This is a genomic window from uncultured Roseicyclus sp. (genome assembly GCF_937892565.1).
GTDB lineage: Bacteria > Pseudomonadota > Alphaproteobacteria > Rhodobacterales > Rhodobacteraceae > Roseicyclus.
Genome location: NZ_CALAHQ010000060.1, coordinates 1 through 56368 on the forward strand (window position 1 = coordinate 1; position 56368 = coordinate 56368).

Annotated in this window: 54 protein-coding genes (1 of these 54 cut by a window edge); 28 read left to right on the plus strand and 26 right to left on the minus strand. The window is 63.5% G+C overall.

Translation table 11 applies throughout. The features are described from left to right. Positions 1 to 73: 73 nt before the first annotated feature. A complete protein-coding gene (locus Q0094_RS07625) occupies positions 74 to 487 on the minus strand; it encodes a hypothetical protein (RefSeq protein WP_297617292.1) in 414 nt (137 codons plus the stop codon). Positions 488 to 568: 81 nt separating this feature from the next. On the opposite strand from Q0094_RS07625, the gene Q0094_RS07630 reads away from it, so the two are divergent. Then, complete coding sequence (locus tag Q0094_RS07630; protein WP_297617295.1) at positions 569 to 1774, plus strand: FAD-dependent monooxygenase; 1206 nt, start codon at positions 569 to 571, stop codon at positions 1772 to 1774. A 36-nt stretch (positions 1775 to 1810) separates the two neighbouring features. Here Q0094_RS07630 and Q0094_RS07635 read toward each other — a convergent pair whose 3' ends face one another. Beyond that, positions 1811 to 2782: a cyclase family protein gene (locus Q0094_RS07635; protein ID WP_297617299.1), complete on the minus strand. Its 972-nt coding sequence runs from the start codon at positions 2780 to 2782 to the stop codon at positions 1811 to 1813. A gap of 180 nt (positions 2783 to 2962) precedes the next feature. On the opposite strand from Q0094_RS07635, the gene Q0094_RS07640 reads away from it, so the two are divergent. Continuing rightward, entirely contained in the window at positions 2963 to 3454 is a 492-nt protein-coding gene (locus Q0094_RS07640) for an OsmC family protein (RefSeq protein ID WP_297617302.1), read from the plus strand. Next, on the plus strand, positions 3439 to 4134 hold the full coding sequence (locus Q0094_RS07645; RefSeq protein ID WP_297617305.1) for a TetR/AcrR family transcriptional regulator: 696 nt from the start codon (positions 3439 to 3441) through the stop codon (positions 4132 to 4134). Before Q0094_RS07640 ends, Q0094_RS07645 begins: the two co-directional genes overlap by 16 nt. Positions 4135 to 4168: 34 nt before the next feature. Here the strand turns inward: Q0094_RS07645 and Q0094_RS07650 are convergent, their stop codons facing one another. Further along, the gene (locus tag Q0094_RS07650) at positions 4169 to 4687 is read right to left on the minus strand and encodes a redoxin domain-containing protein (protein WP_297617308.1); all 519 of its coding nucleotides are present in this window, start codon (positions 4685 to 4687) and stop codon (positions 4169 to 4171) included. 22 nt (positions 4688 to 4709) lie between these two features. Then, a complete protein-coding gene (locus tag Q0094_RS07655; protein WP_297617311.1) occupies positions 4710 to 5171 on the minus strand; it encodes an OsmC family protein in 462 nt (153 codons plus the stop codon). A 144-nt stretch (positions 5172 to 5315) separates the two neighbouring features. On the opposite strand from Q0094_RS07655, the gene Q0094_RS07660 reads away from it, so the two are divergent. The 3 genes from Q0094_RS07660 to Q0094_RS07670 are packed head-to-tail and all read left to right on the plus strand — an operon-like array spanning position 5316 to position 9028. After that, the gene (locus tag Q0094_RS07660; RefSeq protein ID WP_297617314.1) at positions 5316 to 6164 is read left to right on the plus strand and encodes an FAD binding domain-containing protein; all 849 of its coding nucleotides are present in this window, start codon (positions 5316 to 5318) and stop codon (positions 6162 to 6164) included. Positions 6165 to 6167: 3 nt separating this feature from the next. Next, the gene (locus Q0094_RS07665) at positions 6168 to 6647 is read left to right on the plus strand and encodes a (2Fe-2S)-binding protein (protein WP_297617317.1); all 480 of its coding nucleotides are present in this window, start codon (positions 6168 to 6170) and stop codon (positions 6645 to 6647) included. Next, the gene (locus Q0094_RS07670) at positions 6644 to 9028 is read left to right on the plus strand and encodes a xanthine dehydrogenase family protein molybdopterin-binding subunit (RefSeq protein ID WP_297617321.1); all 2385 of its coding nucleotides are present in this window, start codon (positions 6644 to 6646) and stop codon (positions 9026 to 9028) included. Before Q0094_RS07665 ends, Q0094_RS07670 begins: the two co-directional genes overlap by 4 nt. Positions 9029 to 9076: 48 nt before the next feature. Here Q0094_RS07670 and Q0094_RS07675 read toward each other — a convergent pair whose 3' ends face one another. Both Q0094_RS07675 and Q0094_RS07680 read right to left on the minus strand, forming a co-directional pair. Further along, complete coding sequence (locus tag Q0094_RS07675; protein WP_297617324.1) at positions 9077 to 9961, minus strand: polysaccharide deacetylase family protein; 885 nt, start codon at positions 9959 to 9961, stop codon at positions 9077 to 9079. 94 nt (positions 9962 to 10055) lie between these two features. Continuing rightward, the gene (locus Q0094_RS07680) at positions 10056 to 11132 is read right to left on the minus strand and encodes a C4-dicarboxylate TRAP transporter substrate-binding protein (protein ID WP_297617327.1); all 1077 of its coding nucleotides are present in this window, start codon (positions 11130 to 11132) and stop codon (positions 10056 to 10058) included. A gap of 242 nt (positions 11133 to 11374) precedes the next feature. On the opposite strand from Q0094_RS07680, the gene Q0094_RS07685 reads away from it, so the two are divergent. From Q0094_RS07685 to pcaD, 4 genes are all read left to right on the plus strand, one after another. Further along, a complete protein-coding gene (locus Q0094_RS07685; protein ID WP_297617330.1) occupies positions 11375 to 11896 on the plus strand; it encodes a TRAP transporter small permease in 522 nt (173 codons plus the stop codon). A 24-nt stretch (positions 11897 to 11920) separates the two neighbouring features. Next, positions 11921 to 13237: a TRAP transporter large permease gene (locus Q0094_RS07690; RefSeq protein ID WP_297617332.1), complete on the plus strand. Its 1317-nt coding sequence runs from the start codon at positions 11921 to 11923 to the stop codon at positions 13235 to 13237. A 173-nt stretch (positions 13238 to 13410) separates the two neighbouring features. Further along, positions 13411 to 14517: an LLM class flavin-dependent oxidoreductase gene (locus tag Q0094_RS07695; RefSeq protein ID WP_297617335.1), complete on the plus strand. Its 1107-nt coding sequence runs from the start codon at positions 13411 to 13413 to the stop codon at positions 14515 to 14517. Further along, complete coding sequence (gene pcaD / locus Q0094_RS07700) at positions 14514 to 15308, plus strand: 3-oxoadipate enol-lactonase (RefSeq protein WP_297617339.1); 795 nt, start codon at positions 14514 to 14516, stop codon at positions 15306 to 15308. The genes Q0094_RS07695 and pcaD overlap by 4 nt, the downstream gene beginning before the upstream one ends. Positions 15309 to 15831: 523 nt before the next feature. On the opposite strand, the gene Q0094_RS07705 is transcribed toward pcaD, so the two are convergent. Then, positions 15832 to 16773 carry a LysR family transcriptional regulator gene (locus tag Q0094_RS07705; protein ID WP_297617342.1) on the minus strand — a complete coding sequence of 314 codons (942 nt, stop codon included), beginning with the start codon at positions 16771 to 16773 and terminating at the stop codon, positions 15832 to 15834. Positions 16774 to 16892: 119 nt separating this feature from the next. Here Q0094_RS07705 and Q0094_RS07710 point away from each other — a divergent pair, with 119 nt between their 5' ends. Continuing rightward, entirely contained in the window at positions 16893 to 17384 is a 492-nt protein-coding gene (locus Q0094_RS07710) for a flavin reductase family protein (protein WP_297617345.1), read from the plus strand. After that, entirely contained in the window at positions 17384 to 17962 is a 579-nt protein-coding gene (locus tag Q0094_RS07715; protein ID WP_297617348.1) for a carboxymuconolactone decarboxylase family protein, read from the plus strand. Before Q0094_RS07710 ends, Q0094_RS07715 begins: the two co-directional genes overlap by 1 nt. A gap of 34 nt (positions 17963 to 17996) precedes the next feature. On the opposite strand, the gene Q0094_RS07720 is transcribed toward Q0094_RS07715, so the two are convergent. The 5 genes from Q0094_RS07720 to Q0094_RS07740 are packed head-to-tail and all read right to left on the minus strand — an operon-like array spanning position 17997 to position 23790. After that, positions 17997 to 19277: an amidohydrolase family protein gene (locus Q0094_RS07720; RefSeq protein ID WP_297617350.1), complete on the minus strand. Its 1281-nt coding sequence runs from the start codon at positions 19275 to 19277 to the stop codon at positions 17997 to 17999. Then, positions 19277 to 20221 carry an ABC transporter permease gene (locus Q0094_RS07725; protein WP_297617353.1) on the minus strand — a complete coding sequence of 315 codons (945 nt, stop codon included), beginning with the start codon at positions 20219 to 20221 and terminating at the stop codon, positions 19277 to 19279. Before Q0094_RS07725 ends, Q0094_RS07720 begins: the two co-directional genes overlap by 1 nt. After that, entirely contained in the window at positions 20221 to 21267 is a 1047-nt protein-coding gene (locus Q0094_RS07730; RefSeq protein ID WP_297617356.1) for an ABC transporter permease, read from the minus strand. Before Q0094_RS07730 ends, Q0094_RS07725 begins: the two co-directional genes overlap by 1 nt. Next, entirely contained in the window at positions 21257 to 22786 is a 1530-nt protein-coding gene (locus Q0094_RS07735) for an ABC transporter ATP-binding protein (RefSeq protein ID WP_297617359.1), read from the minus strand. The genes Q0094_RS07730 and Q0094_RS07735 overlap by 11 nt, the downstream gene beginning before the upstream one ends. Next, entirely contained in the window at positions 22783 to 23790 is a 1008-nt protein-coding gene (locus Q0094_RS07740) for a BMP family protein (protein WP_297617483.1), read from the minus strand. Before Q0094_RS07740 ends, Q0094_RS07735 begins: the two co-directional genes overlap by 4 nt. 446 nt (positions 23791 to 24236) lie before the next feature. On the opposite strand from Q0094_RS07740, the gene Q0094_RS07745 reads away from it, so the two are divergent. Together Q0094_RS07745 and Q0094_RS07750 are read left to right on the plus strand one after the other, a co-directional pair. Continuing rightward, a complete protein-coding gene (locus Q0094_RS07745) occupies positions 24237 to 24980 on the plus strand; it encodes an SDR family oxidoreductase (protein ID WP_297617362.1) in 744 nt (247 codons plus the stop codon). A gap of 10 nt (positions 24981 to 24990) precedes the next feature. Then, complete coding sequence (locus Q0094_RS07750) at positions 24991 to 26295, plus strand: enolase C-terminal domain-like protein (protein WP_297617365.1); 1305 nt, start codon at positions 24991 to 24993, stop codon at positions 26293 to 26295. Positions 26296 to 26335: 40 nt separating this feature from the next. On the opposite strand, the gene Q0094_RS07755 is transcribed toward Q0094_RS07750, so the two are convergent. Together Q0094_RS07755 and Q0094_RS07760 are read right to left on the minus strand one after the other, a co-directional pair. Next, entirely contained in the window at positions 26336 to 27082 is a 747-nt protein-coding gene (locus Q0094_RS07755) for an SDR family oxidoreductase (RefSeq protein ID WP_297617369.1), read from the minus strand. Between the two features lie 11 nt (positions 27083 to 27093). Then, complete coding sequence (locus tag Q0094_RS07760; protein WP_297617372.1) at positions 27094 to 28617, minus strand: UxaA family hydrolase; 1524 nt, start codon at positions 28615 to 28617, stop codon at positions 27094 to 27096. A gap of 62 nt (positions 28618 to 28679) precedes the next feature. On the opposite strand from Q0094_RS07760, the gene Q0094_RS07765 reads away from it, so the two are divergent. Genes Q0094_RS07765 through Q0094_RS07775 form a run of 3 tightly spaced genes read left to right on the plus strand, consistent with a single transcriptional unit; the run spans position 28680 to position 31289 of the window. Continuing rightward, positions 28680 to 29414: a GntR family transcriptional regulator gene (locus tag Q0094_RS07765; RefSeq protein WP_297617376.1), complete on the plus strand. Its 735-nt coding sequence runs from the start codon at positions 28680 to 28682 to the stop codon at positions 29412 to 29414. 14 nt (positions 29415 to 29428) lie between these two features. Continuing rightward, a complete protein-coding gene (locus Q0094_RS07770; RefSeq protein ID WP_297617378.1) occupies positions 29429 to 30403 on the plus strand; it encodes a TIM barrel protein in 975 nt (324 codons plus the stop codon). Next, positions 30396 to 31289 carry a PfkB family carbohydrate kinase gene (locus Q0094_RS07775; RefSeq protein ID WP_297617380.1) on the plus strand — a complete coding sequence of 298 codons (894 nt, stop codon included), beginning with the start codon at positions 30396 to 30398 and terminating at the stop codon, positions 31287 to 31289. Before Q0094_RS07770 ends, Q0094_RS07775 begins: the two co-directional genes overlap by 8 nt. On the opposite strand, the gene Q0094_RS07780 is transcribed toward Q0094_RS07775, so the two are convergent. Then, positions 31284 to 32126, minus strand: coding sequence for an amidohydrolase family protein (locus Q0094_RS07780; protein WP_297617382.1), 843 nt, complete (start codon positions 32124 to 32126; stop codon positions 31284 to 31286). The genes Q0094_RS07775 and Q0094_RS07780 overlap by 6 nt on opposite strands. A gap of 3 nt (positions 32127 to 32129) precedes the next feature. Then, positions 32130 to 33158 carry an aldo/keto reductase gene (locus Q0094_RS07785; RefSeq protein WP_297617385.1) on the minus strand — a complete coding sequence of 343 codons (1029 nt, stop codon included), beginning with the start codon at positions 33156 to 33158 and terminating at the stop codon, positions 32130 to 32132. Positions 33159 to 33264: 106 nt separating this feature from the next. On the opposite strand from Q0094_RS07785, the gene Q0094_RS07790 reads away from it, so the two are divergent. The 5 genes from Q0094_RS07790 to Q0094_RS07810 are packed head-to-tail and all read left to right on the plus strand — an operon-like array spanning position 33265 to position 37968. Next, complete coding sequence (locus Q0094_RS07790) at positions 33265 to 34077, plus strand: BtpA/SgcQ family protein (protein ID WP_297617388.1); 813 nt, start codon at positions 33265 to 33267, stop codon at positions 34075 to 34077. Further along, entirely contained in the window at positions 34074 to 35177 is a 1104-nt protein-coding gene (locus tag Q0094_RS07795) for a M42 family metallopeptidase (protein ID WP_297617391.1), read from the plus strand. The genes Q0094_RS07790 and Q0094_RS07795 overlap by 4 nt, the downstream gene beginning before the upstream one ends. Then, positions 35174 to 36661 carry an FGGY-family carbohydrate kinase gene (locus Q0094_RS07800; RefSeq protein ID WP_297617394.1) on the plus strand — a complete coding sequence of 496 codons (1488 nt, stop codon included), beginning with the start codon at positions 35174 to 35176 and terminating at the stop codon, positions 36659 to 36661. Before Q0094_RS07795 ends, Q0094_RS07800 begins: the two co-directional genes overlap by 4 nt. Then, on the plus strand, positions 36654 to 37214 hold the full coding sequence (locus Q0094_RS07805; RefSeq protein ID WP_297617396.1) for an SIS domain-containing protein: 561 nt from the start codon (positions 36654 to 36656) through the stop codon (positions 37212 to 37214). Before Q0094_RS07800 ends, Q0094_RS07805 begins: the two co-directional genes overlap by 8 nt. 4 nt (positions 37215 to 37218) lie before the next feature. Next, entirely contained in the window at positions 37219 to 37968 is a 750-nt protein-coding gene (locus Q0094_RS07810; RefSeq protein ID WP_297617399.1) for a creatininase family protein, read from the plus strand. A 4-nt stretch (positions 37969 to 37972) separates the two neighbouring features. Here the strand turns inward: Q0094_RS07810 and Q0094_RS07815 are convergent, their stop codons facing one another. The 3 genes from Q0094_RS07815 to Q0094_RS07825 form a co-directional block, all read right to left on the minus strand. Further along, positions 37973 to 38890 (minus strand): carbohydrate ABC transporter permease, encoded by a 918-nt coding sequence (locus Q0094_RS07815; RefSeq protein ID WP_297617402.1) that lies wholly within the window; start codon positions 38888 to 38890, stop codon positions 37973 to 37975. Position 38891: 1 nt separating this feature from the next. Continuing rightward, on the minus strand, positions 38892 to 40001 hold the full coding sequence (locus Q0094_RS07820) for a carbohydrate ABC transporter permease (RefSeq protein WP_297617405.1): 1110 nt from the start codon (positions 39999 to 40001) through the stop codon (positions 38892 to 38894). Between the two features lie 80 nt (positions 40002 to 40081). Beyond that, complete coding sequence (locus Q0094_RS07825) at positions 40082 to 41722, minus strand: extracellular solute-binding protein (protein ID WP_297617408.1); 1641 nt, start codon at positions 41720 to 41722, stop codon at positions 40082 to 40084. Between the two features lie 230 nt (positions 41723 to 41952). Between Q0094_RS07825 and ugpC the strand changes: the two genes are divergently transcribed. The 4 genes from ugpC to Q0094_RS07845 all read left to right on the plus strand — a co-directional run bounded on the left by ugpC (position 41953) and on the right by Q0094_RS07845 (position 45149). Further along, positions 41953 to 43014, plus strand: coding sequence for a sn-glycerol-3-phosphate ABC transporter ATP-binding protein UgpC (gene ugpC / locus Q0094_RS07830; protein WP_297617411.1), 1062 nt, complete (start codon positions 41953 to 41955; stop codon positions 43012 to 43014). Next, the gene (locus Q0094_RS07835; protein WP_297617414.1) at positions 42977 to 43660 is read left to right on the plus strand and encodes a GDSL-type esterase/lipase family protein; all 684 of its coding nucleotides are present in this window, start codon (positions 42977 to 42979) and stop codon (positions 43658 to 43660) included. The genes ugpC and Q0094_RS07835 overlap by 38 nt, the downstream gene beginning before the upstream one ends. A 78-nt stretch (positions 43661 to 43738) precedes the next feature. Next, positions 43739 to 44191 (plus strand): RbsD/FucU family protein, encoded by a 453-nt coding sequence (locus Q0094_RS07840; protein ID WP_297617417.1) that lies wholly within the window; start codon positions 43739 to 43741, stop codon positions 44189 to 44191. Positions 44192 to 44225: 34 nt separating this feature from the next. Then, a complete protein-coding gene (locus Q0094_RS07845; RefSeq protein WP_297617419.1) occupies positions 44226 to 45149 on the plus strand; it encodes a ribokinase in 924 nt (307 codons plus the stop codon). A 171-nt stretch (positions 45150 to 45320) separates the two neighbouring features. Here Q0094_RS07845 and Q0094_RS07850 read toward each other — a convergent pair whose 3' ends face one another. The 5 genes from Q0094_RS07850 to Q0094_RS07870 form a co-directional block, all read right to left on the minus strand. Beyond that, entirely contained in the window at positions 45321 to 46172 is an 852-nt protein-coding gene (locus Q0094_RS07850) for an ABC transporter permease (RefSeq protein WP_297617421.1), read from the minus strand. Between the two features lie 75 nt (positions 46173 to 46247). Next, positions 46248 to 47882, minus strand: a complete 1635-nt coding sequence (locus Q0094_RS07855) for an ABC transporter permease (protein ID WP_297617424.1) — start codon at positions 47880 to 47882, stop codon at positions 46248 to 46250. Positions 47883 to 47937: 55 nt separating this feature from the next. Beyond that, a complete protein-coding gene (locus Q0094_RS07860) occupies positions 47938 to 49077 on the minus strand; it encodes an extracellular solute-binding protein (protein WP_297617427.1) in 1140 nt (379 codons plus the stop codon). 42 nt (positions 49078 to 49119) lie between these two features. Beyond that, on the minus strand, positions 49120 to 50247 hold the full coding sequence (locus Q0094_RS07865) for an ABC transporter ATP-binding protein (protein ID WP_297617430.1): 1128 nt from the start codon (positions 50245 to 50247) through the stop codon (positions 49120 to 49122). A gap of 70 nt (positions 50248 to 50317) precedes the next feature. Next, positions 50318 to 51571, minus strand: coding sequence for an aminopeptidase P family protein (locus Q0094_RS07870; RefSeq protein WP_297617433.1), 1254 nt, complete (start codon positions 51569 to 51571; stop codon positions 50318 to 50320). 72 nt (positions 51572 to 51643) lie between these two features. On the opposite strand from Q0094_RS07870, the gene Q0094_RS07875 reads away from it, so the two are divergent. Further along, the gene (locus tag Q0094_RS07875; RefSeq protein WP_297617436.1) at positions 51644 to 52510 is read left to right on the plus strand and encodes a LysR substrate-binding domain-containing protein; all 867 of its coding nucleotides are present in this window, start codon (positions 51644 to 51646) and stop codon (positions 52508 to 52510) included. An 88-nt stretch (positions 52511 to 52598) separates the two neighbouring features. On the opposite strand, the gene Q0094_RS07880 is transcribed toward Q0094_RS07875, so the two are convergent. Then, positions 52599 to 53363 carry a TIM barrel protein gene (locus Q0094_RS07880; protein WP_297617439.1) on the minus strand — a complete coding sequence of 255 codons (765 nt, stop codon included), beginning with the start codon at positions 53361 to 53363 and terminating at the stop codon, positions 52599 to 52601. 408 nt (positions 53364 to 53771) lie between these two features. After that, entirely contained in the window at positions 53772 to 54779 is a 1008-nt protein-coding gene (gene denD, locus Q0094_RS07885) for a D-erythronate dehydrogenase (RefSeq protein ID WP_297617442.1), read from the minus strand. A 386-nt stretch (positions 54780 to 55165) separates the two neighbouring features. Between denD and Q0094_RS07890 the strand changes: the two genes are divergently transcribed. Continuing rightward, on the plus strand, positions 55166 to 56368 hold the 5' portion of the coding sequence (locus Q0094_RS07890) for an ABC transporter substrate-binding protein (protein ID WP_297617445.1). The gene runs 384 nt beyond the window's last position; the window shows 1203 of its 1587 coding nt (coding positions 1–1203); the start codon lies at positions 55166 to 55168; its stop codon lies off the right edge, out of view.

Below are 56368 nucleotides of genomic sequence, written 5' to 3' on the forward strand. Positions count from 1 at the left end.
GTCTTCGGCACGCTCAGCCTCGGGTTTGCCACGCTTGAGATGGGTGATCGCCATGGGCGCTAGTCCTTCGATGTCAGATCAGGGGCGCGTTCGCGCTGTCGAGAAATTCGACCGTGGTGAAGCACAGCACATCTTCACCAATATTTTCAAGGTCATGGGTCATGGATTGGCCAGCGTCAAAATGGTAATGCTGGGTCAGCCCAACATGATAGGTCACTTCGGCCACCTGACCATCCGCATAGCGTGACCGCGCACGCCCGGGGGTGGTCGCGGTCCAGAAATAATCCATCACATGGGTGTGGAAGGGTAGTCTTTCGCCGGGTTGAAGCTCGATCAACCAGACGCGCACGCGCTCAGTCTGGCTGACGATGCGGCTGCCGACCTGACCGTTCCTGCCGATGTTGTGTGCCAACTCCGCGCGCAGGGCAGGGGGCCAATGCGGTCCAGACAAGGCGCTGTCTTCGAGGGTGCTGGCGGTTTGCGACATTGTGGTCCCCGGCATCATCTTGCTAAGTTATAGCTTGATAAATAATTTTGCCTGCGGGGCATTGGCAAGAGGTTTTTGGGAATGACGCAGCGCGCGATCATCATCGGCGGCTCGATCGGGGGCCTGTTTGCGGCGGCGGCGCTGCGCGCGCGCGGCTGGCGCGTGAGCGTTCATGAGCGCAGCGATGTGCCGCTGGCCGGGCGTGGTGCGGGGATCGTTACGCATGATGTACTGAACGCGGCGCTTGCGGCCGTGGGGGCCGATCTGTCGAATCTGGGTGTGGCGATCACGCGCCGCGTCACCTTTGACCGCGACAGCACGCCGGTGCGCGATCTGGAGATGGCCCAGATCGTGACATCGTGGGACCGCGTCTTTCAGATGCTGCGCCAGTTGATGCCTGATGTCGATTATGTGCATGGCCGCCAGGTGACAGGCTATGTGCAGGGGCCGAATGCTGCCCGCGTGACCTTTGCCGAAGGGCCAGATGCCGAAGCTGACGTGATCATCGGTGCCGACGGATTCCGGTCGGCCATCCGCGCACAGATGCAGCCTTGGGTTCAGCCGGTCTATTCGGGTTATGTCGTCTGGCGCGCCGTTGCCGATGAGGCGGCACTCGACCCTGCGCTGTGCGCGCGATTTTTCGATGTCTTCGGCTTTTACCTGCCGCGCGGCATGCAGGTGATCGGCTATCCCATCGCGGGGGCTGGCAATGACCTGAGGCCCGGCCATCGGCGCTACAATCTGGTCTGGTACAAGCCCACCGATCCCGTCGAGCTTGACGATTGCCTGACCGATGCCGAGGGGCGCCATCATGCGATCTCGATCCCGCCGCCCCTCGTGCGGCCCGATGTGATCGACCGGGTGACGCGTACGGCCCATGACCATCTTCCGGCGGTCTTTGCCGACGTGCTGCGCGCGGCGGGTCGGCCGTTTCTGGCGCCCATCTATGACCATCTGTCGGATGGTTTTGCCCAGGGGCGCGTGGCCTTGTCGGGGGATGCGGCCTGTGTCGCGCGCCCTCATGTGGGCATGGGCGTGACCAAGGCAGCGCAAGATGCCTTGGCCCTTGCCCGGCATCTGGACGGCGCCCAGGATATCGAGGCGGCGCTGGCGGCCTATTCCGCCGAACGGGTGCCCGCCGCCCAGATGGCAATGACCCGCTCGCGGCGGCTGGGCTCATACATGCTGGAGGGGGGGCAGGGGACCAATCCCGATGGCCGGTCAAATCCGCATCTCGATGAGATCATGCGCCTGACGGCGGTCGCCGATTTCTCGGGCGGGGCCTGATGAAAAGGGGGGCGCGTTGGCCCCCCCTTTGCCGTGTCACTTGATCGCTTGCGGGTTGATGGGGGAGCCCGCCGCCCCCGGAATATGCAGGGGGGGTGCGGTAAAGAAGAACTCGTAGACGCCATCCTCGGCGCAATCGGCGGCAAGCTCCTTGACGTAAAAGATCTCGCCCATGGCCACGCCGATGGCGGGAATGACCACCCAATGCCATGGCTGGTTGGCTTCGTCGCTTTCATTGGGGCGCACCTCGCAGCCCCAGGTGTCGGCGCAGATCGCCGCGATATCATGGGCCTTGATCCAGCGCGCCGTCTCAAAGGCCAGACCGGGCGCATCGCCGCCCGCATAGCCCGACCAGTTGCCGCTGGCCAGACAGCGTTCCTGATGGCCGGTTCGCACGATCACGAAATCGCCCTTGCGGATCGCCACGCCCTGGGCGGCCGCACATCCATCCAGATCGTCATTGGTGATCGCATAGCCATCGGGCAGGCTGTCCAGCCCCTTCCAGCGCGCGATATCCAAAAGCACGCCGCGCCCCACCATCTTGTCGCGATAGTTTTCCACGCCCAGACGCTTGGCGCCGTTCACCGTCACCTCGGTGGCAAGATAGCCGTTGTACATCTTGTCATCGAGAAAGATGTGGCAGAGCGCATCCCATTGGGTCGAGCCCTGACAAGGCATGTTGATCGCGTCATCGGCGTAGCGCAGATAGGCCCGCCCATCGCCATCTTGCTCGCCAGTGACCGCATCGGTGCCGGTGGCCAGCATCTGGTGGATCAGGTTCCAGCGCCCGCCAAACAGGCCCGACTGGATCTTTTGCTTGAGATCAAGCCCAAGCGCAAAGGTCTTGCCTTTGCGGATCAGCTTGGCGGCCTCCACGATGTCGTGCGGGGTGACGTTGTTGACCGTGCCAAGCTGGTCATCATCACCCCAGCGCCCCCAATTCGACAGCTCTTTGGCCGTAGCGTAGATGTCGGCCCGCGTGATCGTGGGCCGTGATGGATTGGCCATGATTTTCCTCCCCGTTCGCTGGTTATTTATCGATTGAAAAATAACAACGCTCCGCTTGTCAATCGTAGGGCGCACGAGATGTGCAAAATAGATGATCAGTTGATAAATTTTCGCGTCGGCGTCACAGTCACAGGGGGTCGCATGTGGTGCGGCCGCGCTCGCTCGCAAAAGGAAATCGATATGACGACGCCGCCCATCAAACGATTCGACGTGATTTTCCAAGGGCATGGCCGTGCCAGCGGCAAGATGCGCAATGACATTTCCGTCGATTGGCCGATGATGAAGGAAAGCTTTGATCTGGCCACCGATGAGGGGCCGTTTCACGGCGGCGATGGCACGGCGCCGCCGCCCCTGGCCCTGTTCACCGCCGCCTTGACGGGGTGCATCATGACCCAGATCCGGGCCTTTGCCAAACGGCTGTCGATCACGATCGACCGGCTGGATGTGCATGCCAGGATGCATTGGCAGGGCGAACAGATGGGCAATGACCCTTACGTAACGGCACCTGTCGCCTTCGGTCTCGACATCGAAATCGAGTCATCTGCGACACAAGATGAACTCTGCCATCTGCTTGATTGCGCACGAAAAGGATGTTTCATTGAGCAAAGTCTGGCGCAAGGTGTGATTGTCGAACACAGGCTGAAAACAGGGGATACATGGCTAAGGATGTAAGCGCTGATAACCCGCTCAACGAGGTCGGGCACAGTTTGACCGCCGCCGCCCCTCGGCGGCGCCTGTCCTATGACGAGCGGCGCGCGGAATTCGTGTCGATGGCGATCGAGTTTTTTGCCCAGGAGGGCTTTGAAAGCTCGACCCGCGGGCTGGCACGGCGGCTCAATGTCACCCAGCCGCTGCTTTACCGCTATTTCCCCTCAAAGGATGATCTGATCGCCGAGGTCTATGAAGCGGTCTATGTGCAGCGCTGGCGCGACGAATGGGGGCGGCTGCTGGCGGACCGCTCGCGCCCGGTGCGCGATCGCATGATCGAGTTCTACCATGCCTATACGGATGCCATCTTCAACGACGACTGGATGCGGATTTTTCTGTTCTCGGGGCTCAAGGGCGTGGGTATCCACGGGCAATATCTGGGCATCGTCCGTGAGCGGATCATCGAAACGATGCTGACCGAGATGCTGCATGAGCGCGGGCTTGCCGTTGCGCCACTCACCGAAGAAGAAATCGAGTTCGGCTGGACGATGCATGGCGGCATCTTTTACTACGGCGTGCGGATGCTGATCTACAAATCCTCGGTTCTCAACAACAAAACCTTTGTCATCGAGTCGGTCGTCGACAGCTGGCTGTCACAGATCGACAGCATTCACGCCCGCGCCCGCGCCCGCGCCGAAGGATAAGCGCGGGCGGCAGTGTTTGGGTGGCGCGCCCGTCTCAGGCCCGGGTGCCGCGCGGCGGATAGCCCGCCTTGACCGCGCCGAGCTTGGACAAAAGCAGATCCAGATCAGGCCGCGCAAAGGGCATGTTGGCGATGTCGATCAGGTAGAGCTTGCCATCGGGCAAGACCCAGAACAGGCCGGGTTCGGCAAAGATCGCCGCTTCCGCTTCCTTGATCGAGGCCGACACCCAAAGGCCCCAAGCCTGCGCTGTGGCCTCGCTCATGCCATAGGCGATGGGCAGGTGATCGAGCGCCCACTCCGCCTTTGCCGACGCGGCGCGTTCGGCGCTGTCCATCGACACGGCCACCAGCGACACGCCTTGCGCTGCGAAATCGGCGGCAAGCGCGTTGAGCTTTTGCAGATATCCCTTGCACACCGGGCAGTGATAGCCGCGATAGACCACGATCATCGACAGAAGCGCGGGCGTTTGCGCCGCCAGATCCCACGTTCCGCCGCCCGCAAGCGGCAGCGTCAGGGCCGGGGTCATCTGGCCGGGGGTCAGTTTTGGTGACATGTTTTCGGTTCCTTTATGGGCCTTAAAGCGGCCGTGTCGTCCAGTTTTCGGTGATGCTCACGCCGCTGCCGCGCAGCACCTTGGCGATCGGGCAGAACTTGGCAAGATCGGATTGCAGCGCGGCCAGTTGTGCGGGGGTGGCATCGGTGGCCACAGAGATGTCCATCACGATGTTGCTGAAGGGCTGGTCGAGTTCTTCCTCAAGCATGGTGCCAAGCCGGTTGAAATCGGCACTCAGGCTGATGTTCATCGCCTCAAGCGTGATGCCCATCTTGTGTGCGATCCGGCTTGAGATGACATTGGTGCATCCCATCAAGGCAGACATGATCGTCTCGGTCGGTGTCAGGCCAAGATCGGTGCCACCGCGGGCTTCGGGTTCATCGATGATGCCCTGCACGCCGCGCGCTTGCACGACCATGCGCGCATGGGTTTCGCCGCTGCCTTGCAAGGCCATCTTGACGGTGGTCTTCTGCTTGATTGCCATGTCGGCCCCAAATTTTTCGGTTGACGTTATTTATAGCGCGATAAATTAATGGCTAAGGACAGTTGCGCATGCGTGCAAGTCCGATGTTGTGCGCGCACGCCGCATCCGGTGTGCAAAGGTGCACGACCCAAGGGGGAGGGAGCGATGAAGGCAGCCGATTTTGCCTATCGGCGTCCGGCCGATCTGGCGGGCGCATTGGCGATCTTGTCGGCCGAGGAGGGTGACATCGCCCCCTTGGCGGGTGGGCAAAGCCTGATGCCGATGATGAATTTCCGTATCGCGCAACCCACCATGCTTTTGGATCTGGCGGATGTGGCCGAATTGCGCGGCGTCACGGCGGGGCCGGATGGTCTTCGGATCGGGGCGATGACGCGCTATGTGCAACTGGCCGCCGATCCCTTGGTCACGCAAGGCGCGCCGCTGATCGGGTTGGCTTTGCCGCATATCGCGCATGCCGCCATCCGCAACCGGGGCACCATCGGCGGTTCGGTCGCCCTGGCCGATCCCGCGGCCGAAATGCCCGCGCTTTTGCTGGCAATGGCTGCCCGGATCGAGCTGGTTTCCCTGAGCGGACGCCGGGTTGTTGCCGCTGATGATTTCTTTCTGGGCCTTTATGAAACCGCGCGTGCCCCCGATGAACTGGTGGCCGCGATCCATATTCCGGCCGATGCCAGCCGCCGCCGTGTGGGGTTCTACGAATTGGCCCGGCGGCATGGCGATTACGCCATGGCGGGGGTGGCCCTCACAGCGGGTGGCGCCACGGGGCAGCCGCTTGCCAGCCCACGCATCGCCTTTTTCGGCCTGTCGGATCGTGCCGTGCGCGCAACCGGGGCCGAAGCGGCGCTCAAGGATGCGCAGCCGGCCGGCGACACGCTGGGTGCTGCGGTCGATAGCCTGTCGGCGCTGCCCATCAATGGGGATCTGCATGCGCCACCCGATGTGAAACTGAAACTCGCGGGCGTCGTTTTGCGCCGCGCGCTCGCAGGGATGTAAGCCATGCCCGAGACCCGAGACATCACCCTGACCGTCAACGGCGAGACCGTCACCGCCACGGTGCCCGTGCGCCTGAACCTTGTCGATTTCCTGCGCAACAGCCTTGGTCTGACGGGGAGCCATGTGGGCTGCGAGCATGGCGTTTGCGGGGCTTGCACGCTGGATGTGGATGGCGCGACCACGCGCGGATGTCTGATGCTGGCGGTGCAGGCCGATGGTTGCACCATCACGACCGTCGAAGGCTTGCCGGCTCACGGCATGGCGGGCGCATTGCGCGCGGCCTTCACCGAGCGCAATGCGCTGCAATGCGGGTTTTGTACGCCGGGCATGCTGGCCTCGGCGCTGGAATACATCGGCGCGGGCGGCGCGGCGGACCGCACGGCCATTCGTGAACATCTGTCGGGCAATTATTGCCGCTGCACCGGCTATCAATCCATCGTCGATGCCGTCTGCGACGTGATCGAGGGGAGGGCGCGGGCATGAGCGGACCCAAATTGAGCTTCGATCAACCCAACCGCTATATCGGCCAGCCCGTGCCGCGCGCGGATGCGCAGCGCCTGTTGATGGGGCGGGGACGTTTTGTCGACGACATGCAGGCCCCCCGCATGGTGCATGCGGCCTTTTTGCGATCCCCCGTGGCCCACGGGCGCATCGTATCGCTCGATGTTGCGGCAGCGCGACGCATGCCCGGTGTCGTGGCCGTGATCACTGGCGCGGATCTGGTTGGCGTGGTCGAACCCTATGTGGGTGTTCTGAGCCATCTGGCCGGCCTGCGGTCGGCGCCGCAGATGCCCATGGCCGTGGGGCGCGTGCGCTGGCAAGGGGAACCCGTTGCGATGGTTCTCGCGCAAAGCCGCGCCGAGGCCGAGGATGCGGTGGCCGAGATTCATCTGGATCTGGAGGATCTGCCCGCCGCGACCGATATGGAACGCGCCCTTGATCCCGATGCGCCGGTGATCCACCCCGAATTCGGATCGAACCTGGCGTGGACGCGCACGGTGAATGTGGGCGATGTGGATGCCGCGCTCAAGGGTCAGGACATCACCATCGTCGAACGCGAGTTCCGCTTTGGCCGGCACACCGGCGTCACGCTCGAGGCACGCGCGACCTTGGTCGAATACGACCCCGCCGAAGATCAGCTGACCGTGCTGTATTCCGGTCAGGCCCCACATATGATGCAGTTCATTTTTGCCAAACATTTTGGTATGTTGGAAGAAAATGTTCGCGTTATTTCTCAGGATGTGGGCGGATCTTTCGGCATCAAGATCCATACCTATGGTGACGAAATCGCGGCGGCGGCGGCGGCGCGCATGCTGGGCCGTCCGGTGAAATTCGTGGCCGATCGGTTCGAGAGCTTCATGACCGATATCCATGCCCGCGACCACGCCGTGCGGGGCCGCATGGCGGTCGGTCGCGCGGGCCATATCGTGGCGCTTGATTTCGACGATGTGACCGGGATCGGGCCTTATTCGATGTATCCGCGCACCTCGGCGATCGAGGCCAATCAGGTGCTGAACCTGACGGGGGCGCCCTATGTCGTGCCCAATTACCGTGCAACATCCAAGGTGGTGTTCCAGAACAAGACGCTGATGTGCCAATACCGCGCGGTGGGCCATCCCATCGCCATGGCGATCTGCGATGGCCTGCTCGAGGAAGCCGCCGCCGCCATCGGCATGGACCCGGTGGAAATCCGTCGCCGGAACCTGATGCGCGACGACAGCTATCCGCGCACCTCTGCCTCGGGGATGAAGCTCGATGATCTGTCGCATCAAAAGGCGCTCGAAAAGCTGGTCGAGATGATGGATTACGCCCGATTGCGCGAAAATCAGGCCCGGCTGCGCCAACAGGGCATCCATCGCGGCATCGGGTTCGTGTCGATGGTTGAGGTCACGAACCCCAGCCCGATGTTCTACGGCATCGGCGGCGCGCCGATTGCCAGCCAGGATGGCGCGACCGTGCGGCTTGATGCGGGCGGGGGGGTGCATGTGTCATCCTCCGTCACCGAACAGGGGCAGGGCACGAATGCGATCTTGCAACAGATCGTGGCCGGTGTGCTGGGGGTCGATATCGCCCGGGTCAAGGTGACCACGGGTGACACGCGCACCACGCCCTATGGCGGGGGCACATGGGCGTCACGCGGGGCGGGGATCGGGGGTGAAGCGGCCTTGCTGGCAGCCCAGGCGCTCAAGGAACAGGTGCTGGATGTCGCCGCCGTGATCTTGCAGACGCAGGCGGACAAGCTCGATGTCGCGGACGGGTCGGTTGTGGATGCTGGCGGCGGGGCTGCACGCATGACGCTGTCTGATCTGGCGCGCACGGTCTATTACCGCGGCAACGAACTGCCGTCCGACATGAAACCCGAACTGGTGGCGACCCGCCATTACCGTGTCACCGACATGCCCTTTGTCTTCACCAATGGCGCCATGGCCGCCGAGGTCGAGGTCGATGTCGAAACCGGCTTTGTGCGGGTCGTCAATTTCTGGGCGGTGGAGGATTGCGGGCGTGTGATCAACCCGCGTCTGGTCGATGAACAGGTGCGTGGCGGCGTGGTGCAGGGGATCGGTGGCGCGCTTTATGAGGAATGCCTCTATTCCGAGGATGGCCAGCTTTTGACCACGACCATGGCCGATTATCTGGTGCCCATGGCCGCCGAGATGCCCGACATCCATGTCGCCCATATCGAGACACCCACCAAGACGTCGATCCTTGGTGCCAAGGGCGCGGGCGAAGCGGGCACGGGCGGTGCGCCCGCGGCCGTGATGAATGCGGTCAATGATGCGCTGCGCCCCTTGGGGGCATCCATTTTCCAGATGCCGATGACGCCTGCGCGGGTTCTGGCCGCCTTGGGCCGCGCGGGTCACTGAACCATCCTCCCCGCGCGGGGCGATGCCGCGCGGGGGTTTTTGGGGCGCTCAGCCCTTGGCGATGCGGGCCATTTCGCCGCGATACCAATCCCCGATCTGCGATGCGGTCATCCAGACGGCGCCGTCATGGGCGCCGACATGGTCCAGCAACGCCTCAAGGTACTTGATCCGGTGCGGCACGCCGGTGATGTAGGGATGGATGGAAATCGCCATGATGCGGGCATTGTCGGCCCCTTCGGCGTACAGCCGGTCGAACTGATCGCGGCCCCGGATCAGAAATTCCTCGGACACATGGCCTTGCAGCGCATGCACCGCGATATCGTTGGTCTCGACGGTGTAGGGAATGGTCGTGATCTGGCCATGGGGGGTGTCGATATCTTGTGGCAGATCATCAATCACCCAATCGGCCACATATTCGATGCCGTATTTCCGCAAGAGATCCAGCGTTTCGGCGGTTTCGGTCAGGCCGGGGCTTTCCCATGAGCGCGGCGGCTTGCCGGTGAATTTGGTGATCATCTCGACCGCGTCGCGGATCGCACCCTCCTGGTCGGCCAGCTTGTGCATCGGGCCTTGCAGATAGCCGTGGCCCATGAATTCCCAGCCTGCGTCAAGGGCGGCTTGCGCCACGCGGGGGTAGGCTGCGCAGACATGGCCATTGATCGCCAAGGTGGTGGGGATCTTGCGGTCGGTCAGCGCCTTCCACTGACGCCAAAAGCCAGAGCGCATGCCGTATTCATGCCATGACCAGTTTGGCACGTCGGGCAACAGCGGCTGTCCCATCGGCGGCGGCAGCACGGTGCGCGGCATCGGGTTTTCGATGCGCCATTCCTCAACGTTCAAGATGATCCACACGGCCAACCTCTTGCCGTCCGGCAAGTGCAGGCGGGGGCGATCGACGATGGCTTGGTAGGGGATACGATCGGTCAGGGACAAGGCGATGATCCTTTGCAATCAGCGGCCCTGATCGGGCCTTGGTCAAAACGAAAGCGGGGGGCCCGAAAGGCCCCCCACCAGGGTTCGTGACGGATCATTCCAGCGTGTATTCAAAGGGCCAGGCATATCCCAGATCAGCCACCGCCTTCAGGTAGAGGCCCATCACCTCGGTGCCTGGCAAGCCACGGGTGTTGGCTTCTGCGATCTGCTGACGGGGGAATTGCGCCATCGATGCTGCCCATTCCGTGCGCGTCTCTTGCGACAGTTCGGTGATGATCGCGCCTGCGTCTTTCAGACCGGTCAGGCCGGCCGCCTGGCGGCCGTCAAGCGAGGCACCAGAACCGGCTTCGTAGGCCGCACCGACTTCGCGGATGATCTGCTGCACTTCGGCCGGCATTGCCGCGAGGCTGCGGGTGTTCATGGTCAAGACGTTGACCGCCATCGCGCCAAAGCCAACCAGCGTGTAGTAGGGCGCGGGCTCGTAATACTTGAAGCCCAGATAGGCCGAGGGGAACATCAGCCAGCCGTTATAGACGCCCGTCTGCAGCGACAGATAGCCCTCGGGCAGGGTCGATTGCACGGGAACTGCGCCCGCGAATTCCAGCCACGGAAGGTTCGGACCCGCGCCGCCAACCTTTACGCCCTGAAGATCGGCGATGGTTTCCCAAGGATCGGTGGTGCCGAGGTGGTAGTTGTCCCAACCATGCAGGCCGAGCATTTCCTGACCATATTGGCTGGAGAACTGTTCGGTCAGCCATGGCACCTGATCATAGACGGCGCGCACGGCGGCCACTTGTTCGGACGAGCTTTGCGGACCAAAGGGCGCCCAGTAGGGGAAGTTGTGCAAGAACAGCTTGGCGGTCTCGAAGCACATGCAATAGGCGCCAATATCGAGGATGCCATCTTGCACCGCTTCCAGCGTGTCAGCCACGCCGACGATGGCGCCACCGTAGCCTTGTACGAATTCGATCTCGTGATCGGTTTCCTCAGACACCCGCCGCACGACTTCGGGCACGAAGAAATTGGCAACGTCTGACACATAGACCGAAGGCCCATCCGGATGGCCCGAGCCGATGCGCAAAGTGAAAGTATCGGCCAGAGCGGCACTGGCGCCAAGAGCGATCACGCCCGTGGCCAAGGCACTCGACGTGGCCAAGGTTCTGATATTCATACGATTTCCTCCCGATTTTTGGTACCTTGGTGTTGCAAGCAGCCAGCGTCCCGGACTCTTTCACACCGCAGTGTGCCGAATTTATCGGTCGCTAAACAGCGGCTTCATCTCCACATAGAATCAATTATTGGTCAAGGTGCTCATTAATTTATCGAATGCTAAATTGTGCTTGACGGGGTGAGACAACCCGGTAGCGTTAGCCTTCAGGGAGAGGTTCTTGCCGCAAGGCATAGGGGGGGACGATGCTTGGCACCATTCGCGCGGCGCGGGTGATCCATCTTGTATCGGCATTTTGGGTCATAGGCCTGGCGCTTTTGATCTTTGCCGATGTGATCGGTCGCGGCGTCTTGTCAACACCGGTGCGGGGCACCAAGGAAATCATCCAGAATTCCATCGTCTGCATTGCGTTCCTCCAATTGCCACTGGCCATTTTTTCGGGGTCGATGCTGCGCACGTCGATCTTTTCGGACGCCTTGGGGCCAACGGGGCGGCGGATGCTGCGCACGCTGACCGGGTTGATGGGTTTGGCGGTGTTCCTGGGCATTCTCTACAGCACATGGCCCAATTTCACCTCGGCCTATCGCATCGGTGAATACGAGGGCGAAGGGGCGTTGCGCATTCCCGTCTGGCCGGTGCGCGGTCTGGTGGCCGCGATGTCGCTCTTTGCGGCCTGGGCCTATCTTTCGATGATCATCCTCGATTGGCGCGGAAAGCTGATCGACGAATTGGAAGCTCCGGGGTCTTTGCCCGAAAGCGAAGCCTGAGCAACGACAGAAAGAAACGAAACAATGGGTGGTGATATCGTTCTTTGGATGCTGGGTCTGCTGATCGTTCTGATCATGCTGGGCACGCATATCGGGTTGGCGCTGGCCTTGTGCTCGGGCATTGGGGTCTGGCTGATGATGGGCCGGTTCGAAATTGCCTTGTCGGTGTTGGGAAACACCGCCTATGAGGCGGTGCGCAAGGATATCTTTGCGGTGATCCCGCTCTTTGTCTTGATGGGCGATGTCATATCGCGATCGGGGGCTGCGGGGGATTTGTACCGTATCTGTGATCGCGGCCTGCGTCGCCTGCCGGGGCGCCTGGCGATTGCGACCATCGCGGGCAACACGATCTTTGCCGCCGTCACCGGTGTGTCGATTGCCGCCGCCGCCGCATTTTCACGCATTGCCTACCCCGAGATGAAGCGCGCGGGCTACAAACAGACCTTTTCGGTCGGCGTGGTGGCGGGTTCGGCCTGTTTGGGGATGCTCATTCCGCCGTCGATCTTGCTGATTGTCTGGGCCGTGCTGACGGAACTCAGCGTGGGCGCCTTGTTCATCGCGGGGATCGTGCCGGGGATTTTGCTTGCGCTCTTGTTTGCGGGCTATGTGATCATCGCCGCCTGGTGGCGCCCCGAAATCGCGCCCGCCTTTGACGCACCTCTGGTGCAAGCCGGGGCCGCAGAACGCCGGGCCGAGATGATCGGGGGGTTTGGTATTCTTGGCCTGATCTTCCTGGTGATCGGCGGTCTGTGGTTTGGCATGTTCACCCCTACGGAAGCAGCCGGTTTTGGCGCGCTGGGCGCGCTCTTGATCGGCTTTCTCAAGGGGATGCGCGGGCGCGGCATGCTCAACGCCATCTTTCAGGCGGGCCGCACGACCGCGCCGATCCTGTTCTTGCTGATCACCGCACAGATGTATTCCCGGCTTTTGGCCATGGGGGGCGCGGTGAACTATATCCAAGGCATGTTCATGGGCATCGGGCTTGAGCCGTGGATGGTGATCGCGCTGATGATGGCGATCTGGATCGTTCTTGGCATGTTGATCGATTCAGTCTCGATCATCTTGCTGACCGTTCCGATCTTTGCGCCGATGGCCATGGCGTTGGGCTTTGACCCGATTGCCTTTGCCATCTTTGGCATTCTGGTGATCGAAGCGGGGCTTCTGACGCCGCCCTTTGGCATTCTGGTCTATACGGTCAAGGGGGCCTTGCCCGACAAGACCGTCACCTTGGGTGCGATCTTCAAGGGTGCGACCCCCTACTTCGTTCTCATCCTTGTGGCCTCGCTCATGGTGCTGACGATGCCATGGCTGGCGACATGGCTGCCCAAGGTCATGCTCTGACGCCAAAGGGCCGTGACGATCCCTATCGCCGCGCGGGGAAAACCTTGCGCGGCGTTCTGGTTTCCTCTGCCGGCAGAACTATCCGATTTCATGATGGAAACTGTCATCTGTTATTATTTTTCCGCAGCGAAATTTCGTCCTAGGTAACGTGCATCATTGAGGGAGATTTTGTCATGGAACTGGGCTTTTTCACGATGCCGATCCATCCGGTCGACAAGGATTGGCGGCAATCCTTGGCAGAGGACCGCGAGGCGTTCTTGCTGGCCGATGAGCTTGGATATCAGGAAGCCTATGTGGGCGAGCATGTGACCGATGCCGCCGAAAACATCACCTCTTCTTCGGTGTTCATTGCCTATCTTGCAGCGGCGACCAAGCAGATCCGGCTTGGCACAGGCACCTTCAACATGCCCAACAACCACCCCGCCGCCATCGCCGCACAGGCCGCCATGCTCGATCACATGCTCGATGGCCGCTTCATCCTGGGGATTTCTCCGGGCGGGCTTGCGTCGGATGCCGAGGTGTTTGGCAATCTCGACCGCGACCGGCCGGCAATGTTTCTGGAAAGCATCAACATGGTGCTGAAGATCTGGGAATCCGAGGCCCCCTATGACATCAAGGGCGAATTCTGGAACATCTCGACGGCGCGCACGCAACTGACCGAAATCGGCCAGGGCATCATGCCCAAGCCGTTGCAGCGCCCGCACCCGCCCATCGTGGTCACGGCCGTCGCGCCCTTTTCCAATGGCGTGACCGAGGCCGCCGCGCGTGGCTGGGAACCGATCAGCGCCAACTTCTTGATGCCGCAATGGGTCAAAAGCCATTGGCCGAAATATGTCGAAGGCTGCGCCCGTGCGGGCCGCCCCGCGGATCCGGCCAATTGGCGCGTGGCCAAGTCGATCTTCGTGGCCGACGACATGGACACCGCGCGGCGCTATGCGACCGACCCCGACAGCCCCTATCGTTTCTACTACAGCCAGCTTCTGACCAAGATGCGCAAGCACAACCGCCTGGCCCTGTTCAAGGAATACAAGGATCAACCCGATGATGAGGTCACGCTTGATCATGTCTGCAACCGGCTGATCATCTGGGGCACCCCTGACAAGGTGGCCGATGAGCTTTTGGCCTTCCGTGAAGATGTGGGGCAGTTCGGCGTGCTGCTTTATGCAGGCAAGGATTGGGCTGACCCTGTTCTTGGGCGGCGTTCCATGCGGCTTTTGGCCGAAGAGGTGCAACCGCGCGTCAACAGCGCCGAAGCGGCATCGCGGGCGGCGGCGCAATGACCGCTGGCCGGGTCGATCTGGGCGCCATTACCCTCAATTGCCGTGTGGATGGGGCAGAGGGTCGCGATTGGTTGATCTTGTCCAATTCCCTGGGCGCGACCATGGCGATGTGGGAAGACCAGATGCCGGCGCTCAGCGCGCGCTATCGTGTGCTGCGCTATGACACGCGCGGCCATGGGCAGAGCGACGCGCCCGAAGGCCCCTACAGCTTTGCCGATCTGACCGGCGATGTGGTGGCGCTGATGGATCACTTCGGGATCGAGCGCACGGCCTTCATGGGGCTGTCGATGGGGGGCATGACGGGCTTGGGGCTGGCCATCGACCACGCCCCGCGCGTCAGCCGCGTGGTCTGTGCCGATGGCCGCGCCGACGCGCCCGAAGGGTTTCGCACCATGTGGGACACCCGCATTGCCCGCGTGCGCGAAGGGGGGCTGGCCGCCATCGTGCAAGGCACCGTGGAAAGCTGGCTGACCGAAGCGTGGCGTATCGCCAACCCCGACCGCGTGACCGCGATTGCGCAGATGGTGCAATCCAACAATCCCGAGGGCTATGTCGCCTGTTGTCTGGCCCTCAAGGATCTCGATTACCTCAAGCGCTTGCCACAGGCTGGGGTGCCGATCCTGTATGTCGGCGGCGATCAAGATCGCGGCGCAGCCCCCGAAGTGATGCAGGCCATGGCCGATGCGACCCCTGGCGGTGTCTATCGCCAGATCGCGGGGGCAGCCCATGTCGCCAACATCAACGCGCCCGAGGCGTATCTGGACGCCATTGCCGATTTCTTTGAGCTTTGAGGTGTAAAGCCCGGCCCCCGCGCCTTTGGCTGCGCAGGGGCCGGGTGATCTGCCTTGCGGATCATGGCATCGGCAACCACGATATTCTGGATCATCGTGACCGCGGAATAGCCGTAGGGCGCGTGGCCGTCGATCGCGTCCACAAAGGCATCACGATTGGCCAGAACGCTGTCGGCCCAGTCGAAACTGGTCCGCTTTATGTCGTAAAGGCCGCGGTCGATCTGCACCTCTGCCTGACCGCATGCCGTGTCGGGATGGCTGGGGTTGCGTCATGATGGCCGGCGTCTGGCTTGACCAAACAGGACCGCATGGACTGCAGCAGGCCCACCCAAACGCCGCGCCATGTGCTGGGCTCACCAGCCAAATCCCACCAAAATGGCATCCATCATCGGATACCCCCCGACCAGCCCTGCCGTGCCCGAATGTCGGGCCGCAACTCGGGCAGGGGCCAAAGGAAACAACGCGCCTTGCATCAGCGTTTCGCATGGCGCGCTTCGGCTTGCAGGACAGGGCGCAAACGCCCCTAGGCTGCGGCGGTATTGTCCCAATCCGCAATAATCTGCGCCGTGGATTGCCCGATCTGCTCGGCCAAAAGACGCGCGGCCCGCGACAGGGTCATCTCGGCTTTTTGCACCATGACGTAATCGATCGTCATCGGCGGATCGGAAATCGGGTTGAGCCAGCGCGCAGCCCCCGCCCGGTCGGCATGGCAGATCGCAGATGGCAAGATTGCCACCCATTGCGATTGGGCGATGATCTCGATGGTGGCCAGCATCCCGTCCATTTCCATCATGTCGGCCAAATGCACGCCATGCGCCTTGAGCGCGGATTCGATGCGATTGCGGCGGACGTTCTGGGCTGATGGCACAATCAGCCGCTGACCTTCGAGCGCGCCCAGCGGCACCTCGACCAGATGGGCAGGCCCCCCCAACTGGCCGGGTGCCGACAAAATCATCTCTCGGTCGCGGCCGACAAAGCGCGCGGTCAGCCCGGCGGGCAATTCGCCTGCGGGCACCACCGCAAACTCGATTTCGCCGGCCATCACCCGGTTCAACAGGCTGCCCGAATATTCTTCGACCAGCGACAGTTCCACGCCCGACGCGTCTTTGCGAAACTCTTCCAAAGCGGCGCCCAAGACCGAGCGCGTCAGTGTCGGGATCATGCCGAACCGCACCAGCCCGGCGGGCGCGCTGCCCATTTCCTCGACCTTCTTTTCGATGGCGATCAGGCGCTTGAGGATCGCCTGACCCTCGGCATAGACGACCTGTCCGGCCGAGGTCAGGGCAAATTTCTTGCGTTGGCGCACCAGAAGATCGGCGCCGACCCGCAATTCCAGATTGCGCACTTGGGTCGACATGCCCGACTGGGTCGCATTTTCGCGCTTTGCGGCGCGTGAAAAGGATTGCTCCTCATAGACCGCGATAAAGGCCCTGAGCGCGCGGATCGAGATTTTCGGCATCGTCATGATGGTATCCAAAATCTGAAAAGCGTATTTGATAGATCAAGAATTATCATTTCCTGTGATTTGTCCAGCGCCCTATCTACCTGAGGCGAAGACCAAGACCCATAGGTCAGGAGGAAACAATGCTCGACGGCCACGCCCTCGATCCCCGTGTGTTGCGTGACACGTTCGGCCGGTTTGCGACCGGCGTGTGCGTGATCACCCTGCGCGATGATCACGGCAACCCAACCGGTGTGACGGTCAATTCCTTCGCCTCGCTCAGCCTTGATCCGGCCTTGTGCCTGTTTTCGCTGGGGCGCTCTCAGATGTCGTGCAGATGGATGAGGGATGATTGCGCCTTTGTCGTCAATATTCTGGCCGCCGATCAGCAAGACATTGCCTGGGCCTTTGCCAAGCCGCGCGAAAACAAGTTCGACGGCGTTGCGACGCAGCCCGCCCAGCGTGTGGATGTGCCCGCCATCCTGGGGGCCATCGGGCGGCTGGAGTGTCGGCTCTGGAACAAATATGACGGGGGCGACCATGAATTGATCGTGGGGCGCGTGCTGCATGTCGAGCAGGCCGAAGGCGCGCCCTTGCTGTTTTTCCGCGGCAAGATGGCCGCCCTGGAGGCATGATGCCCAGAATTCCCGATCTGATCCCCGACCAGCTCAGCGCCGACCAGCGTCGCGTGCATGACGCGATTGTGGCCGGGCCGCGCGGCGCGGTGCAGGGGCCGCTTCGGGTGTGGCTGACCTCGCCCACTCTGGCGGACCGCGCGCAGGCTTTGGGCCAATTTGCCCGCTTCGACAGCAGCCTGTCCAAGGATCTGTCGGAACTGGCCATTCTGGTGACGGCACGCTTTTGGTCCTCGGGGTTCGAATGGACCCATCACGCGCCAATCGCGCAGGCCGCCGGGCTGCCCCAAGCGGTGATCGATGCCATCGCCAACGCCCAAAGGCCGTTGTTGGACTGTCCCAAACGGCAGGCGGTGTTTGATTGCGCCGTCGAATTGCACCGCGATCATGTCATCACAGACCAAAGCTTTGCCGCCGGACTTGCCGCGCTGGGTCAATTGGGCATGGTCGATCTGGTGGGTATCTGTGGCTATTACACGCTCATTTCGATGACCATCAACGCCTTTGAAGTGCCTGACGGCGATGGTCCGAAACTGCCCGCGCTTGCGCTGCCGGTGGCGTCCTATTTCCAGAGCTGACGCGCGCGTTGCGCGCTGCCAAGGGCCATGTGCGTCATGCGACGCCGCCTGTGTGCCGCCGCCGCGTTCGGTCTGGGCGGTCTGGCAAGCTCATGCGCGCATCGTTGCGGTGGCGTTGGGCCACAAGCTTGCCGCGCGCCACCACGGCAAGACGGTCAGGGCGCAGGCGCAGCGCTTCGGTCGGGCTGCCGGCATCCAGCACCACAAGGGATGCGATGCAGCCCGGTTGCAACCCATATCCCTCAAGACCCATGATGGCTGCGTTTTCCACCGTGACCATATCAAAGCAGCGACGCATTTCATCGGGGTGGGTCATCTGCGCGACATGCAGCCCCATGAAGGCCACATCCAGCATGTCGGCGGTGCCCAGCGAATACCAGGGGTCCAGCACGCAATCCTGACCCCAGCCCACGCGGATCCCGTGGGCCTGCATTTCCTTGACCCGCGTCAGCCCGCGACGCTTGGGGTAGCTGTCGTGCCTGCCTTGCAGGGTGATGTTGATCAGGGGGTTCGGAATGGCTGACAGCCCTGCTTCCGCAATCAAGGGCAACAGCTTTGAAACATAGTAATTGTCCATCGAATGCATCGATGTCAGATGGCTGCCCGCCGCCCGTCCACCCAGCCCGTGGCGCGTGACCTCGCGTGCCAAGGTTTCGACATGGCGCGACATCGGATCATCCGTTTCGTCGCAATGCAGGTCAATCGGCAGCCCACGCTCGGCTGCAAGGCGGCAAAGATCGCGCACCGAGGCGGCCCCTTCGTCCATGGTGCGTTCGAAATGCGGAATGCCGCCCACGACATCCACGCCCATGTCAAGCGCGCGGATCAGATTGGCGCGGCCTGTGGCGCTGCGGTACAGGCCATCTTGCGGAAAGGCCACCAGTTGCAGGTCAAGATAGGGGGCGACCCTTCGCTTGACCTCAAGCATCGCCACGACCCCATGAAGATGGTCGGGTGTCGTATCGACATGGGTGCGGATCGCCAGCAGGCCCATCGACACCGCCCAATCACAATAGCGCAGCGCGCGGGCGATCATGTCGTCCACCGTCGCCATGTCGCGCAATTCGCCCCAAAGCGAGATCCCTTCCAGCAGCGTGCCGGACGCATTCACGCGCGGCAGGCCATAGGACAGGGTCGCATCCATGTGAAAGTGCGGGTCCACAAAGGGCGCAGACACCAGATCGCCACTGGCGTCGATCACCTGTGTCGCCTGCGCGTCCAGCTGCCCGACGGCGATGATCCGCTCGCCGGTGATCCCGATATCGGCCAAGCGGCCGTCGGGCAGCGTGCCACCCTTGATGAGCAGATCGAACATCAGCGTTCCCCCTTGTTGTAGGGCACCATCAGCGCTGCGGGCACCTCGGCCCGGCGCGACATCACGATCAGCGCGATGATCGACAGCACAAAGGGCAGTGCCAGAAACACCTGATAGGGCAGGATCGCCCCGATTTCAGTTTGTTGCAGCCGCACCTGTCCGGCATCGAACGCCGCGAACAGCACCGCCCCCAACACCGCCTTGCCCGGCCGCCATGCCCCGAAAACCACCAGCGCGATGCAAATCCAGCCCCGCCCATTGACCATATCGAAGAAAAAGCTGGAAAACGCCGACAAGGTCAGGAACGCCCCGCCCACGGCCATCAGCCCCGAGCCGAACATCACAGCACCCATGCGCAGCCCCGTCACCGACAGGCCCTGCGCCGCCGCCGCCGCCGGGTTTTCGCCCACCGCACGCACCGCCAACCCCAGCGGCGTGCGATACAAGACCAGCCCCACCACCACCGCCATGCCAAAGGCCGCATAGGTCAGCGCGGTCTGGGTGAACAGGGCAGGGCCCAAAAAGGGGATGTCCGACAGCACAGGCACCGCAAAGGGCTGGAACGGGTCGATCCTTGGCGGGCTTGTCACCTGCGGCAGCGCCAGCCGATAGGCAAAGGATGCCGTCGCGGTTGCCAGCAGCGTCACGCCCAGCCCCACCACATGCTGCGACAGGCCAAAGGGCACCGTCAGCGTGGCATGCAGCAGGCCAAACAGCATCCCCGATCCAAAGGCCACCGCCACCCCGCCCCACAGCGGCATGCCCTGATACACGGCAAACCAGCCGGTAAATGCCCCCATCACCATGATGCCTTCGATGCCAAGGTTCAGCACGCCCGCCCGCTCGCAGATCAGTTCGCCCAGCGTGGCAAAGATCAACGGCGAGGCAATGCGGATCGCCGCCGCCCAGAAACTGGCGGAAATCAAGATATCCACCAGCGCCATCATGTCCACGCCACCCGGTAGCGCGCCAGCCCCAGTGCCAGCACCATGAACAAAAGCGACACCGCCAACAGCATGTCTGCGATATAGGTTGGCACGCCTGCGGCCCGGCTCATGCTGTCGGATCCCACAAAGATGCCCGCGACAAACAGCGCGGCCACCACCACGCCAATCGGGTGCAGCAGCGCCAGCATGGCCACGATGATGCCGGTATAGCCAAAGCCCGGCGACAGATCGCGCGTCAGATGGCCCTTCAGGCCCGCCACTTCGGAAAACCCCGCCAGTGCCGCCAGCCCCCCCGATATCAGCGCGGTCTTCAGCAAGACGCTGGTCACGGCGATCCCCGAAAACCGGGCGGCGCGTGCGTTCTGACCCACCGCGCGCATTTCAAACCCAAGCACCGAGCGCGCCTGCATCAGCCAGATCAGCAGCGCCGCCAGCACCGCCAACCCAAAGCCCCAGTGCAGGCGCAGCCCCTCGACCATGCGCGGAAGGCGCAGGTCACGATCCACAGGCGTGGATTTCGGCCAGCCCATGCCTGCGGGGTCTTTCATCGGGCCTTCGACAAGCCAGCTGACAAACAGCAGCATGATGAAATTGAACAAAAGCGTTGTCACCACCTCGTCCACGCCAAAGCGGGTCTTGAGGATGACCGGTCCCAGCAATACCAGCGCCCCGGCCGCCACCGCCGCCAGCGCCATCGCCGGCAGTTGCAGCCACGCCATGCCCCAGGCACTTGTGCCGATCACAACGGTCATCACCGCGCCCGCGTAAAGCTGCGCCTCGGCCCCGATGTTCCACAGTTTCGCGCGAAACGCGACGGCCACGGCCAACCCGGTAAAGATCAGCGGCGTGGCGCGGTTGAGCGTCTCAAGGATCGCCAGCCGTGACCCGGTCGCGCCCGTGACGATCAACCCCAATGTGGCCAGCGGATCGGCCCCCGCGATCCATGACAGGATTGACGCCACCAGCACGGTCGCGGCCAGCGCCAGTGCTGGAAACCCGTAGCGGCGTGCCGCCGATGGGTTGGCGATGGGCTCAAGCCGCATGGGCGAACCCTTCACCGGCCATTCTCAGGCCCAGTTCCGCCACCGTGGCCCCCCCGCGCGGGATCGGGGCCGAGATGCGGCCTTCGGACATCACATGGATCACATCGGACAGATGCATCACCTCATCGAGATCTTCGGAAATCAGCAGCACGGCCGCGCCCCGGTCACGGGCGGCGATCAACTGGCTGTGGACATAGGATATCGCGCCGATATCCAGCCCGCGCACAGGCTGGTTGGCCAACACCACCACAGGCGCGGTTTCCAGCACCCGCCCCAAGATCAGCTTTTGCATGTTGCCGCCTGACAAAAGGCGGATACGGGTGTCGGGGCCGGGGCAGCGCACATCGTATTTGGCGATGATGGCAGTGGCATGGGCGCGCGCCGCCCGCCAGTTGATCCAGCCCGCCCGGCTGAACGGGGCATCGCGACAGGTTTCCAGCACGGCGTTTTCGGTCAGCGTGAAATCGGCGATGGTGCCCGCCTTGTGGCGGTCTTCGGGGATACGGCCCACCCCGGCCGCCAGCGCCGCCGCCGGTGTCCAGCGCGCAGGAGCGGGGTTGCCCGCGATGTCCAATCGCCCAAGCGCCGGGCGGATCAGCCCCGATACAAGATCCGACAGTGCCGCCTGACCATTGCCCGAAACCCCGGCGATTCCGGTGATCTGGCCTGCACACAGGTCCAACATGGCGGCCTTCAGCCCGGGCGCCCCCTCGGCGTCGGGGGTGGTCACGCCATTCAACCGCATCCGCGACAGCCCGGCTGTGCCGGGCGGCGGGGCAGGGCGCAAGACCTCTGCGCCGACCATCAGCGCGGCAAGCGCTGCGGGGCTTGTGGCCCTGGTGGCCACTTCGCCCGCCACTCTGCCATGCCGCAACACCACGCATCGGTCGGCGATCGCCATCACCTCGTGCAGCTTGTGACTGATGAAAATGACCGACAGCCCCCGCGCGACCATCCGGCGCAAGGTGGTAAACAGGGCGTCTGCCTCTTGCGGGGTCAGAACGGCGGTGGGTTCATCAAGGATCAGCACGCGGGCATCGCGGTAGAGCGCCTTGAGGATCTCGACCCGCTGCCGTTGCCCAACCCCAAGCCCGCCCACGCGCGCATCGGGATCGACCGCCAGCCCGAAATCATGCGCCAGCGCGCGGACCTTGTCGTGCGCGGCCCGCCGGTTCAGCCGCCACGACCACAAGGGCCGCGTGCCCAGCATGATGTTGTCGAGCACGCTCAGATGATCGGCCAGCGTGAAATGCTGATGCACCATGCCGATGCCCGCCGCCAGCGCCGCGCCTGGATTGCCCGGCGGCAGGGGCTGGCCAAAGGCCGTTATGCTGCCCTGATCGGCGACATACTGGCCGAACAGGATATTCATCAGCGTGGTCTTGCCTGCGCCGTTTTCACCCAACAGCGCCACCACCTCGCCGGCCCTCAAGACCAGCGAGATGGCATCATTGGCCACCAAAGCGCCGAAGCGCTTGGTGATCTGGTCCAGACGCAGAACCTCGGGTGCCAGCGTCACAACGACTTGGGTTCGTCGTCGTTGATGGTGACGTTGAAGGTTCCGGCGCGGATCTCGGCCTCGCGCTGGGTGGCCAGAGCCAACGCCTCGGCCGGGACCTTGCCGTCGAAGGTGCCCAATGCGGCCATGGAACAGCCACCCTTGGCCATGAAGGACCAGACGCCATAATCATCCGCGCCAAAGCTGCCCGCCGCAATCGCATCCAGCGCGGCCGTCAGCGTCGGTTCGAAATGCCACAGCGCCGAGGTGATCACCGTTTCGGGATAGTCGGGCTGGGTGTCGATGACGTTGCCGATTGCCAGAATTCCGCGTTCCTTGGCGGCATCCGACACGCCAAAGCGTTCGGCATACATCACATCCGCCCCGGCATCGATCATTGCGAATGCGGTTTCCTTTGCCTTGGGCGGGTCGAACCACGACCCGATGAAGCTGACCTGAAACGTTGCATCGGGGCGGGTTTCGCGCACACCATCCATGAAGGCATGCATCAGGCGATTGACCTCGGGGATCGGGAAGCCGCCCACCATGCCGATGTTGCCCGATGTGGTCATGGCACCCGCGATGATGCCGGTCAGGTAACTGGCGTCCTGAATGTAGTTGTCGAACACGGCAAGGTTGGGGATGGCCGCATCTTGCTTGAACGACGACCCCAGAAGGAAGGCCACATCGGGGTATTCGGCACAGACCTCACGGGCCTCGGCCTCGGCCCCGAAGATCTCGCCCACGATCAGCTTGACGCCGGCTTCGCAATATTCCCGCATCACACGCGGGTAGTCGGTGTTCGCGACATTCTCCGAAAACGAGTAATCGACCCGCCCGGCCGCCTGAGCGGCTTCGGCGGCGATGTGGATGCGGCTGACCCATTGCTGCTCGACCGGAACCGTGTAGATGCCGGCCATCTTGATGGGGTCGGCGGCCAGAACGCGTGCCGGAACCAGCCCTGTGACTGTCAGTGCCGCGCCAGATAACAGAACGCTGCGACGGGTCGGGTGAAAACCTGTGATCATGTGAGTGTTCCTTGGAGAGGGGGCGTGTCTTTGATCATGTGGTAAATTTTATGCCGCATTGCGCAAGCGTTTTCTGGGGATTCACGCCAGATGTGGGCGCTGCGTGCGCCTTGGGCGCGCGGGCTTGGTGCGCCATGCCCAAGAAAAGGGCGAAACCGCGTTGTCCTGGTGTCGTGCATTTGCGCCGGTGGCCGATCGCATGGCCACCATGCAGCGGCCCGCGTCCTGCGTCGCGGCAGCCTGCGCGATGGCGATGGCGTGCATCGGATCGCCTGAGAACAGCATCAGGCGACTGGCACTGTCAGCGCGGATCATGATGCAGCGGCCTGGGGTCTGGCAGGCGTTGTTCCGGCAAAGCGGCCGTGTGTCGATTATTCTGCACTGCCCCCGTGACGCGGTCCGCTGCGACAGGCTATGGTGTGCGCATATCGGAGGCATGGCACATGGACTTGGGACTTGCGGGCAAGGTTGTGATCGTGACCGGCGGTGCATCGGGCATCGGTGCGGCCATCGTGGATGCGTTGACCGCCGAGGGTGCCGTGCCTGTCACCTTTGACCTCAATGCCGATGGCGGCGCTGACCGCTTGCGGCTTGATCTTGCGGATGACGCTGCTTGCATGGATGGCGTGGCCGCGGTGCGTGCCCGGCACGGCCGTATCGATGCGCTGGTCAATTGTGCCGGCACCAATGACGGTGTCGGGCTTGACCAAGGGCCCGAGGCCTTTCGGGCCTCGTTGAACCGCAATCTTGTGCATTGCTTCACGCTTGCTCATCTGTGCCGCGCCGATCTGATCGCGGCGCGGGGCGCGATCCTCAATGTCGCCTCCAAGACCGCATTGACGGGGCAGGGCGGCACGTCGGCCTATGTTGCCGCCAAGGCGGCGCAACTGGGGCTGACGCGCGAATGGGCGGCCGACCTTGCGCCCCATGGCGTGCGCGTCAATGCCATCGTGCCGGCCGAGGTGATGACGCCGATGTATGAACGCTGGCTGTCGACGCTGCCTGACCCGGACGCCCAGTGCCGCGCGATCGAGGCCACCATCCCGCTTGGCCGCCGCATGACCACAGCCGCTGAAATGGCCGCCACAGCGGTGTTTCTCTTGTCCGACAAGGCCAGCCATACAACGGGGCAATGGCTGTTCGTGGATGGCGGTTATGTCCATCTTGACCGCCGCCTCACGCTTTAGGACCCTGACCATGACCCTTGGCCGTATCACCCGCATCCTTGCCCGCGACATCCGCTTTCCCACATCGCGTGCGCTTGACGGCTCGGATGCGATGAACCTGGCGCCGGATTATTCGGCGGCCTATGTCACCGTGGAAACCGCCGGCGGGCTGGTGGGTCACGGATTTACCTTCACGATCGGGCGCGGAAACGAGCTTTGCGTGGCCGCCGCCCGCGCCCTTGCGCCGCGTCTTGAGGGGCGCGATGGCGATGACCTGTTGGCCGATATGGGCGCGACTTGGCGCCATATCACCGGCGATAGCCAACTGCGCTGGACCGGCCCGGACAAGGGCGTGATCCATCTGGCCACCGCCGCGATCGTCAACGCGCTTTGGGACCTCAAGGGCAAGGCCGAGGGCAAACCGGTCTGGCGGCTCTTGTCCGAGATGTCGCCCGACGAGATCGTCGCGCTGGTCGACTGGCGTTGGCTGTCGGATGCGCTTGATCCGGGCGAAGCGCGCGCGCGACTTGCCGCCAGGCTTGACGGCAGACCGGCCCGCATGGCTGCGCTGCGCGCAACGGGGTTTCCGGCCTATACCACATCGGCGGGCTGGCTTGGCTATTCCGACGACAAGATGCGCGCGCTGGTCCGCGCCGCCCTTGGACAGGGCTGGTCGCATTTCAAGATGAAGGTGGGGGGCGATCTTGCCGACGATATCCGCCGGGCGCGCATCATTCGGCAAGAGATCGGTCCGGACCGCAAGCTGATGATGGATGCCAATCAGGTCTGGGGCGTGGACACTGCCATCGCCCATATGCGCGCGCTGGCCGAATTCGACCCGTGGTGGATCGAGGAACCAACCAGCCCTGACGATGTGCTTGGCCATGCCCGCATCGCCCGCGACATTGCGCCGATTGCGGTGGCCACGGGCGAACATTGTCAGAACGCGGTGATGTTCAAGCAGTTCATGCAAGCGGGCGCACTGCGCTTCGTGCAGCTTGACGGCGCGCGTCTGGGTGGCGTGAACGAGGTGGTGGCGGTGCTGCTTCTGGCCGAAAAATTCGGGCTGCCCGTATGTCCGCATGCGGGCGGGGTGGGTTTGTGTGAACTGGTCCAGCATGCCAGCTATTTCGACTATGTCGCGGTCGGCGGCAGTTTCGAGGATCGCGTGCTGGAATATGTCGACCATCTGCACGAACATTTTGCGGTGCCCGTCACCATTCGCGATGGCCGCTATATGCCACCCGAAGCACCGGGCCTTTCGACCGAGATGTTCGCCACAAGCCTTGAGGCGCATGAATACCCGAACGGGTCCGCCTGGCGGGCACAGGGCTGAGCGCGGGTCTGCGAAGCCGCGGCGCCCCTTGGCGCTCGGCTTAGGTGTTCGCCCAGCCCCCATCGATGCCGATGGCCTGACCGGTGACAAAACCGCTTTCGTCCGACCCGAGATAGACGGCCAGCGCCGCGATTTCTTCGGGTTGGCCGATGCGCCCCATCGGCTGGCGCGCGATGAACGCGGCGCGGGCGGCTGCCACCTCTGCCTCGGTGCGGCCTTGCGCGCGCACGCGGCCATGCCAGCTGGGCGATTCCACCGTGCCGGGGCAGATCGCATTGGCGCGGACGCCTTGGGTCACGAAATCGGCGGCCACCGATTTCATCATCCCGATCACGGCGGCCTTGGTCGCGCCATAGACAAAGCGGTTGGGCGCCGCGATCATCGACGACACCGCCGAGGCCACATAAATCACCGACCCTCCGCCCGCACCCACCATGGCCGGCAACAGCGCCCGCGTCACCGCGTAGTTCGCCTTGACGTTCAGCGCCATGGAAAAGTCGAAAGCCGCCTCGTCGCAATCGAGGATCGAGCCGTGATGGACAAAGCCCGCGCAGTTGAACAAGATGTCCACCGCCCCGACCGCAGCCGCCGTGGCGGCGATGGCGTCTGCATCGCGCACATCAAGCCGCCGGGTCCGGATGCGCCCGCCCTCAAGGGCGGACAGCGCCTCGGCATCGATGTCGGTCGCGATCACCTCGGCCCCTTCGGCGGCAAAGGCCAGCGCCGTGGCCCGCCCGATCCCGGCGCCTGCTGCCGTCACGAATGCCGTCTTGCCCTTCAGTCTCATGCCGCCGCTCCCTACATGACCGCGCCGATTTGCCAGGGCACGAATTCCACCCCGCCAAAACCCAGCTCTTCGCTTTTCGTCTTTTCCCCCGAGGCCACGCGCAAGAACAACTCGAAGATCTCGCGCCCCTTGTCCTCGACGCTGACGCCATCGGTGATGATATCGCCGCAATTGATGTCCATGTCCTCGGCCATGCGGTCGTACATCTCGGAATGGGTGGCCAGCTTGACACAGGGCGTGGGCTTGTAGCCCGACACCGACCCCCGCCCGGTCGTAAAGGCCACAAGGTTTGCGCCGCTTGCGATCTGGCCCGTGACCGAACAGGGATCATATCCGGGGCTGTCCATGTAGACAAAACCCGGGGTCGTGATCGGTTCGGCAAAGCGGTAAACCCCGGCCAGCGGGGCTGTGCCACCTTTGGCCACGGCACCCAGCGATTTTTCAAGGATGGTGGTCAGCCCGCCGCGCTTGTTGCCGGGCGAGGGGTTGTTGTTCATCTCGCCGCCGTTGCGGGCGGTATAATCCTCCCACCACAAGATGCGATCGACCAGCGCCTGTCCCACCTCGGGGCGCACCGCGCGGCGGGTCAGCAAATGTTCGGCCCCATAGATCTCGGGTGTTTCCGAAAGGATGGTTGTGCCCCCATGCTGCACCAAAAGGTCAGATGCCACCCCAAGCGCGGGGTTGGCGGTGATCCCCGAATAGCCATCCGACCCGCCGCATTGCAGGCCCACCGTCAGATGTGACACCGGCGCCGGGCGCCGTTCGGCGGTGCGCGCCACCTCGGCCATGTCACGCAAAACCGCCATGCTGCGCTCGATCGTGCGCCGTGTGCCGCCGGTCTGCTGGATCGTCATGTAACGGAAATTGCCGTCTGCGCGCATGCGCCCCGCGCCGATCAGGTCGGGGATCTGCATCACCTCGCATCCCAGCCCAAGCAACAAGATACCGGCGAAATTGGGATTGCGCGCGTATCCGGCCAATGTGCGAAACAGCGTGTCATAACCTTCGTCGTTGCCCGCCATGCCACAGCCCGTGCCATGCACGATCGGCACCACCCCGTCGATGCCGGGATAATCCGCCAGCCAGCCCTCGCGGTCGACAGCCTCGGCCACGAAGCGGGCGACCGACCCCGAACAGTTCACCGAAGTCAGGATGCCCAGATAGTTGCGCGTGCCCACCTGCCCATCGGCGCGGTGATAGCCCATGAAGCTGCGCGGTGTCTGTGCCGGCACAAGCGCCCGGCAGTCGGCCCCAAAGGCATGGTCTTGCCGGTGATCGCCCATCCCAAGATTGTGGCTGTGCACATGCCCACCCGCAAGGATCGGGGCGGTGGCCACGCCGATCATCTGACCATAGCGATAGACAGGCGCACCCGGCGCGATTGCCTCCAACGCCACCTTGTGGCCGCGCTTGATCTGTTCCAGGGCTGCCGCCCCGCCCGGCAAGGCGCTTGCGGGCTCCAGATCGGCAAGTGCGACCCCGATATTATCCATCGGGTTCAGGCGGATCACACGGGGCGCGGCGTTGGTCATCTTGTGCTCCGGCAGGGGGCGTGCACGCTTGACTCGGCATGGCCCAAAGCTAACATGCTAACATGTTACAGATACAAAATGGTCATCCGCAAGGCCCCGTCGACGGGCATGCCCGACTGCGGCCCTTGTCCGACTTTTCGGGGTCGCTTGCCAATCGGTCCTATCTGGCGCTGCGGGCCGCGATACTGGATTTAGGGTATCGCCCCGGCGAAGCGTTGCGCAAGGTGGAAATCTGCGCGCAACTGGGTGTGTCGCGCTCGCCCGTGGCCGAGGCCATATCGCGGCTTGCGGCCGAGGGGCTGGTGGATGTGGTGCCCCAGGCCGGGACCTATGTGGCGCGCTTCTCGATGGATGAGATCCGCGAGGGCGCCTTTTTGCGCGAAGCGATCGAACTGGCCGCCGTCGAGGTCATAGCCCCGATCCTGACCGAAAAGCAGCTGGTCCAGTTGCGGCGCAATCTGCGCGTGCAAGACATCTTGGTGGCCGATGGCGATTTTCGCGGCTTTTACGCGCTTGATGGCGAGATGCACGAGCTGATCTTGTCGTTCACCGGCTTCAAGAAACTTGCGTATGTCGCTGATACCGCTTGGCTTCATGTGAACCGCGCACGGCAATTGATCTTGCCGATGCCCGGCCGGGTCGCGGAAACGCTCGAGGAACACAAAGCCATTCTCGCCGCGCTTGAAACGCGCGACCCTGACGCCGCCCGACAGGCGATGCGCGCCCATCTGGGGCGGCTCATCACCTTTCTGGAGCCTTTGGAACGCGACCACCCCGAATTTTTTGCCCCGCGCTGACACAAAGGATCGCCATGACCGTTCCCATTCCCAACCGCCCCCGCTATGCGGCGCGGCTCAACGCGTTCAAGCGTGCCGGGGGGGCTGGAATTGCCGGCATGATCGCCAGTGCCGGGCGCGTCGGCTCTCTTGATGCGGCCGATCTGAACTATCCCGACCATTTCGATGCTCAGACGCCGGCCCAACTGGCGCGGATGCTGGGCGATGCGGGGCTGGCGCTGAATGGGTTGGCGATGCGCTACTATACCCATCCCGCATTCGCCATCGGGGCGTTCACCAACCCCGATCCGGCGGTTCGGCGCGCCGCGATCGACCTGACCAAACGCGGCATCGACGCGGGGCTGGACATGGGCGGGCGGCTGATGACCCTGTGGATGGGACAAGACGGGTTCGATTACGCCTTTCAGGGCGATTATGCGCGCATGTGGGATGACACCATCGCGGCCCTGATCGAGGTTGCCGATCACGCCCCCGAGGTCGACATCGCCATCGAATACAAGCCCAATGAACCGCGCGCCTTTGCGCTCATGCCCGATGTGGGCACCACGCTTCTGGCCGTGCGGGAGGCAGGGCGGCGCAACATCGGCGTGACGCTCGACTTTGCGCATGTGCTTTATGCCGACGAGATGCCGTCCCATACCGCCTATCTGATCGACCGGCATTCCCGCCTGCTGGGCGTGCATCTGAACGATGGCTATGGCAAGCGCGACGACGGGCTGATGGCGGGAACCGTCCACCCGGTGCAGACCGTTGCGCTGTTCGTGGAACTTGAGCGCATCGGCTATGATGGCGTGATCTACTTTGACACCTTTCCCGATCATTCCGGCCTCGATCCGATCGAGGAGGCACGCACCAATGTGCGGCTTGTGGAACGCTTGCGCGCGGTGGCGGCGGGTCTGTCCGGGGATCGGGCCCTGACCGAGGCCATTGCGCGTCAGGATGCAGCACTCAGCCAGCGCATCGTGGCCGAGGCGCTGTTCGGTGCCTGAGCCCGCGATCCTTGTGGTGGGCGCGCTGCATCTTGATGTGGTGGTCGATGCGCCGCATCTGCCCGCGCTCGATGAAACCGTGGTGGGGCATGGCGTGGCTTATCGCTTTGGCGGCAAGGGCGGCAATCAGGCCGTGGCGGCGGCGCGCATGGGCGGACGTGTCGCCATGGCTGGCTGTGTCGGTCCCGACCGCTTCGGCGAGCAGATCCTTGCTGCGCTGGATAGCGCCGGGGTGGACCGGAGCGGCGTTCTGACGGTTCCGGGCGCATCTGGAATGAGCGTGGCCATCGTGGATGCGGCGGGCGACTATGGCGCGGTGATCGTGTCGGGCGTCAATCGCGCGCTCGATGGCACGGCTGTGCGCCTGTCGCCGGCGCTGCGCACGATCTTGTTGCAAAATGAGGTGCCCGACCCGGTCAACCGGGCCATCGCGGCACGTGCGGCGCCCGCTGTCCGGATCATCCTGAACGCGGCACCCGCCCGGCCGATTGCCCCCGACCTGATGGCGCGCATCGATGTGTTGATCGTCAACCGTGGCGAGGCGGCCGCCCTTGCCGGCACAGCTGACCCCGATGTGGCCGCGCGCCGCCTGTTGGATCAGGGCCCCGGTGCCGTGATCGTGACCTTGGGCGCTGACGGTCTGATCTGCGCCCGCCCCGGCGAGGCGCCGCTCGCCCAAGGCGCGCCTGCGGTCAGGGTGATCTCGACGCATGGGGCGGGTGACGCCTTTGTCGGGGCACTGGCGGCTGACTTGACGCAAGGCACCGCGCTGCCCGATGCGCTGGCCTTTGCCCAAGGCATGGCGGCGCTGACGGTCGCCACCCCCCCCGATGCGCGTGCCGCGATCACGCCTGATGCCGTGCGCGCCTTTTGTGCCAGCCTATAGGCCCAGCCGGTAGAATTCGGACGCGGTGCCGCCATAGATGCGGGCCCGCTCGGGCTCGGTCAGGCCCGCCGTCAATTCCGCCGCCGCCGCGCGCCAGTCGCCATATTCGCAGCGCAACCGACACACGGGCCAATCCGACCCCCACATCACCCGATCCGCCCCGAAACGGTCGAACACATGCGCCACATAGGGGCGCAGGTCGTCCACCGTCCAATCGGCATCCGCCTCGGTCACAAGGGCTGAAAACTTGCAATAGGCGCCCGTCTCATCGGCGATGCGCGCCATGCCATCGGCCCAGAAGCGGAAATTCGCCTCCGAATGGTTGCGGATCTGCGGCTTCATGCAATGATCGACCACCACGCGCAGGTCCGGGTAGCGCTTGAGGATCGTCAGGAAATTCGCCAGATGCCGCGGAAAGCCCAGCGCGTCAAAGGTCAGCCCCAGATCGGCCACCGCGCGAAAGCCCCATTGCACATCGTCGCGGAGCATCCAGTTGTCATCGGGAATGTCCTGAATCATCGGCCGCACGCCGACGAATTTGGGGTGGCCTGCCAACCGCTTCAGATGGGCCAGATCGCCGGGTCGTTCAAAATCGATCCAGCCGACCACGGCCGCGACCGATGGTGTCGCATCGGCCAGCCCCAGCATGTATTCGGTTTCCTGCACCGTGGCGGCGGCCTGAACCAGAACGGTATGGCCGATGCCATGGGCCGCGATCTGGGGCGCCAGATCGGCCGGGCCATAGGCCCGCGCCAGCGTGGCGTCATCCATGGGCATCCAGTCGTAATCCCCGCGCGCGGGGTGCCAGTAATGCTGGTGGGCGTCGATCTGAACCATCTGTCACTCCGTCGGCGCGTCGGCGCGCATCAATCCTTGGTCTTTCAGGTCCTGCCAGAGCGCAGGGGGTATCCTCGCCGTCGCGGCCTGCAGGTTCGATGCCATCTCGGCCTGACCCTGCCCGCCGGGGATGACCGACACGACCGCCGGGTGGCAGAGCGGAAACTGGAACGCCGCATCCACCAGTCGCACGTCATGGGCGGCACAGACCGCCGTGATCGCCGCGACCCTGTCAAGGATCGCCTGCGGTGCGGGATCATAGTTGTAGAATGCGCCCGGACGCGCCCCGGTGGCAAGCACCCCCGAATTGTAGGGGCCGCCGATCACCACGCCGATGCCGCGCGCGGCACAAAGCGGCAAAAAGCTGTCCAGCGCCTCTTGCTCCAGCAAGGTGTAGCGCCCGGCCAGAAGAAACAGGTCGAAATCGCCCCGTTCGGCCAGCCACTGGCTGGGCTGCCATTCGTTGAGCCCGGCCCCAAAGGCCGCGATCACGCCTTGCGCGCGCAAATCCATCAGCGCGCGGTATCCGCCCTCCATGAAGGCGGCCAGTCGGGCATCCAGCGCCGCTTGCGTGCCATGATTTGCGAGGTCGAGATCATGGGCATACAGGATATCGACCCGATCAAGCCCCAGCCGTTCCAGCGAGAATTCGAGCGACCGCATCGTCGCGTCATAGCCATAATCATAAACCTCGTTGCGCGCGGGCACCTCGAACCATTTGCCAAAGCCGTCGCGCTTGTCGGGTGTCGTGGCGCGCAACAGCCGCCCCACCTTGGTCGACAGAACATAGCTGTCGCGCGGCTTGCCGCGCAGGAAGCGGTTCAGCCGCGTTTCCGACAGGCCCAGCCCATAAAGCGGTGCGGTATCGAAATAACGCACACCTCCCGCCCATGCCTGATCCAGAATCGCCTCTGCCTCGGCATCCGATATCGCGCGATAAAGATTGCCCAAGGGCGCGGTGCCGAACCCCAGTTCGGTAAAGCGCAAGCCGCCGGTGCCCAACCTGTCCCAATGCCGTGTGCGTTGTGTCATCTGCGCGATCCTCCCGACTGACATGCTAGTATGAATGACCCTTGGGGGCCAAGGAATTCCACGCTAGGCTGCCGCCCAAGACGCGATCCGACATGAAGGGGGGAGCATGGAACGTTTCAGGCAGGTGTTTGGCACTGCGCGACCGGTGATCGGCATGGTGCATCTGGGCGCAATGCCCGGCGCGCCGCTTTATGACGCGGGCGGCGGGATCGAGCGGCTGGTGGCTGACGCCCGGGCCGATCTTGCGGCCCTTCAGGCGGCAGGCTTTGACGCGGTGATGTTTGGCAACGAAAATGACCGTCCCTATGAATTCGATGTGGATCGTGCCTCGACCGCCACGATGGCCCATATCATCGGGCGGCTGCGGGGCGACATCCGCGTGCCCTTTGGCGTCAACGTCTTGTGGGACCCCATGTCCACCATCGCCCTTGCTGCCGCCACCGGCGCGGCCTTTGTGCGCGAAATCTTTACCGGCACCTATGCCTCTGACATGGGGCCGTGGATGCCGGATGCGGGCCGGGCGATGCGCTACCGCGACCGGCTGGGCCGGCGTGATTGCCTGATGCTTTACAATGTCTCGGCCGAGTTCGCCGACAGTCTTGACCGCCGCCCGCTGCCCGACCGGGCGCGCAGCGCGGTCTTTTCATCGATCCCCGATGCCGTTCTGGTTTCGGGCCAGATCACCGGAGAAGCGGCGGCGCTGTCAGACCTTGAAGCCGTCAAGGCGGTGCTGCCCCATGTTCCGGTGATGGCCAATACCGGGGTCAAGCATGACACGGTGGCCGATGTTCTGCGCGTGGCCGATGGCTGCGTGGTGGGTTCGGCGCTCAAGGTTGACGGCAACACATGGAACCCGGTCGATCCGGCGCGGGCGGCGGATTTCATGGCGCGGGTGCGCGCCGTGCGGGGCACGTCATGAAGGACCGCATCCGACAGGATCTGATCGCCCTGATGTTGATCCCCGGCCTTTCCGGCCATGAGGACCGCGTGCGCCGGCATATCGCCGCCAGCCTGCCCAACCTGCCGCAGCCGCCGCGCACCGACCGGCTGGGCAATCTGATCGTGACCCTTCCCGGCGACCCGCAGGCGCCATCGGTCATGGTGTTCACCCATATGGACCAGCTCGGCTTTTTTGTGCGCAAGATCGAGGATGATGGCTTGATCCGGGTCGAACGCATGGGCGGCGTGCCCGAACGGGCGTTGGCGGCACAGGCGGTGCTGCTGTGTGTCGGCCCCGGCCGTGACGTGCCCGGCATCATCTGCAACAAGAGCCATCACGCCACCACCCCGGAGGAGAAATATCACGTCATCAAGGCACCTGATCTGTTGATCGACACCGGCCACGGCTCGCGCGCCGCGGTCGAGGCTGTGGGTGTTCGCATCGGCACGCCCGTGGTCTATCGCCCGAACGTCATCGAGATGGCCGGCGACCGGATCGCCGGCACCAGCATCGACGACCGTGCCGGTTGTGCCGTGCTGATCGAGCTGGCCCGCGCCCTTGTCACCCGGCATGGCGGGCCGACCGTGCATCTGGTCTTTTCGGTGCAGGAGGAATTCAACCTGCGCGGTGCGCTGGTCGCCGCCCAGACCCTCAAGCCCGACATCGCCATCCAGATCGATCTGATGTTGGCCTGTGACACGCCCGACATGGCGTCGCGGGGCGACATGCGGATGGGCGGCGGGCCGGGGATGTCGCTCTATTCCTTTCACGGGCGCGGCACGCTCAACGGCGTGATCCCGCACCCCGCCGCCGTCCGGCTGATCGAACAGACCGCACAGGCCCAAGAAATCCCCCTTCAGCGCAGCGCACAGGTGGGTGTTCTGACCGACCTGTCCTATGTGCAGCTTGTGGGCGAGGGGGTGGTGTCGGTCGATCTGGGCTTTCCCTGTCGCTACACCCACTCGGCGCTCGAGATGTGCGACCTTGATGATCTGGTCGCCTTGGCGCGGCTGCTGGAATGCGCGCTTGCGGGCATCGGTCCCGATTTTGCGCTGTCACGCGATGAGGGCACGCCATGACCTGCACGCTTGGCATCGACATCGGTACCTTCGAATCCAAGGGCGTTCTTGTGGACCAGAACGGCCGGATCCTTGCCGAGGCCCGCCACCCCCACAAGATGCTGGTCCCACGCCCCGGCTGGGCCGAACATCGCGCCGACGAAGACTGGTGGGGCGATGTGGTGCGTATCACGCGCGCCATTCTGGCCACGCCGGGCGTGTCGGCGCGCGATATCGCCTGCATCGCCACCAGCGCCATCGGGCCCTGCATGCTGCCCGTCGATGCGGCGGGCGACCCGCTGATGAATGGGGTGCTCTATGGCGTCGACACCCGCGCAAGCGCCGAGATCGCGGAACTGACGGGCCGCATCGGTGCCGACACGATCCTTGATCGCTGCGGCAATGCGCTGACCTCGCAATCGGTCGGGCCAAAGATCTTGTGGCTCAAACGCCACCACCCCGAGATCTTTGCAAAGACCGCCAAGATCCTGACATCGACCAGCCATGTGGTTTTCCGTCTGACCGGCGCCCATGTGATCGATCATTACACCGCCGCCAATTTCAGCCCGCTCTATGATGTGGCCACCCAGGATTGGACGACGGCATTGGCCGACGACATCATCGGCGCCGACAGGCTGCCGCGCCTGATGTGGTCGACCCAGATCGCCGGCCGGGTGACCGAGGTGGCGGCGGCCGAAACCGGGCTTGTGGCTGGCACACCCGTCACCTGCGGCACCATCGATGCCGCCGCCGAGGCCATCAGCGTGGGCGTGCGGCATGCGGGCGACATGATGATGATGTATGGCTCGACCATCTTCATGATCCAGTTGACCGCCGAACGGGTGCGCGACGCGCGGCTGTGGTATGCGCCATGGCTGTTTCCGGGGGTCCATGCCTCGATGGCGGGGCTGGCCACAAGCGGCACGCTGACCCATTGGTTTCGCGACCAGATGGCGCGCGAGCTTGCCCCGGAAACGGCTTTCGCCACCCTCGCCGAAGAGGCCGCCGCTTCGCCCGCCTGCGCCAACGGCCTGCTGATGCTGCCCTATTTCTCGGGCGAGCGGACACCGCTGCACGATCCGCTGGCCAAGGGCGCATTCTATGGGCTGAACCTGACACATGGGCGGGGCGACATGTATCGCGCCCTGCTCGAAGGCATCGCGATGGGTAGCGCCCATGTCATCGACTGTTACCGCGACGTCGGGCAGGCGCCGGGGCGGGTCATGGCCGTCGGGGGCGGCACGAAGAACGCCGTCTGGCTGCAATCCACCTCGGATTTCGGGGGGGTGGCGCAAATCCTGTGCGACAAGACCCTGGGCGCAAGCTATGGCAATGCGTTTCTGGCGGCCGTGGCCGTCGGATTGGCCGACCCGGCCGATATCGACCGATGGAACCCGGCGGTGCGCCGCGTCGATCCCGCCGGTGGCCCGGATCACGACAGACATTATGACCTGTTCCGAAAGCTTTACACCCAGACACGCGACATTGCGCATGCGCTTGGCTGACGGGGCGCTTTATCAGACGGCTCTGGCTGAACTTGGTGATGTGACGGCGCGCATCACCGCCGCCGAAACGGCGGCGGCATGCGCCTTGATCGCCGATGCGGGGCAGTTGGTGCTTTACGGCTGTGGCCGCGAGGGGCTTTTGGTGCGGGGCTTTGCCATGCGGCTGCATCATCTGGGGCTGCGCGTGGCCATGCAGGGCGACATGGCCTGTCCGCCGGTGGGGCCGGGTGATCTGTTCATCGCATCTGCCGGACCCGGGGAGCTGTCGACCGTCACGGCCCTGATGCAGGTGGCGCGCGGGGCCGGGGCGGATGTGCTGTTCTTGACGGCGGAACCCGCCACGCCCACAGCCCGGCTTGCGACACAGGTTCTGACCATCCCGGCCCAGACCATGGCGCGCGATACCGCGCCCGGCGCAAGCACGGTCTTGCCGATGGGTTCGATCTATGAGGGGGCGCTGTTCGTGCTGTTCGAAATCATGGTGCTTCGGCTGCGCGAGCGGCTTGGCGCAACGCCCGAGGCCATGCGCGCCCGGCACACAAATCTGGAGTGATCCGATGCGGTTCGAACTTATGCGCCCCCACCAGATCCGCGATGCCATCGCGCGCGATGTGGCTGTGGTTTTGCCCATCGGTGTGATGGAATATCATGGGGAACACATGGGCGTCGGCATGGATTTGCTGGCCGTGACCCGTGTTCTCGACCGGCTCGAGGCCGAGGCGCCGGACAAGATCGTGATCTTGCCGCCCTTTGCCTATGGCGCGGCCAGCTATGCCGTCGCCGCCCCCGAAGGCAGCGGCACGCTGCATGTGGACGCCGGGCGCATTGCACCGATGGCACAAGATATGTTTCTTGGTCTTTTGCGCATCGGATTTCGCAATATCCACGGTCTGATCCATCACCAGACCGAAAACTTTGCCGCCGGCATGCCAACCGATCTGGCGTTTCGGTTTGCCGGGCGACAGGCCGTTTTCCAATGTCTCGAAAGCGAACGGGGCGAGGGGTGGTGGGGCCGAAACGACATGCAAGACTACTATGCCCGCCAGTCTGCGGGCAGTGACCCGTTCAACTGGGTGCGTGTGCATCCGCTGATGACGCCCGAGATCACCGCCATCTATCCCTTTGATCATGCCGGGGTCGGGGAGACCTCGCTGATGTTGGCGCTGGCGCCCGATGTGGTCGAAATGGACAGGCTGGCCGCCAACACCGCCTGGTACACGGCCAGCGCCGTCGAGGCCACGGCAGAGTTGGGCGAACGCGGGGTCGCCGCGATCCTTGCGCATCTGCGGCGGGTGCTTGGGGTCTGAGACCTTATTTGACCGCGCCGGCGGCCATGCCCTTGATGATGTATTTCTCAAGCAAGATGGCCACCAGGATCAGCGGCAAGATCGCGGCCGACGACAGCGCCGCCATCGACCACCACGAAATGCCCTGTGAGCCCGTCTGGCTTGCGACCATCACGGGCAAGGTGTTGGCATTGGTCGATGTCAGCAGCGCGGCAAAGAAATATTCATTCCACGTCAGCACCAGCGACAAGATGAAGGCCGCGACCATGCCGGGCAGGGCGATGGGCAAGATGATCGTCACAAAGGCGCCCCAGATCGACAGCCCGTCCACCAGCGCGGCTTCCTCCAGCTCGGTCGGGATAGAGCTGAACTGATCGCGCATGATCCAGATGACGATCGGCATCACGGTCAGCGTGTAAAGCAAGATCAGCCCGATGCGCGTGTCCAGCAGCGCCAGCTCCTTGTAAAGCACAAGGAAAGGCAGGGCGAGCACGACGGGTGGCAAGATCAGCTGGCTGAGAAAGAAAAACGAGATATCCGCGTTCTTCATGAAGCCGAAGCGATAGTTGAACCGGCTCAGCCCATAGGCCGCCATGCTTCCCAAGACCAGCGCCAGCGCCGACGAACACAGCGCCACGATGACCGAATTCCAGAACCGCTTCAGGAATTCCGCGCGAACCGTGGATTCGGCAAAGATCGTTTCGGGCGACAGGCCCAGCGACCGCAGGCCCAGCATCTTGGGTTCGAAATCCACCCAAGGCACCAGATTGCCCTGCATCACATCGGGCGCCGCCTTGAACGAGGTCGTCAGCGTCCAATAGATCGGAAACAGACAGATGAACGCCCAAACCAGCAAGACCGCATAGATCGCCGCCCGGCCAAGGAACCAGCTGGGACGAAAGGCGCGATCGGCGTCGCTGTCACGAAAGATCTGTTGCGTCATCTCAGTACCTCGGTCGCATCCAGCGGTCGGCCAGCTTCATCAAGATCGTCATCGCGATCACGATCAGCACCAGATAGACAATGGCCAGCAGCGTGCCATAGCCCACGTTCGAGCGGTCGCGGTATTCGCGGAAAATGAAGCTGGTGACGCTGTCGGTTGCCCCGCCCGGGCCACCGGCGGTGATGTTGATGATGATATCGGCCAGCTTCAGCTTGAAGATGATCCGGATCAGGATGGCGGTGATCGACACCGGCAGCATCAGTGGAAACGTGATTTCCCAAAACCGGCTCCAGCCCGATGCGCCATCGACCTCGGCGGCTTCGCGTAATTCCTTGGGGATGGCCTGCAGACCGGCAAGGATCATGATCATCATGAAGGGGATAAAGGTCCACGCATCCATCGCCATGATCATGAAGCGCGCCATCTCGGGCGACCCGAAGAACGAGATCTGATCAAATCCCAGCTCGCGCAACAGGCGCGCCACAGGGCCAAAGCGAATTTCGAGCATCGACTTGCCGATCATCCAGCTGACCGCCACCGGCGACAGCATCAGCGGCAACAGGAATGCCACGCGAAAGAACTTGCGCGCCCGGATCTGGGCATTCAGCGCCAGCGCCAAGCCAAAGGCGATGGCATATTCCACCACGATGGCCAGCGTGTACCAGACCATGTTCTTCAGCGCATTCCAATAGAACGGGTCGGCCCACATCTGTCGGACATTGTCGAGCCCGTTGAACTGACGCCCTGTGGGCGAAGACAGGTTCCAATTGGAAAAGGCGATGCCCAGCGCAAAGATCAGCGGGAATACCACCATCGCCACCACAAACAACGCAGCCGGCAGCACAAACAGCGCCCGCTTGCCCCGTTCGCCATAGAGCAGCACCTGACCCCAGCACAGGCAGCTTGCCCAGATCAAAAAGGCGTAAAGCGTGGGCCGCCAGGTTTCAAAGCCCAGCGAAACGATGCCCTGAGTGTCGAGATATTGCACCAGACCCACAACACAAAGCAGCGCCGCAGAGGCCCAGATGATCGTTTTGCCGAAGCGGATGCGCGCGGCCGATATGTTGTCGGCCGTCACGATGTGCAGATAATCGGCCTCGGTCGATGCCATTGCGGTTCCTTGCCCCCCTTTGGTCACAGGCCGGGCTTGCAGCCCGGCCTGTGTGTTGTCTTGTCAGCGCCGTGCGCGGATCACATCCCCAAAGACGCCTTGTAGAGCGCGATCTGGCTGTCGCGCCCGATCTGGTCGGTGATCCGTTCCCAAGCTGCGGCGATGGCATCTGCCGTTTCCTGCGCGCTGGCATACTGGCCTGCAAAGCCCTTTGCCAGTTCGTCCTCGGCCACCGAGTAGTATTGGAAAATGCCGGGGATGCGCGGTTCGACGGCGGCATTGGGGTGGTTGTAGCTGTCGGCATTGGACCCAAGATAGTCCTCGACGAAAGCGCGGTCATAGCCTGCGGCTTCCCACTCTTCGTAGTTGAAGTGCGAGTTGCGATAGGGCTGGAACCCCGAAGGATAGGCCGACATCCACAGCGACAGATCCTTGCCGCCCAGATGTGCCGCGGCCGACCATGCGGCCTTGCGCTTCGCTTCATCGCCCGACACGCGTGCCGTGACATAGATGCCCCAGCCGATATAGGCCATCTGCGGTGCCTCGTTTGCCACATCTTCCCAGGCGCCGGCGGCCGCGTTGTAGCGGCGGTCCGAACCGGGGTTGATGCCAAAGCCCACGACATCGCCAACCACCGAGGTATCCGAGGTGCGCGCCGAAGACCCCACGTCGCCCCACCACATCAGCATGGAGCCGGTGCCGGCAAGGAACTGCTGGAACGCGGTCGTGCCGGGGTCGGCGTTGATCTGGTCGGCCGGATAGGCGCCCGGCGTCGCGATCAGGTCCATCACGTCCTGGATCGCCTGCACCCAGCCGGGGTTGTTCACCCTGGGCTTCATCGTGTCGGCATCGAACAGCCATGCCGGATCGTCGGGGTGTTTCACATAGGCGGTGGCGCGGTTGGCGATGAAGTAGAAGCCAAAGCCGCCCCAGCCCTTCAGCGGGTCAAGATAGCCATGCGCGGGCAGGCCCGTCAGCGGGTCGGTCTGGCCGGCCAGTGCCTTGGATACTGCATTCACCTGCTGCCAGGTGGAGGGCACTGTCTCGCCGCCGATCGCGCCTGCGCCGAAATAGTCCTTGCGGTAGGCAAAGGTGTGGCAGTCGCCGTCAATGGTCACGCGGTACTTCTTGCCGTCCCATGTGCCGACGGGGGGCTGCAGATAGCCCACCAGATCGCCTTCGTCGATCTGCTCGGACACCCAGCCGGGCATTTCGTCCAAAAGCCCGCGCCCTGCGGTGTCGCCTTCGAAGGGGGCGCCCATCTCGAGGATGTCGAAATCGACCGTGCCTGTCGCAATCGATTGCTGCAGGCGCGCGTTGTAGTCAGCTTGCGCCAGATCGATCCAGTTGATCTTGGCCCCGGTATAGGCTTCCCACGGCTTGAGAAACCCGCGGAACAAAAAGTTGTGCAGATTCTGGTTGTTGAGCCCCATAAAGGTCAGCTCGACACCCGCAAACTCGCCCTGGGCGACCCGCTCCATTGTCGGGCCAAGGCACATTTCGCCCACTTTCTGCCAATCGGCATCGGTCGGCGATCCCATGCCCACACCGGGGACCTTGAGGATTTCGGCACGCACATTGCCATGCCCGCCTGCCAGCGCGCGACCTGCGGGCGCAAGCCCGCCAAGTGCGGCCAGCGCGCCGACACTTGCGGCACCCTTCAACAGCCCGCGGCGGGTCAACCCAGCAGCGACCGCGTATTTGTAGAGATCGATTTTCACCAGAATTCCTCCCTGAATAACTGGCGCATGCTCTTAGCGGCAGCGCCAAGATCTTGTGCGACCCCCTGCATGGAAAAATCCCAGTGTCCCTGCCGTGGTGCAACAGATCGGAGCATTTCAGTCGCAATGGGGCCTGTCAAGTTTCTAACATGTTAGTATGGTCAGGTTGTGGACAGGCTCTGCCCGCTGGGCTAGTCGTTGGGACAACGCGGTGAAACGGGCGGTGCGCAATGGCAGAGGTCAAGGTCAGGGAACTTCGAAAGGCCTATGGCGATGTTGGGGTCATTCATGGCCTTGATGTCGATATTCCTGATGGGGCCTTTGTTGTGCTGGTCGGGCCATCGGGCTGCGGCAAGTCCACGCTTTTGCGCATGATCGCGGGGCTCGAGGGGATCACCTCGGGCACCATTCACATCGGGGAGCGGTTGGTCAATAACCTGCCGCCCGCCGAACGCGACATCGCCATGGTGTTCCAGAACTATGCGCTTTACCCGCACAAGACGGTCGAGGCGAACATGGCTTTCGCCCTGCGGATGCGAAAGATGGACAAGGCCGAGATCAAGGCCAAGGTGGACCGCGCGGCCGAGGTGCTGGGCCTGACGCCATACCTGCATCGCTATCCCCGCGCCCTGTCGGGTGGTCAGCGCCAGCGCGTCGCCATGGGCCGCGCCATCGTCCGCGACCCGCAGGTGTTCTTGTTCGACGAACCGCTGTCGAACCTTGATGCCAAGCTCAGGGTGCAGATGCGCACCGAGATCCGCGAATTGCACCAGCGGCTGGGAACCACGACGGTCTACGTCACCCATGACCAGATCGAAGCGATGACCATGGCCGACAAGATCGTCGTGATGCAGGGCGGGCGGATCGAACAGATGGGCACACCGCTTGAGGTCTATGACAAACCCGCCAATCTGTTTGTCGCGGGGTTCATCGGATCGCCCGCGATGAACATGCTTGATGCCGTGGTGCGCCATATCGACGGCGCCGTTGTGGCCGAGGTGGCGGGTGCCCATGTGCGGCTCGACCAGCCCGGGCTTGCCGATGGGCAGGAGATCGTTCTGGGCGTTCGGCCCGAGCATCTTGCCCCCGGTGACACGGGCCTATCGGGCCAGATCGCGGTGGTCGAACCGACAGGTGCGGAAACCTATCTGTTTGTCCGCTTGGGCGCGAGGGAGGTGACGGCCGTCTTGCGCGAACGCCGCGATGTGCGCCCGGGGCAAGACATCCGGCTTGGCGTGGTACAGGGCGCTTCGCATGTCTTCGACCGAAAGACGGGCATGCGGATCGGTTAGGCGGGTGCGGTCCGTATTGGCATATGGGGATTCCAACACGCACGGCACGGTGCCGATGCGGCACGCACATGATCTCCGCCGTTATGATCGTGAAATCCGTTGGACAGGGCACGCGGCCGCCTGTTTGCCCAAGGACGTCCATATCATCGAAGAAGGCCACCCCGGGCGCACGACGCTGCATGACGATCCGATCGAAGGCGCGCACAAGAACGGGCTGACGGTTCTGCCCGCGCTTCTTGAAACCCACCGCCCCCTTGAGGCGGTGGTCTTGATGCTGGGAACAAACGACATGAAGGCCCGCTTTCCGGTGACCGCGATGGATGTGGCGCGCGCGGTCGAGCGGCTGGCCATGGTTGTGATTGGCTCGGGTGCAGGCCCCGATCTGGGGTGCCCGAAGCTTTTGATCGTGGCGCCGCCGCCGATCCAGGAGGTCGGCTGTCTGGCCGAGATGTTCCAAGGGGGTGCCGCGCGATCGCATCGGCTGGGCGCGGCGATGGCGGCGATGGCTTCGCGCACGGGCATCAGCTTTGTGGATGCAGGCCAGCACATCACCGTGTCGCCGACAGATGGCATCCATTTCGAGCCCGAGGCGCATGCGGTCCTTGGGCGCACCATCGGCGCGGCACTTGCGCGGTTGCTGGATTAATCACTTGCCTTGCCACGCCATCTGGCGCGCAATGGCGAAAGCGGGCCGCGTTTTCCGGCCAGATGGGGGGAGGATGGAATGCTCAAGGGGTTGGATCCGCGCCTGAACGCGGATGTGCTGTATGTGCTGCGGGCGATGGGGCATGGCGATGCGCTGGTGATCGCGGATGTGAATTTCCCCTCTGATTCGGTGGCGCGGGAAACCGTCTATGGCGATCTGCTGCGGATGGACAACCTGACCGCCGCCCAATGCGTGAACGCGGTGCTGTCGGTCATGCCGCTTGACACCTTTGTCGATGATTTTGCGGGCCGGATGGAGATTGTGGGTGACCCCGACACCGTGCCACCCGTGCAAGCCGAGGTTCAGGCCGAAATCGATCACGCCGAGGGCGCAAGCCGCCCGATGATCGGGATCGAGCGCTTTGATTTCTACGACCGCGCCAAACAGGCCTATGCCGTCATCCAAACAGGCGAGCGGCGGTTTTACGGCTGTTTCATCTTGCGCAAGGGCGTCATCGCCCCAGATGCGTAAAGACACGGGCAGGGTGGGCAAGAAGGCGGAAAAGATGGCTGGAAAGATCGTGATCCTTGGCGTTTTTGTTGCCGATACCGCGTATCGCGCGGCACGCCAGCCGCGGATGGGCGAAACCATCCTTGGGCAAAGCTTTGTTCTGGGACCCGGCGGCAAGGGCTCGAACCAATCGGTTGCAGCGGCACAGGCGGGGGGGGATGTGCATTTCATCACCCGGCTTGGTGCCGATGCCTTTGCCGACATGGCCCGCGACACATGGGCGCGCGCAGGCGTGACGCCCGAGATCACGCTCGATCCCCAAAGCTACACCGGCGCGGCCTATATCTTTGTCGAAGACGGCACCGGCAACAACGCCATCATCATCGCGCCGGGCGCGGCTGCGCGGATTTCATGCGATGATGTGGATGCGCAGGCCGCGCTTATTTCGGGGGCTGCGGTCTTTGTCACCCAGTTGGAACAGCCGATGGCGGCAGCCCATCGCGCGCTTGCCATCGCGCGCAGGGGCGGGGTGCGGACGATCCTGAACCCGGCACCTGCCGCCGCCATTTCCGACGAGATGCTGGCGCTGTGCGATATCGTCACGCCCAACGAAACCGAGGCCGAAGGCATCACGGGCATCGCCGTCACCGATCTTGAGACCGCGCGACAGGCCGCCGCCGCGCTGCTGGCGCGTGGCGCGGGGGCTGCCATCGTGACCTTGGGTGAAAACGGCGCGCTGTATCACGATCACACGCAGACCGTGCATGTGGCCGCGTTCAACGCGGGCGCTGTCGTGGAAACGACGGGCGCGGGCGATGCCTTTAACGGCGGTTTGGCCACGGCGCTTGCCGAAGGCATGGATCCGATCGCGGCTGTGCGGTTTGGCTGTGCCACGGCCGCCATTTCGGTCACCCGGCCGGGAACAGCCCCTGCGATGCCGTCACGCGCTGAAATCGAGGCATTGCTGGCACGCGGATAACGCGCACAAGGGTCATGGGCGCCCCTGTCTGCAACGCGATGCGGCCTTGCTGCACGCATGGGGCGCTGGCAAACGCCACGATCTGGACGCCAGACCGAGCGGTGCGGCCCGGCGCATGACAGCGTAACCGCGTGACCGCCACGGGCCAAAAGCCAGGCACGGGCGCTTGCATCAGGCGGGCGTCAGCCCGCGCAAGCGTTCCGAACGCCGTCTGAGCAATTCGAGCGTGATCAGCAACAAGATCGACACCGTCACCAGAACCGTGGCCGCAGCCAAGATCGTGGGGCTGATCTGTTCGCGAAGCCCGGTGAACATCTGCCATGGCAAGGTCTTGTCGCCCGGTGCGCCCAGAAAGATCACCACCACCACCTCGTCGAACGAGGTGATGAAGGCAAAAAGCCCGCCCGCGACCACGCCGGGCAAAATCAGCGGCATCTGCACCTTGAAAAAGGTGCGCAGCGGACCCGCCCCAAGGCTGGCCGCCGCCCGCGTCAGCGAGCGGTCAAAGCCCACAAGCGTCGCGGTCACGGTGATGATCACAAAAGGCGTGCCAAGCGCCGCATGGGCCAGCACCACGCCCCAATAGGTGCCTTGCAGCCCGATGCGGGAGTAAAAGAAATACATCCCCGCCGCCGAGATCACCAAGGGCACGATCATGGGCGAGATCAAGATCGCCATGATCGCCCCCTTGAAGGGAACATGTGATTGCGACAGGCCGATGGCGGCAAGCGTGCCCAGACCAACGGCGATCAGCATGGCGACAGGGGCGATTGACAGCGAATTGATCAGCGGAAGACGCCAGTCGGGATTGTTGAAAAAATCATCATAATGCTTGAGCGAAAACCCCGCCGGATCAAGCCGCAGCATTTCGGGCGTGAAGGTAAAGAAATCCTGCGCGTTGAACGACAGCGGAATGATCACAAGTATCGGGGCCACAAGAAAAAAGAAGATCAGCCCGCACAACACGCGGAATGTGACATGCCAGATCCGTTGCAGGGGGGTGGCGTAGACGGGCAAGCTCATGGTTGCGATGCTCCGTCGGCCGATGCGCCGCGCAGGGGTGTTGCACACCATGCCCGGCGGGTCTGTGAGGCATGATCAGCCGAATTTGACATTTTTCACCCCGACAAAGCGGTCGTACACCCAGTAAAGCACCAGCACCACAAGCAACAGGATCGTGCCCAGCGCCGCGGCCAGACCCCAGTTCAGCGAAGTGCCGATATGATAGGCGATGCGGTTCGAGATGAAGACGCCGCGCGCGCCCCCCATCAGCTCGGGGGTGATGTAGTAGCCGATCGCCAGAATGAACACGAGGATCGACCCCGCGGCAATGCCGGGCACGGATTGCGGGAAATAGACCCGCCAGAATGCGCTCCAGTCATTTGCGCCCAGCGATTTGGCCGCCCGCATATAGGTGCCCGGAATGGTCTTCATCACCGAATAGAGCGGCAAGATCATGAAGGGCAGCAAGATATGCGTCATCGCGATGATGGTGCCGAGCTGGTTGTTGATCATGACCAGACGACCATCATCGCTGATCAGTCCGATCCACACGAGGACATCGTTGATCACCCCTTGCCGCTGAAGCAACACTTTCCACGCCGATGTGCGCACCAGAAGCGATGTCCAGAAGGGCAACAGCACCAGGATCATCAACAGGTTGGCCTGCCGCGATGGCAGGTTGGCCAGAAGCCACGCCACCGGATACCCCAGCAAAAGGCATAAGCCCGTGATCGTCAGCGACAGCCACATCGTGCGCAGGAACAACAAGATGTAGACCTGTTCCTCGACGGGGCGGGGCGCGATGCCGTCGGGGGTCTTGCCCAGATCAACGGCGTTCAGGAAATAGCCCGGCGTGTAGGGGGCGGAATACATGGCGATGACCGCCCATGGGGTCGGTGTCGCCCAGCGGTCATTGCTGGCCCCAAAGGCTGCGACGAAATCCGTTGCGGGCAGATCCGCCTGTGCGATGGCGGCAAGACGCAGCGCATGATCGCCTTGGAAAGCTTGTGCGGCCGATGGCGTGGCGGTGATCTCTTCGACCAGGGTGATGGCCACCAGATGCCATGGATCCTGGCGGGTCGGGCTGCGGTCGTTTTCCTGTTGGGTGATGCGGGCGAAGCTGCCGTAGATTTCGGCGGTGTCGGGCAGCGCGCTTGATGCGGTGTCCGATAGCCGGAACGCAGGCTCGCCGCTGCGGTTGCCCGATGCCGACCAGGCCGCTTGTTCGGCGATCCATGCAGGGTCTGCCAGCAGATCGACCCAGGTCGCGGCCTCGGTCCAGGCGGGGTCCAATGCGCCCAATGCTGCGCTGACGTCTTCGCCGATATCTTCCACATCGCGGCCGGTGCTGCGAAGCAGCGACGACATCCCCGAAGCTTCGTAATTGAGCCGCGATCCAAGCCGCGTGTGCGTCTTGCGTTCCACCGCGATCACAAGATCATGACCAAGCGCACGAAACGCGGCCTCGCCGGGTGGCGCGTCCGAGGCCGGATCCCAATCTGCCAGCGCTTTGACGGTGCGGGGCAATGTTTCGGACACGATCTGGTTTTCCACCGACCGAAACAGCATGTCGCCAATCGGGGCCAGAAAGGTAAACAGGACAAACACCAGAAGTGGAGCGATCAACACAAAAGCGCGCAGTTTCTGACGCCGCAAGGCGCGGTTCAGGCTGCGCTTGAGCGGCATGCCATCGGCGCTGAGCGCCGCTGCGCTGGCGGTGTGATCGGTCATCTGGTCGTCCCCGAACGGAAAGGGGCAGGGCGCGAACGCCCCGCCCCAATGATGTTTAACGGGTCAGCCAGTTCTGAAAGACGGCCTCGACCTCGTCCTGGTTGTCGGCCCACCATTCGATGTTGTTGACAAGGAAGTTCTTCTGGTTGTCCGGGTTCGTGGGCATATGCGGCGCCATCTCGATGCCAAGTGTGGCATGGGTGGACACCAGCGGCTGCGACGATCCGCGTGCCGGGCCGTAGGAGATGTATTTGGCCTGATCGGCCAGACGCTGCGTATCGGTCGCAAAGTTCAGGAAGTGCATGACGCGGTTCATGCGGGCGTCATCCAGACCTTCGGGAATGACCCAGCCGTCATAGTCGAACACTTGCCAATCCCACAGCATCCCGATCGGCTGGTTCTGTTCCACGATCGCCGAGAACAGACGCCCGTTATAGGTCGAGCCGATCACCACTTCGCCATCTGCCAGAAGCTGCGGTGTTTCGGCACCGGCCGACCACCACACGACGCTGTCGCGAATGGTGTCGAGCTTGGCCAGCGCGCGATCCACGCCGCCTTCGGACGACAAGACGTCATAGATATCGTCTTTTGCGACGCCATCGCAGAGCAGCGCCCATTCGAGGTTCTTCTTGGGCCGCCCTTCCAGCGCGCGCATCCCCGGGAAGGTCTCAAGATCAAACACGGCGCACAGGCTGTCGGGGGTGGCACCGTTCCATGCGGCGACATCGGTGCGATAGCCAAAGGTGGTCGAGAACACGATCTGCGGCACGAAGCATTCGTTGATGATCGACCCCGACGTGCCAAAGTCATCCGTCGGCGTGCTGCCATCGTCCCCGGCGGCCAGAACAGCGTCGAAATCCACCTCGAGGGCCAGACCTTCGTCACAGGCGCGCTGGCTGTCGGGCCCTTCCACGTCGACCAGATCATAGGTCATGTTGCCCGCTTCGGAGGCCGCGCGCATCTTGGCCACGGCTTCGTTGGAACCTTCGTCCCAGGTGATGGTCACGCCGGTCAGCGCGGCATAGGGTTCGGCATAGGCCGCGACCTGCGACGCCTGATAGGCACCGCCCCAGGACATCAGCACCATGCTGTCGGCGCAGCTTTCACAAGCCGGAAGCTCTTGTGCAAAGGCAACGCCCCCCGTCAGGGGCAGCGTGGCAAGTGCCGTGGCACCAAGCAGTGTCTTGATCTTCATCTTGAAACTCCGTGTTGAGGGTTTTCGGTCTTTTTTTTGTCGTTATGTTCCCTGAGGCGCGTCAAGCGCGCGACAGTCTTCTGGCAACCAGCCCACTTCGATGCGTGTGCCGGGCTGGTGACGGATCTGGTCGGGGGCGTTGCGTGTCTTGATCACAAAATCATCATGCCCCGCGACCCGAAGTCTGGTGCGAAAGATATCACCCATGTAGATGAATTCGAGCACTTCGGCTTGCAGCGTGTGCGCCCCTTGGCGGAACCGGTCCTTGTTGGTTTCCACCCGCTCGGGCCGGATCGATATCTGCGTGCGATCGCCCACTTTGGACACATTGATCGGCTTGGCGTCGATCTCGTCGCCCGAATCCAACCGCACGATGCAGGTGCCGCCATCGATGCGCGTGACGGTCCCCATCAGACGGTTGTTTTCACCGATGAACTGCGCGACAAAGCTGTTGGCGGGATGCTCGTACAGATCCGAGGGCGACGCCAGTTGCTGGATGCGCCCGTCGTTGAACACCGCCACCCGGTCCGACATGGTCAGCGCTTCGGTCTGATCATGGGTCACATAGACCACGGTGATGCCCAGATCATGGGCAATGCGGGTGATTTCGAACTGCATCTGTTCGCGCAATTGCTTGTCAAGTGCGCCAAGCGGCTCATCCATCAACACCAGCTCGGGTTCGAACACCAGGGCGCGCGCCAGCGCGATGCGCTGCTGTTGGCCGCCCGACAGCTGTGCCGGTCGGCGCCCGCCGAATTCGCCCATCTGCACCATGTCCAGCGCGCGTTGAACCTTGGCCTCGCGCTCGGATTTGCCGATCTTGCGGACCTCCAGCGGAAAGGCCAGATTTTCGGCCACGGACATGTGCGGGAACAGGGCGTAGTTCTGAAACACCATGCCGATACCGCGCTTGTGCGGCGGCACGGTGTTGATGTTGCGCCCCTTGAGCCGGATTTCGCCGCTGGTGGCGGTTTCGAACCCGGCCAGCATCATCAGACAGGTCGTCTTGCCCGACCCCGAAGGGCCGAGCATGGTCAGAAATTCACCCTTGGGAACCGACAGGTTCAGATCCTTCACGACCAGCGTGATGCCGTCGTAGCTTTTCTGAACCCCGTCAAACACCACGAAGTCGTCGGTGCCTGCCAACTTCAAAGGGCCAGTCTCCGCCATCCAGATCTCCCCGTTCCCGGCATTGCGTCTGCTCGAGGTGCCATTGCCTCAATCGATCATGGGCCGTGGATCAACCCGGAAGGATAAGATGCTCAGGGCCATATGGGAACCCTGTAATGTTGCGATTGCCCGCTTCGGTCACGACAAGGATGTCATGCTCGCGATATCCGCCCGCACCCGGCAGGGTTTCGGGGATGGTGATCATCGGCTCCATCGACACGACCATGCCCGGTTCCAGCACGGTGTCGCAATCTTCGCGCAATTCCAGCCCCGCCTCGCGCCCGTAGTAGTGGCACAGCACCCCGAAGCTGTGGCCATAGCCAAAGCTTCTGAATTGCAACAGGTTTTCGGCGGCATACATTTCGTTGAGCTCACGCGCGATGTCCGAACAGCGGTTGCCCGGCACCAGCAGCGCCTTGCCCCGATCATGCACGCGACAGTTGAATTCCCACAGCCTCAGATGTTCGTCGCTGGGCGTGCCCGCGAACAATGTCCGCTCAAGCGCCACATAGTAGCCTGCCACCATCGGAAAGCAGTTGAGCGACAGGATGTCGCCCCGCTCAATTTTCCGGCTGGTGACCGGATTATGGGCACCATCCGTGTTGATGCCCGATTGAAACCACGTCCAGGTATCCAGCAATTCGCCGCCGGGCCATGTCTTGGCGATTTCCCGCACCATCGTGGCCGTGGAATGCAGCGCCACCTCATGCTCGGGGGTGCCAACGGTCGCGGCTTCGGCGCATGCCGCGCCACCGATATCGGCGATGCGGGTCATGTGTTCGATATGGGCGATTTCCGAGGCCGATTTGATCATCCGCTGACGCATGGCGATGGCTGCGATATCGACGAATTCGACCTGTGGGAATTCATGCCGCAACAGCGCAAAGGTATCGAGCGAAATATGGTCGAACTCGATGCCCAACCGCTTTACGCCCGCGATGACCTGTCGCACGGCGTGAAACCAGTTGTCCTTTTGCCAATCGGTATAGGTGATGTTGCGCCCGCCATAGGTCCGGCGCCACGGCTGGCCCCCATCGATGCCCGCGCTGATCGATGTCATCTGCTGATGGTCGACCACAAGCCCGTAGCGACGGCCAAAGTAGCAATACAGGAAATCACTATAATAGTTGATGTTGTGGTAGCTGGTGAACAATGCGGCGTCGATCTTGGCCTCGGCCATGCTCAGACGGATTGCCGTGATGCGGCGCTCCATCTCGGCGGCGGGAAAGGTGGGCGTCACGGGCGCCCCGTTGCCCACATAATTCTGAAGCCGTTCGCGCTGCATCTTGCACCCTTTTTCTGTCCAGATGGTTCGCGACACCATGGCTGACGCTGCGCTCTTGTCAAAGGAGCGATTCTCATCAACTGATTAGAAATTCTCATGCAAGGGGCGATCATGCAGGTGCCGTTGAACGCGCTTCGGGCTTTTGACGCTGTGGTGCGCAGCGGGTCGTTCAAAGGGGCTGCACAAATTTTATGCGTGACGCAATCGGCGGTCAGCCATCAGGTGCGCCATCTTGAAGACTGGCTGGGCCGTCCGCTGTTTGATCGCAGCGGCCCAAGACCCCGTTTGTTGCCCGAGGCCCATGATCTGGCGCGGGTCGCGGCGCTTTCGCTTGACGGCATCGCCGCTGCCTGTGCCCGGCTGGGGGTCGAGGCGCGGAATGGACCTTTGGTGATTGCGGCGATTCCGTCGGTGGCTTTGTGCTGGCTCATTCCGCGATTGGCGGGCTTTCGCGCGGCCCACCCCGAGATCGAGGTGCGCATCATCTACGCCTTTCACGGGCAAGAGGTCGATTTTTCCGAAGTGGATCTGGCGTTTCTCTATTCTGCGGGCCCCTTGGGTCTTGTTCCGGGGACCATTGGCGAACTGTTCTTGCCGGGGGCGGCCGTGCCTGTGGTCAGCGCCTCGCTTGCGGGGGGGCGGCTCGACGAGATGCAGCTGTTGCACGACACCGACGAAGCCGGCTGGCGGCTGTGGTTCGCGCGCACGGGGCAGCGCGCACCGCCCACTTTTTCAGGGCCGTTGTTTCAGGATTTCAACCTGTTGCGCGCTGCCGTTTTGGCAGGGCAGGGGGTGGCGCTGTGCCCCCGGGCGATGATCAAGGATGATCTGGAGGCGGGTCGGCTGTGTCAACTGTCCGATGTCAGCGTCATGGACGACACCGGATACCACGTCTTGCGCGCGCAGGGGCGCACCCGCAAAGGGGTGAGCGAGTTTTGGGATTGGGTCATGGCGCAAGACCCCTTGCCGGGTGCTTAGGCCGGGCGGCCACCGGGCATGATGCATGTGCAAAAGCCAAATGTTTCATCACATGACCCCCGGTTCGGCGGGCGGTGCTGCCAGTGTGTCACCTCAGGTGCCCCATCCATCCAAGGCTTGCTTCGGTCGTGCCCATGGGCCGATATTCCGCGCCCAGCGGCCTGTTCCACCCCAAGCGGGCCAATTCGGCAAAAACCACGGCGTAATCGACCTGACCATGATCGGGTGGCCCTCGGTCGGGAACGGCGGCGAACTGGATGTGGCCAATCAGCGGCCATAGCGTTCTGAGCTGCGCGATGACATCGCCCTCGGTCCGGCCCACATGATAGCAATCGAACATCAGCCGCAGGTTTGGCGCACCGATTTCGGCAATCAGATCAGCGGCCTGAGCCGTGTTGTTCAGGAAATAGCCCGGCGCATCATGGGCGTTGAGCGGCTCGATCAGGATCATGCGGCCCGTATCCGAAGCCTGCGCACAGGCATGGCGCAGATTGTCGGCAAATACCGCCCGCGCCGCCGCGCCTTGGGCCTTGCCCGCCATCACATGGACCGCGCCCGCCCCGATGGCCGCGGCATAGGCCAGCGCCTCGTCTATCGCGGCGCGCGCCGCGTCGGTTCGGCCGACCAGCGCGGCCAGCCCGGTTTCGCCTGCCCTCAGATCGCCGCGCCGTGTGTTCAGCCCCAGCATGGGCAATCCGGTGTCGGCCAGCGCCGCCGCGACATCCTCTGGGGGCGTGTCATAGGGCCAATGACATTCTACGGCCTCAAACCCCGCGGCCTGTGCCGCCCGGATGGCATCCGGCAGGGACAATTCGGTCCATAGGAACCCCAGATTGGCGGAAAACCGGGTCATCCCTGTCTCTCCATGCTACGGCCAGTGACGGTGGCAGGCTTCTGTTGCGCGTTCAGCATGCCCGCCTTGGCGTCGCGCGGCAACAGCGCCAGCCGTCTGGTCGCCCTGGATTTCGCCATGACGGCGCAGGCGGCGGGCCGCATCCAACAAGATCCAGCCCACACCGCTTGGGTGGCACGCGCGTTCTTGTTATCGGGTCGAATTGCAAGACAGCTTTGGCCCCGGGCGCGGTCATAATCCGGGTTGCGCCGTTGCGGATGGCGCCACCCGGTGCCCGACGCGTGGCCAGCCGGTCGGATTTCCCATGAAACCAGCGCCGCCTGTCTGTTTGGGCATTCATCATCCCGGTCGGGGGTTGGGGGGGCGGCGCTGTCTGGCTCTTGGACGGCCGCCGGACCAGACAGCGGGTCAATCGCCCGCGATCAGGGCCATGCTGCCTCTGGCCATGCGCGCCTGATGCTCGGTGATCAGCTCTGCAATGCCGCTGTTGGGCGTGAACCCCAGCGCACGGGCGCGCGGGCACAAGATTTCGCCGGGCCAGCAAGCCACGATGGCCTCAATCGCCGGATCAGGTGCCGGGGTGATGCGCGCGGCCACATCCGGGCCGGCCAGGCGCGCCAGGGTATCGATCATCTCGCCCACGCTGACCGTGATGCCCGGCAACGTCACGGTGGGATTGCCGGCCAAACGCCCTTGATCCAGGCCACAGGCCATCAGCGTGTAGTCCAGTGCCTTGTCGGGCGAGGCCAGATGCAGACGCAGATCGCGCCCCACAGGCAGGCTGGCAGGCAGACCCGCAAGCGGTTCGCGCAAGATGCCGCTGGCAAAGCCCGACGCCGCGCGATTGGGCGCACCGGGCCGGATCGAAATGGTCGGAAAGCGCAGGCTGCGCCCCCGGATGATACCGCGCCGTGTTGCATCGGCCACGAGCAACTCGCCCATCAGCTTTTGCGTGCCATAGGATGATCGCGGCGCGGGCAAGGTGTCTTCGGTGATGGTGTCGTTCTGCGCGCAAGAAAACACCGCCACCGAAGATGCAAAGACGACCACCGGCGGGCGGGGCATGCGACGGCATGCTTCGATCAGCGCCTGCGTGCCCCGCAGGTTTACCGCCCAGCCCAGATCCCAATCCGCCTCTGCCTGTCCCGAGACCACGGCGGCCAGATGGATCACCAGATCGGGCGCGTCGCTGGCGATGCGGGTCAGAACCCCCGCATCATCCAGCCCGCCTTGCAGCGCGTGCACATGACGACAGCTTGCGGCCAGGGCGGCCAAGGGCCCGCCCGCGATATCCACCGCCAAGATGGCCGAAACGCGCCGTTCCACCCCATCCAGCACAACGGTATCGGCCGCATCCAGCGCCTTGACCACCATCTGTCCGATGAAGCCGGCAGCGCCGGTGATTGCCAGTCTCATGGCTGGTCCCCCCCTTTTATCGGGCCTTTTATCGGGCCTTGCATCGGGCGCGCCTTGCCCGCCGGCCGGAGGCTGGCAAATCCCGACGGCACTGTCCAACAGCGTTTTGGCCCCTTTGGTCAAGCTGCCGCAAATCCGGCCATCCCAACCCGGCCCGTCGCCCTGCCGCACCATCCGGGGCGCGCGGGGCGGTTGATCGCCCGGCGCGCGGCACCGCGCCGGGGGGTCAGGGCGTCTTTCACGCGGCTGTCGGGATAGATGATTGACCCAAGGCATTGCGTCTTTTACCAACAGTTGAGTTCACAAGGTTCTGCCGCGCTGTCCCCACCGTTAACTTGGCACGGGGGGCGTGTGGGAAAGCGGGCCAAATCACAGGGAGATCACAAATGACGTCATTGATGAAATCCGCGCCGCGCCGCATGATGGTGTCGGCGCTTGCGCTGTCGCTGTTTGCGGGCGCCGCACAGGCCGAAACGCTGCGCTGGGCGCGGGTGGCCGATGCGCTGACGCTCGATCCGCACAGCCAGAACGAAGGTCCGACCTCGACGCTTCTGCACCACATCTATGAAACCCTGGTGCGCCGCGACATCGACGGGTCGCTCAAGCCCCGTCTGGCCACCGAATGGGCGATCCATGCCGATGATCCGACCATCTGGGTGCTCAAGCTGCGCGAAGGCGTCACCTTCCATGACGGCAGCGCCTTCACCGCCGAAGATGTGGTGTTCTCGTTGGATCGCGTGCGCCACGAAAGCTCGGGCTTCCGCGCGCTGCATTCGGCCGTGACCGGCGCCACCGCCATCGATGATTACACCGTGCATATCCAGATGGCCGGGCCATCGCCGCTTTATGTGCAGAACCTGACCAATTTTTTCATCATGGACAGCGGATGGGCCGCCGCCAATGACGTGCTGGTGCCGCAGAACTTTGCCGCCGGTGAAGAAAACTTTGCCGTGCGCAACACAAACGGCACCGGCTCTTACAAGCTTGTGTCGCGCGACCCCGAAGTGCGCACCGTGCTTGCAGCCTTTGATGGCCATTGGGCACAGACCCCGCCCGTGACCGAGATCATCTATACCCCCATCGCCGAGGCCGCGACCCGTGTGGCCGCGTTGCTGTCGGGCGAGGTGGATGTGGTTCAGGACGTGCCGGTGCAAGATATCGCACGTCTGCAACAGACCGACGGCATCACGGTTGCCACCGGCCCGGAAAACCGCAACATCTTTTTCAGCTACGATCAGGTGTCGCCAAAGCTGGCCAGCGCCAATGTCGAGGACAACCCGTTTTCGCACCCCGAGATCCGCGAAGCGATGGCGCTGGCGCTGGACCGCGACGCGATCCAGCAGGTCGTGATGCGCGGCCAGTCGCAACCATCGGCCGCCCCGCTGCCGCCCTTTGTCAATGGCTGGCGCGAAGACCTCAACGCCTATGGGGCGCCTGATTATGACCGCGCCAACGCTCTTGTGCGGGGCATTTACCCCGATGGGTTCTCGGTCGATCTGCATTGCCCCAATGACCGCTACCTGAACGACGAAGCCATCTGTCAGGCCTTTGTCGGCATGCTGGGCCGCATCGGCATCACCGCCAATCTC

What these genes read in the sequence shown, in the direction of transcription:
- Q0094_RS07625 (WP_297617292.1), bottom strand. Translation starts at nt 487, where the DNA reads ATGTCGCAAACCGCCAGCACCCTCGAAGACAGCGCCTTGTCTGGACCG.
- Q0094_RS07630 (WP_297617295.1), top strand. Translation starts at nt 569, where the DNA reads ATGACGCAGCGCGCGATCATCATCGGCGGCTCGATCGGGGGCCTGTTT.
- Q0094_RS07635 (WP_297617299.1), bottom strand. Translation starts at nt 2,782, where the DNA reads ATGGCCAATCCATCACGGCCCACGATCACGCGGGCCGACATCTACGCT.
- Q0094_RS07640 (WP_297617302.1), top strand. Translation starts at nt 2,963, where the DNA reads ATGACGACGCCGCCCATCAAACGATTCGACGTGATTTTCCAAGGGCAT.
- Q0094_RS07645 (WP_297617305.1), top strand. Translation starts at nt 3,439, where the DNA reads ATGGCTAAGGATGTAAGCGCTGATAACCCGCTCAACGAGGTCGGGCAC.
- Q0094_RS07650 (WP_297617308.1), bottom strand. Translation starts at nt 4,687, where the DNA reads ATGTCACCAAAACTGACCCCCGGCCAGATGACCCCGGCCCTGACGCTG.
- Q0094_RS07655 (WP_297617311.1), bottom strand. Translation starts at nt 5,171, where the DNA reads ATGGCAATCAAGCAGAAGACCACCGTCAAGATGGCCTTGCAAGGCAGC.
- Q0094_RS07660 (WP_297617314.1), top strand. Translation starts at nt 5,316, where the DNA reads ATGAAGGCAGCCGATTTTGCCTATCGGCGTCCGGCCGATCTGGCGGGC.
- Q0094_RS07665 (WP_297617317.1), top strand. Translation starts at nt 6,168, where the DNA reads ATGCCCGAGACCCGAGACATCACCCTGACCGTCAACGGCGAGACCGTC.
- Q0094_RS07670 (WP_297617321.1), top strand. Translation starts at nt 6,644, where the DNA reads ATGAGCGGACCCAAATTGAGCTTCGATCAACCCAACCGCTATATCGGC.
- Q0094_RS07680 (WP_297617327.1), bottom strand. Translation starts at nt 11,132, where the DNA reads ATGAATATCAGAACCTTGGCCACGTCGAGTGCCTTGGCCACGGGCGTG.
- Q0094_RS07685 (WP_297617330.1), top strand. Translation starts at nt 11,375, where the DNA reads ATGCTTGGCACCATTCGCGCGGCGCGGGTGATCCATCTTGTATCGGCA.
- Q0094_RS07690 (WP_297617332.1), top strand. Translation starts at nt 11,921, where the DNA reads ATGGGTGGTGATATCGTTCTTTGGATGCTGGGTCTGCTGATCGTTCTG.
- Q0094_RS07695 (WP_297617335.1), top strand. Translation starts at nt 13,411, where the DNA reads ATGGAACTGGGCTTTTTCACGATGCCGATCCATCCGGTCGACAAGGAT.
- pcaD (WP_297617339.1), top strand. Translation starts at nt 14,514, where the DNA reads ATGACCGCTGGCCGGGTCGATCTGGGCGCCATTACCCTCAATTGCCGT.
- Q0094_RS07705 (WP_297617342.1), bottom strand. Translation starts at nt 16,773, where the DNA reads ATGACGATGCCGAAAATCTCGATCCGCGCGCTCAGGGCCTTTATCGCG.
- Q0094_RS07710 (WP_297617345.1), top strand. Translation starts at nt 16,893, where the DNA reads ATGCTCGACGGCCACGCCCTCGATCCCCGTGTGTTGCGTGACACGTTC.
- Q0094_RS07715 (WP_297617348.1), top strand. Translation starts at nt 17,384, where the DNA reads ATGCCCAGAATTCCCGATCTGATCCCCGACCAGCTCAGCGCCGACCAG.
- Q0094_RS07720 (WP_297617350.1), bottom strand. Translation starts at nt 19,277, where the DNA reads ATGTTCGATCTGCTCATCAAGGGTGGCACGCTGCCCGACGGCCGCTTG.
- Q0094_RS07725 (WP_297617353.1), bottom strand. Translation starts at nt 20,221, where the DNA reads ATGGCGCTGGTGGATATCTTGATTTCCGCCAGTTTCTGGGCGGCGGCG.
- Q0094_RS07730 (WP_297617356.1), bottom strand. Translation starts at nt 21,267, where the DNA reads ATGCGGCTTGAGCCCATCGCCAACCCATCGGCGGCACGCCGCTACGGG.
- Q0094_RS07745 (WP_297617362.1), top strand. Translation starts at nt 24,237, where the DNA reads ATGGACTTGGGACTTGCGGGCAAGGTTGTGATCGTGACCGGCGGTGCA.
- Q0094_RS07750 (WP_297617365.1), top strand. Translation starts at nt 24,991, where the DNA reads ATGACCCTTGGCCGTATCACCCGCATCCTTGCCCGCGACATCCGCTTT.
- Q0094_RS07755 (WP_297617369.1), bottom strand. Translation starts at nt 27,082, where the DNA reads ATGAGACTGAAGGGCAAGACGGCATTCGTGACGGCAGCAGGCGCCGGG.
- Q0094_RS07760 (WP_297617372.1), bottom strand. Translation starts at nt 28,617, where the DNA reads ATGACCAACGCCGCGCCCCGTGTGATCCGCCTGAACCCGATGGATAAT.
- Q0094_RS07765 (WP_297617376.1), top strand. Translation starts at nt 28,680, where the DNA reads ATGTTACAGATACAAAATGGTCATCCGCAAGGCCCCGTCGACGGGCAT.
- Q0094_RS07770 (WP_297617378.1), top strand. Translation starts at nt 29,429, where the DNA reads ATGACCGTTCCCATTCCCAACCGCCCCCGCTATGCGGCGCGGCTCAAC.
- Q0094_RS07780 (WP_297617382.1), bottom strand. Translation starts at nt 32,126, where the DNA reads ATGGTTCAGATCGACGCCCACCAGCATTACTGGCACCCCGCGCGCGGG.
- Q0094_RS07785 (WP_297617385.1), bottom strand. Translation starts at nt 33,158, where the DNA reads ATGACACAACGCACACGGCATTGGGACAGGTTGGGCACCGGCGGCTTG.
- Q0094_RS07790 (WP_297617388.1), top strand. Translation starts at nt 33,265, where the DNA reads ATGGAACGTTTCAGGCAGGTGTTTGGCACTGCGCGACCGGTGATCGGC.
- Q0094_RS07795 (WP_297617391.1), top strand. Translation starts at nt 34,074, where the DNA reads ATGAAGGACCGCATCCGACAGGATCTGATCGCCCTGATGTTGATCCCC.
- Q0094_RS07800 (WP_297617394.1), top strand. Translation starts at nt 35,174, where the DNA reads ATGACCTGCACGCTTGGCATCGACATCGGTACCTTCGAATCCAAGGGC.
- Q0094_RS07810 (WP_297617399.1), top strand. Translation starts at nt 37,219, where the DNA reads ATGCGGTTCGAACTTATGCGCCCCCACCAGATCCGCGATGCCATCGCG.
- Q0094_RS07815 (WP_297617402.1), bottom strand. Translation starts at nt 38,890, where the DNA reads ATGACGCAACAGATCTTTCGTGACAGCGACGCCGATCGCGCCTTTCGT.
- Q0094_RS07820 (WP_297617405.1), bottom strand. Translation starts at nt 40,001, where the DNA reads ATGGCATCGACCGAGGCCGATTATCTGCACATCGTGACGGCCGACAAC.
- ugpC (WP_297617411.1), top strand. Translation starts at nt 41,953, where the DNA reads ATGGCAGAGGTCAAGGTCAGGGAACTTCGAAAGGCCTATGGCGATGTT.
- Q0094_RS07835 (WP_297617414.1), top strand. Translation starts at nt 42,977, where the DNA reads ATGTCTTCGACCGAAAGACGGGCATGCGGATCGGTTAGGCGGGTGCGG.
- Q0094_RS07840 (WP_297617417.1), top strand. Translation starts at nt 43,739, where the DNA reads ATGCTCAAGGGGTTGGATCCGCGCCTGAACGCGGATGTGCTGTATGTG.
- Q0094_RS07845 (WP_297617419.1), top strand. Translation starts at nt 44,226, where the DNA reads ATGGCTGGAAAGATCGTGATCCTTGGCGTTTTTGTTGCCGATACCGCG.
- Q0094_RS07850 (WP_297617421.1), bottom strand. Translation starts at nt 46,172, where the DNA reads ATGAGCTTGCCCGTCTACGCCACCCCCCTGCAACGGATCTGGCATGTC.
- Q0094_RS07855 (WP_297617424.1), bottom strand. Translation starts at nt 47,882, where the DNA reads ATGACCGATCACACCGCCAGCGCAGCGGCGCTCAGCGCCGATGGCATG.
- Q0094_RS07860 (WP_297617427.1), bottom strand. Translation starts at nt 49,077, where the DNA reads ATGAAGATCAAGACACTGCTTGGTGCCACGGCACTTGCCACGCTGCCC.
- Q0094_RS07865 (WP_297617430.1), bottom strand. Translation starts at nt 50,247, where the DNA reads ATGGCGGAGACTGGCCCTTTGAAGTTGGCAGGCACCGACGACTTCGTG.
- Q0094_RS07870 (WP_297617433.1), bottom strand. Translation starts at nt 51,571, where the DNA reads ATGGTGTCGCGAACCATCTGGACAGAAAAAGGGTGCAAGATGCAGCGC.
- Q0094_RS07875 (WP_297617436.1), top strand. Translation starts at nt 51,644, where the DNA reads ATGCAGGTGCCGTTGAACGCGCTTCGGGCTTTTGACGCTGTGGTGCGC.
- Q0094_RS07880 (WP_297617439.1), bottom strand. Translation starts at nt 53,363, where the DNA reads ATGACCCGGTTTTCCGCCAATCTGGGGTTCCTATGGACCGAATTGTCC.
- denD (WP_297617442.1), bottom strand. Translation starts at nt 54,779, where the DNA reads ATGAGACTGGCAATCACCGGCGCTGCCGGCTTCATCGGACAGATGGTG.